The organism is Georgenia sp. Z2081 (assembly GCF_055326445.1).
The window spans coordinates 1-56,383 of record NZ_JBUZNK010000002.1 but is presented as its reverse complement, the minus strand read 5'-3'; the positions used below and the strand labels follow the sequence as shown (position 1 = coordinate 56,383).

Sequence of the window (56,383 nt, the reverse complement as noted above, 5' to 3'; positions counted from 1 at the left end):
TAGATGTTGCCCACGCCGGCGATGACCGACTGGTCCATGAGCAGCTCGCCGACGCTGCGGCGCGTCCGGCGCACGGCGGCGACGAAGCGCTCGGGATCGGCGTCGCGCCTGAGCGGGTCGGGCCCGAGCCGGTCGTGGACGGCGTCCTTCTGGCCCTCGTCGATGAGGTCGCACCGCGCGGGGCCGGTGAGGTCGGCCACGACGGTGTCGGTCAGGAGCCTGAGACGGACGGTGGGGCGCGGCTCGGGCACGACGAGCTCGGCGCTCGCCTCGGCCTCGATGTCCGCAGGGTCCGCCGGTACGACGGCATCGGCTACAGCTACGGCATCGGTGCCGGTGCCGGTCTCGGGTGCCCGGGAGGTGGGCCGACGCGGAGCGCCGATGGCGTGCGGCCCTGCTCCGTCGGCGGTGACGAACGCCCAGGCGCCGTACAGCCCGAGGTGGACGTGCACGAACCGGGGCTCGCCCCCGGCGGGCGGCTCGAGCTCGACGAACAGGTGCTTGCCGTGCGCGTCGGTCCCGGTCACGCGCCAGCCGTCGACGGCCCCGGCCCCGGCGTCGAACCGCCCCTGCGGGGACGAGGCGCGCACGACCTGACCGGTGAACAGGCTGTCGAGCATCGTGGCGAGCCGCCGGATCGAGTGGCCCTCAGGCATGCGTCTCGGGTGCCTTCCACGCGGTCGGTGCGTCCCACAGGGCGCGCCGGAGGTCGACCATCGTGGGCACCAGCGGCTCCAGCGGCGTGCCCTCGGACCGGTAGCGGGCGCTCGCGTCGGCGCGCAGCTGCCGGGGCAGCGTGCCGTCGGCGCGCACCACCCGCCACCACGGCACGCGGTACCCGTGCCGCGCGAGGACGGTGCCGACGTACCGTGCGCTGCCCCGCCCCGTGCGGTCCCGGACGGCCTCGGCGATCAGGCCGTAGGTGGTCGCCCGCCCCTCGGGGACCTGCTGGGCGACGTCGAGCACCAACTCGGTGAGCTCGGTGGTGGTGATCCCCACGGGCCTGGGTGCGGACATGGTCCTTATGATCGCAGCATCATGTCCTTCTCCACCCTGCCCACGCCCGCCTCCGCCGACGCGCACGGGGCTGGTTGCTCACACTGCGACGACTCCGTGCCCCACGAGCACATCGACGTCCGGGCCGAGCTCACCGCGGCCGCCCGCCGGTCGCGCCGCCGGTCGCTCGTCGTCACCGTGATCGCCGCTGCACCGCTGGTCCTCGGCCTCGTCCTCGCGGTCCTCGACGGCGCCGCGGGCCGCGCGGCGCTGCTCGCGCTCGCGGTGGGGGCCGGGTGGCTCGTCGCCTCCGCCGTCGGGGTGGTCCTCGTGCGCCGGGTCGGTCGCCGGTCCTCCCGGCTCGGCATCGCGGCCGGAGCCGCCACGACGGCGGCGCTCGGCCCCGTCGTCGGGCTCGCTGCCGCGATGGTCACCGGGGCGCCGGTCAGCCTTGCGACGGCCCTCGTCGCGGGCGGTGCCTGGTGGTCGGCCTCCGCGCTCGCCGACACGCTCGCCGCCGTGGCCTGGCGACGTTCCCTGTTCGAGCCCGGCGACGCCGCCGAGGTGGCCCGCACCCAGGCGATCGCCGGACGCGAGGAGAACCTCGCCCTGCCGCTCGCCTGGTTCGTCCAGGGACCTGCGGTCGCCGTGGCGGCGCTGCTCGGCGGGCCGCTCGCGGTCGCGGTGATCCTGCTGGCCGCACTGTGCGCCGCCCTCAGCGTCCGGGGGTCGGCCCACCGCCGCTGACGCCCGTGAGCGAACGGGCGAGCTCGTCGAGCACCGCCGCCGTCTCCTCGGGCGCGGTGACCATCGGCCAGTGCCCGGCGTCGATCTCCCGGTAGGACCAGCCCGGGGTCGACGCGGTGACCGACGACGTCGGCGGATCGGTACGCAGGCAGCGCACATACCCGAGGGCCACCCCTGAGTCGGCCAGCTCGAAGTCCGGCGCGGGCTCGGCATAGGTCCCGAGCGGCTGCCCGCTCACGCGGGAGGCCATCCACGCATGGTCCGCGTCGGTCAGCCCGTGCCCCGGGAACAGCGCGTCGATCTCCTGGCGCGTGAACCAGGGCGTCGCCCCGTCGACGGCGAGGAGCGGCATCACCTCGGCCGCCCCGGGGCGCTGCTGGTCGAACCAGGACCGGCCAGGACTCGGCAGGACCGCGTCCACCATGACGACGGCGCGCACGGGACCCGTGCGAGCAGAAGTCCGCTCACTCGTCGAAAGGCGGACGAGAGCTCCCGCCGTGACGTAGGCGGCGAACGAGTGCGCGACGACGGTCACGCCCTTGCCGCCCTGGCCGTCCGCCTCGCCCTCGACGGCCGCTGCGAGGTCGTCTGCCCAGTCGCTGAGGGTGACCTCCGCGGCCGGCGTGGGGTCGCCGTCGATGCCGCGCAGGTGCGGCGTGACGACGCGGTGGCCCCGCCGCTCGAGGAGGGGCACGACGCGCTCCCAGACCCAGCCGCCCAGGCCGCTACCGCCGACGAGGACCAGCGTCGAGGGGCTCTCGACCACGGGCTCAGTCCTCGATCGTCACCGAGGCGAGGATCTGGTCGAACAACGGCTCGGCCTCGGCGAGCACGTCGACCGGGGACGTCAGCGTGATCGCGGCCATGCCCCCGCCCTCGAGCTCGAGGGGATAGAAGCGCTGGGTCGCGGGCAGGCCGTGCGGGGTGAGGTCGACCTCGAGCGGGGTGACCGTCTGGCCCGCCACCTCACGCGGCTCGAGCTCGACGAGCTCCTCGGCCGGCGCGCCCTCGGCGGCGACCATCTCCTCGAAGCTCTGCCCGGCGACGAACTCGGGGCTGTAGACGGTGAGGACACCACCGGGATAGACCTCGGTCTCCGAGATGCCGAACATCTCCAGCTCGGCGCCGCTCGGCGTCGCGCCCATGAGGTGCGTGAGCGAGATCCACTCGGCGGGCCAGGTCAGCGACACCGGGTCGATCCCGGCCGGCGTCCCCTCGCCGGCACCGTCGGCCCCGGCATCACCGTCCGCCTCGTCGTCGGCCGCGGCGTCGTCGGCGTCCTCCCCGGGCGAGGCCGAGTCCGCCTCGTCCTCCGAGGTCGCGTCGTCGGAGGCAGAGTCCTCGCCCGCGGTGGCGTCGTCGTCGGAGGCAGCCTCGGAGGTGTCCTCCGGCGGGTCGACCTCCTGCGCCTCGGGCGGCTCCGGACTGCCCGAGTCGGTCGACTCGTCGTCCCCGCCCCCGCATCCGGCGAGCGTGAGCGCGACCGCGAGGACCGCCCCGGCGAAGGCCGACCGGCGGCCGGCTCCGCCCCGACGGCTCGTGCGCGTGCTCATCGCTCGAGCTCCGCGACCTGGTCGATGCGCCGCTGGTGGCGGGCCTCGCCGGAGAACGGCTCGGCGAGGAAGGCGTCCACGATCGCGAACGCCTCGTCCTGCGTGTGCATGCGGGCGCCGATACCGACGACGTTGGCGTCGTTGTGCGCCCGGGTGAGGCGGGCGGTCTCGACGGACCAGGCCAGTCCGGCGCGCACGCCCGGCACCTTGTTGGCGGCGATCTGCTCGCCGTTGCCGGACCCGCCGATGACGACGCCGAGGGAGCCCGGCTCCTCGACGACGGCGCGGCCGGCCGTGAAGCAGAAGCCCGGGTAGTCGTCCTCGGCGTCGTAGGTGTCGGCCCCGTGGTCGACGACGTCGTGGCCGGCCCCCGTGAGGTGGGCGGACAGGGCGGACTTGAGCTCGAAGCCGGCGTGGTCGGCGGCGATGTGGACGCGCATGGCGCACAGTGTGGCACGCACCGTGCCGCGCCTACCCTGGGGGCCATGACCTCATCGACCACCGAGACCCCCGTCGACCTCGAGAGCTACGTCGACACCGACGTGCGCCCGCAGGACGACCTGTTCCGGCACGTGAACGGCCGCTGGATCGCGGAGACGGAGATCCCGGCCGACCGGGCGAGGATCGGCGGGTTCATCGACCTGCGCGACCGCTCCGAGGAGCGGGTCCGCGCCCTCATCGAGGAGCTCGGCGCGGCGGCCGCTGCCGACGGGGACCCGGAGGGTGTCGCCCAGCACGCGGCGGACCCTGCGGTCACCGACGCCGACCCGGCCGGTGCCGCCCCGAAGATCGGTGCGGTCTACGCGATGTTCATGGACGAGAGCGCCATCGAGGCGGCCGGGGCCGAGCCGCTCGCCGCCGACCTGGACCTCGTGCGCGGCGCCGACGACCACGCCTCGCTGGCTCGTGTCATGGGTGAGCTGCAGCGCACCGGGGTGTCCGGGCTGGCCGGGATCGACGTCTCGCCGGGCATCTCTGACCCGGACTACCTCGTGTGGTTCGCGCAGGACGGCATCGGGCTGCCCGACGAGGCCTATTACCGCGAGGCCGAGCACGCCGCCGTGCGCGAGGCGTACGCGGGTCATGTCGGCCGTCTGCTCGAGCTCGTCGGCGCGGTGGGGGCCGGCGAGGGCGCGGGTGCCGCCGAGCGGGTGCTCGCGCTCGAGACCCGGATCGCCTCGAGCCACTGGGACGTGGTCGCCACGCGCGAGGCGGACAAGATCGACAACCCGATGAGCTTCGACGAGCTCGCCGCCTCCGCGCCGGGCCTGGACTGGACCGCCTACCGCGCCGGCCTGCGGCTGCCCGACGGCGACCTCAAGCTGCTGGTGGCCACGCCGTCGGCGCTCGTCGGGGCGGCGGAGACCTGGGCCTCGACACCGGTCGACGACCTCAGGGTGTGGCTCTCGTTCCATGCGGCGGCCTCGCGCGCACCGTTCCTCACGAAGGAGATCGTGGCCGAGCGTTTCGACTTCGCCGGGCGCACGCTCACCGGCGCCCAGGAGAACCGCGAGCGCTGGCGCCGCGGGGTCGGCCTCGTCGAGGGTCTGCTCGGCGAGGACGTCGGGCGGCTCTACGTCGCCCGGCACTTCCCGCCGGCGCACAAGGCCCGGATGGACGAGCTCGTGGCGAACCTCGTCGAGGCTTACCGGGTCTCGATCGACGAGCTGGACTGGATGAGCGCGGGGACGAAGGAGCGCGCCCAGGCGAAGCTCGCCGCGTTCACGCCGAAGATCGGTTTCCCCGAGGTCGTGCGCGACTCCTCGGGCCTCGTCGTCACCGAGGGCGACCTCGTGGGGTCGGTGCGCGCGGGGCGCGCGTACTGGTGGGACGACGAGATGGCCCGCTACGGCACCGCGGTCGACCGCAGGGAGTGGCTCATGACGCCGCAGACCGTCAACGCCTACTACAACCCGGTGTGGAACGAGATCGTGTTCCCGGCGGCGATCCTCCAGCCCCCGTTCTTCGACCCCGAGACGGACGACGCGTTCAACTACGGCGGCATCGGCACGGTGATCGGGCACGAGATCGGGCACGGGTTCGACGACCAGGGTTCGAAGTTCGGTCCCGACGGCCAACTGTCGAACTGGTGGACCGAGGAGGACCGGGAGCGGTTCATGGAGCGGGCGAACGCGCTGATCGCCCAGTACGACGGCCTGGTGCCTGCGCAGCTCGGCGAGGGCTCGGAGGCGTCGGTGAACGGCGCGCTCACGGTCGGCGAGAACATCGGCGACCTCGGCGGCCTGGACATCGGTCTCAAGGCCTACGCCCTCGCGCTGCGCGCGCAGGGGATCGACAGCATCGACGACGCTCCGGTGCTCGACGGCCGGAGCGGCCTGCAGCGCTTCTTCACCGGGTGGGCCCGGGTCTGGCGGTCCAAGCACCGCGACGAGACCCTGCGCACCCAGATGGCCACCGACCCCCACTCCCCCGACGAGTTCCGGGCCAACGTCACGGCCAGCAACCTCGACGCGTTCCACCGTGCGTTCGACGTGCAGCCCGGCGACGGCGGCTACCGCGCCCCCGAGGACCGCGTCGCCATCTGGTGACGCCCGTCGCCCGGTGACACGCGCCGACCGGTGAGCCGCGTCGTCAACCGAGCTCGACGGAGTCGAGGACGGACGCGATGTCGTCCTCGACCTCGTCGGCCCGGTCGGCGGTGACGACGAACGAGAAGAGCGCGACGAGGCCGTCCGGCCCGGGGACCGGGTAGGCGATCGTGTCCCACTCGCCCGACGTGCTGCGGGCCTCCCACCGGGTGGCCGGAGCACCGGAGACGGTGCGCGCCTCGCCCTCGACGACGCTGGCCGGGTCGGCCCCGCGCCCCACGAGCACGGCCGCCCAGTCGGTCGTCCCGGCCGGGTCCTCCTGGAGCACGACCGTCGCGGCGGCGATGGTCCCGCTCTCCGTCACCGTGGCCATGGCCAGCGAGCCGGGCGGAAGGGACTCCGCGGCCGCCGGCTGCTCCGCCCAGGCCTGCGGCCAGGTGATGTCAAGGGTGACCGCGTCCTCGGGCACGTCGGCGGGGTCGGGTTCGGGGCCAGGGGCGGGGTCGGGGTCGGCCGGGGCGGACGGGGCTGACGGCTGCTCTGCGGCAGCGGTCGCGCCGGAGCCGTCGGACCCGTCCGACGCTGCGCCGGCGGAGGCCGACTCGGCGGCGAGCTGCAGCGGCTCCGAGACGGGACGAGCCAGCTCTCCGGTGCCGCAGGCAGTGAGGACGAGCAGCACCGCACCGGCACAGGCGGTCAGTGCGGCGGGGCGGACGGTCGGGCGGGACTCGGGGCGTGTGACTGTGCGCATGCCGACAGCGTTGCCCCGCCGCATGCGCGATACGGAGCCTCGTCCACAGCTCCGTCTCCGACCGTCCGTCGTCCACAGGCGTGGCGACGGCGCCGCCCGCGGTGGGCGACGCCGTCGAGTATCCGCGCGGCGGCCCCCAAGGGCCGCGCATCTGCGGGTCAGCTGATGGTGATGGAGTCGAGGATCGACTCGAAGTCGGCCTCGTGGGTGTCGAACTGCTCCACCGGTGCCTGGAGGGAGACCTCGACGAACGAGCCGTCGTCGAGCGGGAAGCCGTAGGCGCGCTGACGCATCTCCCCCTCGCCCGGGTCCTGCTCGAACTCCAGGCCCTCGGCGTCGTGCCCGGCGATGTCCCGCGGCTCGATCTCGGTGAGCTCCGAGGTGTCCTGGCCGCTCTGCTCGAGCAGCTCGATGTACGAGCCGTCACCGATGGTGCCGGGCGCGTAGCGGGTGACCGATGCCCCGGTCGGGAACGGCTCCGCCGGGTCGAGCGCGTACGAGTGCATCTCCGCGACTCCCTGCGGCAGCGGACCGGCCGCGTCCGCCTGCAGGTCCTCCCAGCCCTCGGGCCAGGTGATCTCGATGCGCTCCTCGCCCGCGGCACCGCTCTCCGACTCGCCGCCGGGGCCGGGGCCGGGACCGGCCGAGCCGGCCTCGCTCTCCGACTCGCCACCGCCGGGGGCGCCCGCGGCATCGTCCGAGCCGGACTCCGACGGGCTCTCGCCGACGCCGGGTTCGTCCGACCCGGTCTCGTCGCCACCGCTGGGAGCCTCTGCCGGAGCGTCCATGGTGGCCGGGGACTCCTCGTCGTCGCCCCCGCCGCAGGCGGCGAGCGTGAGGCCCGCGCCGAGCGCGACAGCCGCGACGAGCGAACGACGGACAGGTGCGTGCGTGATGTTCATGCCTTCCACTGTCGCTGACATGCCGCGCGGACGGGGATCGGGGCGCGCGTGGAGGCACCCGCCACGCACGACGACGGCGCCGCCCGAGGTGGGCGACGCCGTCGTGGAGCCGTGGAACGGTCCGTCAGGACCGTCCGCGGAGGGGTCAGTTGATGGTGATGGAGTCCAGGATCGACTCGAAGTCGGCCTCGTGGGTCTCGAACTCCTCGGCGGAGGAGGACAGGACGACCTCGACGAACGAGCCGTCGTCGAGCTGCACGCCGTAGGCGCGCTGCAGGATCGGGCCGGTGCCCGGGTCCTGCTCGAACTCCAGGCCCTCGGCCTCGTTACCGTCGATGTCGCGCGGCTCGATCTCGGTGAAGGACGACGTGTCCTGGCCGCTCTGCTCGAGCAGCTCGATGTAGGAGCCCTCGCCCATGATGCCCTCGGCGTACCGGATGACCGTCACGTTGGTCGCGAAGGTCTCGGAGTCGGTGAGCCCGTAGGCGTGCATCTCCTCGACGCCGTCGGGCGTCGGCATCTCGGTGACCTCGGTCAGGTCCTCCCAGCCCTCGGGCCAGGTGATCTCGATGCGCTCCTCGCCCGCGGCGTCGCTGCCCGACTCGCCGCCGGCAGCGCCGTCCGAGCCGGCCTCGCTCTCGGACTCGCCGGGCAGGCCCGCGGCGTCGTCCGACTCGGTCTCGCCGCCGAGGCCCGAGTCGTCGGACTCGGTCTCCTCGTCCTCGGAGGGCGCCTCGGGCTCCTCCTCGGCGGGCGGAGCCTCCTCGGTGGTCGTCGACTCCTCGTCGTCGCCCCCGCCGCAGGCGGCGAGCGTGAGGCCCGCGCCGAGCGCGACAGCCGCGACGAGCGAACGACGGACAGGTGTGTGCGTGATGTTCATGCGAACCACTTTCCAGTAGGGGTCTGGTCTGAGCGGGGAGGTTCGACGGGGACATGTCCCCGTGAGGCGTTCCCCACGTGCTTGCTCGCTCAGTCGATGACGACGGAGTCGAGAATCTCCTCGAAGACGGGGATGAGGCCGGCGAACGTGGTCTGCTCGGCCACGAGCGTGATCTCGACGAGGCCGCCGTCGTCGAGCTCGACGGGGTAGAGGTGCTGGACGACCGGCCCGGTGTCGGCCTCGGTGACGCGCTCGTACGGGGTGACCGTCGTCCCGTCGACGTCCCGTGCGGGCAGCTCGAGGAGCTCGGCGAGATCGGTCCCCTGCTCCTCGAGGATCTCGGTGTAGGACCGCCCGTCGACCGTGCTCTCACCGAACGACATGACGACGACGGACGTCGCGTACTCCGTGGTCGGGTCCCCGTACGCCTGGACCTCGGCGCCCTCGGGGGTCGTCGAGATGTAAGGGGCGAGGTCCTCCCACTCGTCGGGCCACGTGATGTCGACCGCGGGGCCGTCGAACGGCTCCTCGGTCTCCGTCTCGCTCTCCGACGCGGACTCGGCATCGGTCGCGGTCTCGTCGGACGGTGTCTCCTGCCCGGACGTCTCCGACTCGTCGTCGCCCCCGCCGCAGGCGGCGAGCGTGAGCGAACCGACGGTCACGGCCAGTGCCGCGGCCGCCCGGGAGCTCGTCGGTCGGATTCTCATCGCCACCACAGTTGCACCACCGGCGCCCGCCCGCACCTCTGCCTCGCGTGAGAAAGCCCGCACGCAGGCGGGACGGGGCGCCGTAGATCGGCGCTCCCGCACCGTTCCACGGCTCTCTTCGCCGAGGGTGAACATCGAGTGCGGCACGCGGCGCCGCACCAGGTCAGACGTTCACAACGGGCCCGGTGTCACCACGCCGGACCCGCTGCCCGAGGAGATCTCAGCCGCCGATGACGATCGAGTCGAGGATCGCCTCGAACGTCCCCACGTGCTCGTCGAACTCCTCGACGTCGGCGGAGTAGACGACCTCGACCGCACTGCCGTCCTCGAGGACCACGCCGTGCATCTGCTGGCGGTAGGTCAGGCCACCGCCGCTCGCGTCGGTCGAGTACCCCGTCGCCGGGTGGCCGCCGATCTCCCGGTCCGGCACCGCGCGGAGCTCGTCGGGCGCGAGCCCCTGCGCCTCGACCATCTCGTCGTAGGAGCCGCCGGTCGCCGTGCCCGGCGGGTAGGCGACGACCACGACGTTGGTCGAGAAGCCGGCCGGGTTCGGGATGCCGTAGGCCTGCAGGTCGTAGGTCGGCGGGACGCTCCCGCCGAGGTCCGAGGAGAGGTCGGTCCAGTCCTCGGGCCAGGCCACCTCGACCTGGGGCACGCCGCCCGGGGCCCCGGCGGGGTCGTCGGTGGGTTCGTCCGTGGGGTCGTCGGCGGGTTCGTCCGTGGGGGCGTCGGACGCGTCCTGGGAGGGTCCCTCCTCGGCCGGCTCGGAGGACTCCGACGAGTCGTCGGGCTCCTCCTCGGCCGGCTCGGACGTCTCGGCCGGTGCGGGGGTGTCGTCGGGCGACGGCGCGATCTGCGAGCTGTCGTCGTCGCCCCCGCCGCATGCGGCAAGGACCAGGGCGGAGGCGAGGGTCAATGACGCGGTCGCGGCCAGGCGCGAGGGCGAAGGTGTCTGCATGCCACAAGTATCGCAGTCGTCGCCCCTCGCGGAGACGACCCCGCCGGTGATTCCCGCCCTGGTGGCAGGGGCGCAGGGCGGTGCCCGGGACGGCCTGAGGCCCGGGACCGAGCTGCTCGGTCCCGGGCCTCAGGTCCGGTCGTCGGTCGGGTCGGAGGTCAGCCGATGACGGCGGAGTCGAGCACCGTCTCGAACAGCTCCATACCCTCGGTGATCTGGTCGACCTCGGCCGAGAGCACGAACTCGACGATGCTGCCGTCCTCGAGCACCACGCCGTACAGGCGCTGACGGAAGGTCTCGCCGGCCTCGGACGCGTCCTGCTGGTAGCCCATCGCGGTGTGGCCGTCGATCTCGCGCTCGCCGACCTCGGCCAGCTGGCCGGAGTCGCCGCCGAGCTCCTCGACGAGCAGGTCGCCGTAGGTCGCGCCCTCGGGGGCGGTGCCCGCCGGGTACGTGGTGACGACGCCGTTCATCGAGAAGCCGTCCGGGTTCGGCTCGCCGTGCACCTGCACCTCGAGGCCCGGCTGCGCGGGCACCTGGTCGGACATGTCGACCCACTCCGAGGGCCAGGAGACCTCGACCTGGGGGAACTCGCCCGAGGCGGCCGCGCCGTCGTCAGCGTCGTCGTCGCCGGGCTGCTCGGCCGCGTCGTCGTCCGCGTCGTCGGAGGGCGCCTCGTCCGTGCCGTCGTCAGCGCCGTCGTCGCCGGGCTCCTCGGCCGCGTCGTCGTCCGCGTCGTCGGACGGCGCCTCGTCCGTGTCGTCGTCGGTGGGCTCGTCCTCGGACGGCTCCGCGGGCTCCGTCGTCGTGGTGTCGTCGTCGGGCGAGGGAGCGATGGTGTCGTCGCCGCCGCACGCCGCGAGCGTGAGCGCGGCGGCGAGGGCGAGGCTGGCAGTGGCTGCGTGACGGGGGGTAACAGTTCGCCTGTTCATGCCTTCACGCTAAACCGCCGACGGCCGTCCCCTGTATCGCCGTCATGGGGATGTCTGACCAGGTAGGGCTACCCGTCGGCCCGGCGCCGGCCAACCTCACTCGACGCCGGACCTGCCTCACTCGATGGTGATCGACCCGGCGACCTGCCGCATGCCCGGCAGGTCCCCCTCCTCGTCGGCGGCGTCCATCGCGAACTGCAGCTCCCACTGGTAGCCGCCCTCGAAGATCGGGTAGGTGTACTGGACGAACCCGCCCGTCGGGGTCGACATCTCGACCCGCAGCCCCTCGACGGTGGCGCCGTCGACGGTCAGCGGATCGGCGTCCGTCATCTCGGCGTCCGGTGGACGCTGCTGCTCGAGCGCCTCCCGGTAGGCCTCGTACGAACCTGCGCCGCCCTCGATGGCGGTGAGCGTCACCTGGGTGCCGTTGGCGGCGGTCGCCAGCGGGGCGGCGCCCATGACGATCGTCGGGTGCCCCTCGTAGGCGAACGACAGGTCGTTCCACTCCTCGGGGAGCGTGTAGCTCACCGTCCCGGCGTCGTGCTCGACGGTCAGCTGCTCGCCGTCGAGCGGCGGAGCCTCCTCCTCGGCACCGTCGGAGGTGGGCTCCTCCTCGGACTCGTCCGTCTCCTCCTCCGGGTCGGCAGGCCCGTCGTCGGCCGCGCTCGGCGCCTCCGGGTCGTCGGTCCCGTCCGTGGTGGACTCCTCGCTCTCCTCGCCGGCGGTGGGCTGCTCGGAGGCGGACCCGGACGGTGACTCCTCGGCCTCGGTGGTCTCCTCGTCGTCGAGGCTCTCGACCGGGCTGCAGGCGGCGAGCGCCGCCGCCAGGGCGAGCGTCGCGCCGACGCCGATGCTGCGACCGTGTCGCATGGGGACTCCTTCGGAGGTGGGGACGAGGAAGGACGCGTCGACGGCCCCGGGGGTGGGGCCGCCGGCGGGGTCAGGAGAAGATCGGGCCCGAGGTGCGGCTGCGCTTGAGCTCGTACATGCCGGGGACGGAGACCACCAGGGCGAAGCCGTCCCACAGCCGTAGGGCGTCGTCGCCGGTCGGGGCGGGCGTGACGACGGGGCCGAAGAACGCGGAGTCGCCGTACCTGATGACGGGCACGCCCACGTCGTCACCCACGAGGTCCTGCGCGGCCTGGGTCGTGGCGCGGAAGGCGGCGTCCAGCGAGGTGTCGTCGGCGGCGTCGAGGAGGTCGGCCGGCAGGTCGAGCTCGGCGAGCGCCTCAGCGACGACCCCCGAGCCCTCGTCCGTGCGGCCGGCCGGGTGGAACCGCGTGCCGACGGCGGTGTAGAGCGCCGCGAACTGCTCGTCGGTCAGGCGCTCCTTGGCGGCCTGGAAGATGCGCACGACCCCCCACTGCCTCTCGAGCCCCGCCCGGTACTCCTCGGGGACGTCCTTGCCCTCGTTGATGATGACGAGCGGCATGAGGTGCAGGTGGAGGTTGAGGCCGCGGACCTCGGCGACCTCGGTGAGCCAGCGGGAGGTCATCCACGCCCACGGGCAGTGCGGGTCGAAGAACAGGTCGACGTCGTTCGGCTGGAAGGAGGCGGAGTCCGACATGACCCCATCGTCACACGTGGTACCGCAGCGGGGCGGGAGCACCGCCGGTCGGCTCGAGCGTCGCAGCGGTCACGGCACCGTTACGCTGCCTGGTGGCGCGACGCGCCCGGCCGGGACCACGGCGGTCCCGGTGCGTCATCCTCGAGCCCCAGGAGCCCCCGTGCCCGCAGAGAACCTCACCCGGGCGGAGGCCGCCGAGCGCGCCTCCCTCGTCGCCACGCAGACCTACCGGGTCGAGCTCGACCTCACCCGGGGGCCAGAGGTGTTCGGCTCGACGACGACACTCACCTTCACGGCGACGCCCGGATCCTCGACGTTCGTCGACCTCATCGCTCCCGCGGTCCACCGGATCACCCTCAACGGCGCCGACGTCGACACCTCCGCCTTCGCCGACTCGCGCATCGCCCTGTCCGGCCTCGCGCAGACCAACGAGCTCGTCGTGGAGGCCGAGGGCGCGTACATGACCACCGGCGAGGGGCTGCACCGCTTCGTCGACCCGGTCGACGAGAAGGTGTACCTCTACTCGCAGTTCGAGGTCGCCGACGCCCGGCGCGTCTTCGCCTGCTTCGAGCAGCCCGACCTCAAGGCCGAGTTCTCCTTCGTCGTCACGGCTCCGGCCCAGTGGACGGTCTTCTCCAACGAGGCGGCCGCCGAGGTCACGGACGCGGCCGCGCAGGCCGGCGAGGTCGACGGGGCCGGTGCGCGGACCTGGACCTTCGCCCCCACCGCCCGCATCTCGACCTACCTCACGGCGATCGTCGCCGGCCCCTACGCGGGCACCACCGGCGAGCTCACCTCCAGCGACGGCCGCACGATCCCCCTGGGCGTCTACGCCCGCGCCTCGATCGCCGAGCACCTCGACGCCGAGACGATCATGGACGTCACGCGCCAGGGCTTCGCGTTCTACGAGGAGGCGTTCGACCGCCCCTACCCGTTCACGAAGTACGACCAGGTGTTCGTGCCGGAGTTCAACGCGGGCGCCATGGAGAACGTCGGGCTGGTCACCTACCTCGAGAACTACGTCTTCCGCGGTCCGGTGTCCGGGGCCGTGAGGGAGCGCCGCGTCATCACGATCCTGCACGAGCTCGCCCACATGTGGTTCGGCGACCTGGTGACGATGCGCTGGTGGAACGACCTGTGGCTCAACGAGTCGTTCGCCGAGTACGCCTCGCACCTGTCCGCCGCCGAGGGGCTGGGCATCGACGACGCGTGGGTGACGTTCACGTCGCTCGAGAAGGCGTGGGCGCTGGACCAGGACCAGCTGCCGACCACCCATCCGATCGTCGCGTCGATCGAGGACCTCGAGGACGTCGAGGTCAACTTCGACGGCATCACCTACGCCAAGGGCTCCTCCGTGCTCACCCAGCTCGTGACGTTCGTCGGCAAGGACGCCTTCCTCACGGGCCTGCGCCGATACTTCGCCACGCACGCGTATCGCAACACCGAGCTGTCCGACCTGCTCGTCGAGCTCGAGGCTGCCTCCGGCCGAGACCTGCGCTCGTGGTCGACGGTGTGGCTCGAGTCCGCGGGCGTCACCACGCTCGCGCCTCAGGTCACCACGGAGACCGGCGACGGCGGCGTCGAGCGGATCTCCTCCGCCGCCGTCGTGCAGACCGTGCCCGACACCCACCCCGTGCAGCGGCCCCACCGCCTCGCCGTCGCGGGCTACGACCTCGACGGCGACCGGCTCGTGCGCAGCTGGTCCGAGGAGGTCGACGTCGACGGCGAGCGCACCGAGCTGCCCGTGCTGGTCGGCCGCCCGTGGCCGGCCGTGCTGCTCGTCAACGACGAGGACCTCACCTACGCCAAGGTGCGGCTCGACGACCGCTCGCTCGCGGCGGCGACGCGGCACGTTGACGACTTCGCCGAGGCCATGCCGCGCACGCTGGTGCTCGCCTCGGCCTGGGACATGACCCGGGACGGCCAGTGGGCCGCGAGCCGCTACCTCGACCTCGCGCTGCGGGCGCTGGCGTCCGAGACCCAGCCCACCGCGATGCGGGTCCTCCTCGCCAACGTGCGCACCGCCGTCGAGCGGTACTCCGCCCCCGCCGGCAGGGACCAGGTGCGCGCGGCCGTCGCGGAGGACCTCGTGGCGCTGGCCACGAGCGCCGAGCCCGGCTCGGACGCCCAGCTCCAGCTCTCCCGCGCCGCCGCCCAGCTCGTCGTCACCGACGAGCAGGTCGCCACCGTGCGCGGCTGGATCGACGGCAGCGGTCCGCTGGCCGGCCAGGAGGTCGACCCGCAGCAGCGGTGGGAGGTCCTGCGCGGCCTCGCGCTCGCCGGGGCCCTCACCGAGGACGACGTGACGGCGGCCCTCGACGCCGACCCGTCCGCGACCGGCCGGGAGCACGCCGTCTGGGTGCGGTCCGCACGCCCCACGGCCGAGGCCAAGCAGTGGGTGTGGGACAACGTCGTGGCGGCGGCCAACCTGCCGAACACGCAGCAGCGGTACGCCGCGCTCGGGTTCGCCGACGTCCGCGACCCGGCGGTGCTCGCGCCGTTCGTGCGGCCCTACCTCGACTCCCTCACGCGCGTGTGGGCCGAGCAGACCAACGAGATGGCGCAGAACGTGGTCACCTACGCGTTCCCGGCCGCCCTGGCGGGCCGGTCCGCAGAGGCGGGCGTCGACGTCGTGACCGAGACCCGGGCCTGGCTGGACGCGCACGCGGAGGCCCCCGCCGCGCTGCGCCGGCTCGTGGCCGAGCGGCTCGACACCGCCGAGCGTGCCGTGCGCGCCCAGGCGGTCGACACGGGGCGCTGAGGGACCGAGGAGGCACCGCCCCGCTGGGGGCTGGCTGCCCTTCCACAGCGGGTCGCCACTCTCCTGGAGGGGGTGGCCGGCCTCCCGCCGGGGTGGCCGGCCTCCCGCCGGGGTGGCCGGCCTCCCGCCGGGGTGGCCGACCTTCCGGGACGAGGTAGGGGTCAGCCTGCCGCAGCCACCGGCGCGCCCTGCCCCGGCCAGGCACCGGCACGGGCACGGGCTCGGCGGCCGGCTCAGTCCGTGCCGCGCCCCATCGCCTCGTTGACCGTCCGCAGGAGCGAGCGGACCCGCGGGTGGGCGTGCAGGTCGTCGAGGAGGACCACCTGCTCGGTGCCGTCGGCGAGCGGCACCTTCCAGTTCGGGTACTCGGTGTGCGTGCCCGGCTGGTTCTGCGCGCGCCTCTCCCCGACCGCGTCCACGAGCGAGACGCCGACCAGGTAGCTCGGCGTGGCCGCGACGTAGGCGTGCAGCGCCTCGAGGATCTCGCGCTCGGAGGGGTCCTTCCCCACCAGCCCGAGCTCACGCAGCCGCTCGACGGCGCGGCGCCGCTCGAGGGCCGACTCCGCGCGCACCTGCTCCACCGGCTCGACCAGGAGCCCGAGGCGCTCGCGCAGGTCCACGTGCTCGTCGGCCAGGTAGCCGGCCACCGGCGGGAGGTCGTGCGTGTCGACGGTCGCCAGAGCGAGCCGCCGGTACTCCTCGGGCCGCGTCGGCCGTCCGTCGTCGTCCTTCTCGAACCAGAACACCTGCGTGCCGAGCACGCCGCGCTCCTCGAGGTAGTCCCGCACCCACGGCTCGACCGTGCCCAGGTCCTCCCCGATGACGACCGCGCCGGCGCGGTGCGCCTCGAGCAGCATGACGCCGACCATCGCCTCGTGGTCATAGCTGACGTAGGTGCCCTGGTCGGCGCCGCCGTCGGTCGGGATCCACCACAGGCGGAACAGGCCGGCGACGTGGTCCACCCTGATCGCGCCCGCGTGCCGCAGCACGGTGCGCAGCATCTGGCGCAGGGGCGCGTAGGCGGTGCGCGCGAGGGCGTCCGGCCGCCACGGCGGCTGCGACCAGTTCTGGCCCTGCTGGTTGTACATGTCCGGCGGCGCGCCGACCTCGATCCCGGCGGCGAACACCTCCTGGCCGGACCAGCGCTCGGCGCCCTGGGAGTCGACTCCGACCGCGAGATCGTGCATGATCCCGAGCGACATGCCTGCGTCCTTCGCGGCGCGCTGGGCCGCGGCGAGCTGGTCGTCGAGCACCCACTGCAACCAGGCGAAGAACTCCACGCGGTCGGCGAGCTCGGACCGCTTGAGCGCGACCTGAGGGCTCGCGGGATCGGTGAGCTCGACGGGCCACGGCCGGCCGGCCTGGTCCTCGATGAGCGCGCACCACAGGGCGAAGTCCTCCAGCCCCTCCCCCTCGGTGGCACGGAACCTCTCGAACGCCTGCTGCCTGGCCGGGGTCCGACCTGCCGCGAAGATCACCTCGAGGGCCTGGAGCTTGGCCGCCCACACGGCGTCGCGGTCCAGCGGCTCGTTGGTCTCGTTCAGCGGCCGCACCTCGTCCGCCGCCCACTGCACGAGCGAGCGCTGGGGGCCCGAGAGGTAGGCCGCCTCGTGGATCTCCTCGGGCCGCAGGTAGATCGGGTTGACGAACCGGCGCGTGACCGGGAGGTACGGCGAGGTCGTCATCCCCGCCACGGGCTGCGCGGCGTGCAGCGGGTTGACGAGGACGAAGTCCGCCCCGGAGCTGCCGGCGATCGCGGCCAGCTCGGCGAGGTCGGCAGCATCGCCGAGTCCCCACGAGCGGCGCGAGCGCACGGAGTACAGCTGGGCGGCCAGGCCCCAGCCGCGGCCGCCCTCGAGCTCGGGAAGCTCGAGGCGGTCCGGGGTCACGGCCATCGGTGCGCGTCGACGGCGGGCACCTTCGGGCTCGGCGACCACGGTGTGCCAGCCGAGCGGGAGATCGGCCGGGACCACGAACTCGATCCGGGTGTGCGTACGTCCGTCGACCTCACGCATCTGGGGCGGCTCGGACGCGGCGGCGAGCTGCCACGTGCCACCGTCCTCGAGGTGGACCTCGACGCGGACCTCCGAGCCGAGCGGGACGTAGACGGGCAGGCGGGACTCGCGCCCACGACGCACGACCACCGAGTCCGGCAGGATCTCGCGCCAGGGAGCCAGGTCGTGCTCGGCCAGCGACGCCGTGACGTCGGCGGCGGAGTCGGCGGGCACCCCCAGAGCCCGGAGCGCCGCCCGGATGGTGGCGGCGCTGATCGTCCGGTGCTTCCCGTGGAAGTCCCAGAACTCGGTGGCGACCCCCTTGAGGTCAGCCAGACGCGCGAGGTCCTTCGAGGGTGTCGCGGCGTCGCCGGCGTCCGACATTGAGCTCCTTATCCGTGGCCCGCGCTGGCCGGCCTGCTGATCGTTCGGGACTCCCCGATCCTGCCAGAGCGGGACCGTCGACGACGCGAGGTGGTGCCGTGGTGCCGCACCGGTCGCGCGGGTGACAATGGTGAGATGACGACGAGCGACCGGTCGAGCCAGACGGCCCAGCGCGCGGAGCTGTACGCCCGCCTCGGCGGCCACGACACGTTCGAGCGCCTGACCAGGAGGTTCTACGAGGGCGTCGCGACCGACGAGGTCCTCGCCCCGATGTACGAGGGCGACCTCGACGGCGGCGAGGAACGGCTGCGCATGTTCCTCGAGCAGTACTGGGGCGGACCGACGACCTACCAGGAGCAGCGCGGGCACCCGAGGTTGCGGATGCGGCACCAGCCGTTCCGGGTGACGCCGGACGCCCGGGACCGCTGGCTCACGCACATGCGCGCAGCCCTCGACGACGTCGCTCTCGACCCGGAGGCCGACCGCGCCATGTGGGACTACTTCGTGCGCGCGGCCGACGCCATGATCAACACGCTCGAGCCGCGGCCGTGAGCGGCGACGCCCCGTCCCGGGTCGGCGTGCCGTCCGTGCCCCCGCCGCCGGGAGCCCGGCACGGCGTGCTCGACGTCCCGGACAGCGACTCGGCGCAGATGCGGCAGATCCTGGACTCGCTGCGGCTCGAGCGCACCGGCCCGGACTCGTTCGCGGGCGGCTCCCTGCCCCAGCTGTCCGGACGGATCTACGGCGGTCAGGTCCTCGCGCAGGCCCTGCTCGCCGCGGACGACACGCTCACCGACGACGGCCCGCGGTACCTCCACTCCGCGCACGGGTACTTCCTGCGGCCGGGCCGTTCTCAGGACGGGGTGACCCTCGCCGTCGAGCAGCTCCACGACGGTCGGTCCTTCTCCACGCGGCGCACGCACGCGTTCCAGCACGGCAAGCCGATCCTGTCGATCATCTCCTCGTACCAGAAGTCCCAGCCGGGCCTCGACCACCACGACCCCGCGCCGCAGGCACCGGACCCGGAGACGCTGCCGAGCGCCATCGACCTGTTCGAGTCCGTCGACCATCCGGTGGCGCGCTTCATGTCCTCGACGGCGGCGTTCGACATCCGCCACGTGGGTGGCAACCTCTACCTCGGGCCCGACCCGGACCGGGCCGAGCGGCAGATGCTGTGGATGCGGGCCCGCACCCCGCTCCCGGAGAGCACCAGCCAGCTCCTGCACCGCGCCCTGCTCGCGTACGCGTGCGACCAGGTGATGCTCGAGCCCGTCCTGCGCCGACAGGGGCTGGCGTGGCGCTCGGAGGGACTGTCGATGGCGTCCCTGGACCACTCGATGTGGTGGCACCGCGAGGTCCGGGTCGACGAGTGGCTGCTGTTCGTCCAGCGCTCGCCGTCCGCGCAGGGTGGGCGTGGGCTCGGCACGGCCGAGGTCTACGACCGGTCCGGCGCGCTCGTCTCGTCGATCGGCCAGGAGGGCATGGTCCGGGTGCCCGACCCCGACCCGCCGCTGGCTGCCTCCGGTCCGGACGGGGAGTGGCGCCGGCCGTCCCTGCGGTGAGCCGACCCGATGAGGCGGTTCAGGCGCCGTCCTGGGCGGTCGCCGAGGCAGCGTCGGACGTGTCTCGGTCCCGGCGCCGGAAACGTATCGCAGGATCCATGAACTCGGACCAGACTGAACGTTCGTCCGCGGTGAGCCTGCGCGGACGGCCGGTCTCCTCGTCGACGAGGACGAGCGTGGTCATGGCACGCGCGGCCGGACCGTCCGGTCCGGGGATCTCGTAGCAGACCTCGATCGACGCGCCACCCAGGTGCGAGATCCACAGCTCGACCTGCAGCGGCTCGAGGGAGTACGGGACGGGCGCCAGGTACTCGATCTCCTGGCGGGCGATGTAGGTATTGGTCCCGGAGCCGGGGCCGGTCGCGAGGACCTTGGTGCCCGGCGCGTCGGCGGCCGCCTGGAGGGCGGACATGGTCGGGCCCGAGGTCGCCGGTGCCTCGGCGGGTGGGCCCGCCGGGTCCCCGGGGACGGACGCCCAGAACGCCTGGATGCGGCACTCCTCGAGGATGCCGAGCATCCGGGCGTTGTTGACGTGCCGGTAGGCGTCGATGTCCGACCAGCGCAGGCGCACGGGAATCGTCAGGCGAGGCATGGCAGCCATTGTCCTCCGTGCGCCGGGTGCCCGGGGACGACGGCGGCGGGGAACCGGCATGCAGCCGTGCTCCCCGCCCGCCGACGAGCCCCGGGCCGGCCGGCCCGGTCCACTGACCTATCGGCGGTCGCCACCGCGCGTCACGGCGACGACGATCTCGATGAAACCGCGCAGCAGCGCGATCTTGAGCACGACGACGAGCAGGCTGAGCACCCACGCCACCCAGAGCCCCGCGGGCACGTCGCCGCGACCGGCGGTGAGCGTGAAGAGCTGGGAGAGCCACTCGATCGCGAGGACGGCGACGCCGATGTAGAAGACCGTCGAGGCGAACCGCGCCACGGCCGAGCGGGAGAAGTCGCCGGAGAACAGGGCGGCGAAGATGTTGCCGCCGGAGGACTGCGGGGCGAACTGCTGGCCCGGTGCGCCGTATCCGCCGGGAGCCGGGCCGGCCGCCGCCTGACCGTAGCCCGGCTGGCCGTAACCGCCGGGGGCCTGGCCCGACGCAGGCTGTCCGTAGCCCTGTTGCCCGTAGCCCTGCTGCCCATAGCCCTGGTCGTAGTCGGCCGGCCGGCCCTGCGGCTGGCCGGGGCCGGCCGGGCCGCCGGGCCCGGGTGCCGATGCTGCCGAGGGGTCGTACTCAGTCACGTGTGTCTCCTGCGTCGTCGGGAATCGGCCGGAGGGCCGCCCGAGACCATATCGGACGCGAGCGGGCGTGAACCACCGAGGCCCAGGCGTGCACCAACGAGGCCCCCGCGGTCTCGCGGAGGCCTCGTGGACCGGCCGGACACCCCGGAGGGTGTCCGGCCGGGTGGTCGTCGGTCGCGCGTCAGTCGCGCGTGAGCTTGCGGTAGGTGACCGAGTGGGGACGAGCCGCCTCGGGGCCCAGGCGCTGGATCTTGTTGGCCTCGTAGGACTCGAAGTTGCCCTCGAACCAGTACCAGCTCGCCGGGTTCTCCTCCGTGCCCTCCCACGCGAGGATGTGGGTGGCCACGCGGTCGAGGAACCACCGGTCGTGCGTGACGACGACCGCGCAGCCCGGGAACTCCAGCAGGGCGTTCTCCAGCGAGCCGAGGGTCTCGACGTCGAGGTCGTTCGTGGGCTCGTCGAGCAGGAGGAGGTTGCCGCCCTGCTTGAGGGTGAGCGCGAGGTTGAGGCGGTTGCGCTCACCGCCCGAGAGCACGCCGGCCCGCTTCTGCTGGTCCGGTCCCTTGAACCCGAACGCCGAGACGTAGGCGCGCGAGGGCATCTCGACGTTGCCGACCTGGATGTAGTCCATCCCGTCGGAGACGACCTCCCACAGGCTCTTGTCCGGGTCGATACCGCCACGCGACTGGTCGACGTAGCTGATCTTCACGGTCTCGCCGATCGTCAGGTCTCCGGAGTCCAACGGCTCCAGCCCGACGATCGTCTTGAACAGCGTGGTCTTGCCGACCCCGTTGGGGCCGATGACGCCGACGATGCCGTTGCGCGGCAGGCTGAAGGACAGCCCGTCGATGAGGACGCGGTCGCCGAACCCCTTGTGCAGGTCGTCCGCCTCGATGACGACGTTGCCCAGGCGCGGCCCGGGCGGGATCTGGATCTCCTCGAAGTCGAGCTTCCTCGTGCGCTCGGCCTCGGCCGCCATCTCCTCGTACCGGGCGAGACGGGCCTTGGACTTGGCCTGCCGGCCCTTGGCGTTGGAGCGCACCCACTCGAGCTCGTCGGCCAGGCGCTTGGCCATCTTCGCGTCCTTCTTGCCCTGGACCTCGAGGCGCTGCTGCTTCTTCTCCAGGTAGGTGGAGTAGTTGCCCTCGTAGGGGTACAGGCGGCCGCGGTCGACCTCGGCGATCCACTCAGCCACGTGATCGAGGAAGTACCGGTCGTGCGTGACGGCGATGACGGCGCCGGGGTACTTCGACAGGTGCTGCTCGAGCCAGAGCACGGACTCCGCGTCGAGGTGGTTCGTGGGCTCGTCCAGCAGGAGCAGGTCGGGCTGCTCGAGGAGGAGCTTGCACAGCGCGACTCGACGCCGCTCACCGCCAGAGAGGTTGGTCACGGGAGCGTCCGGCGGCGGGCAGCGCAGGGCGTCCATCGCCTGGGCGAGCTGGGCGTCGATGTCCCAGGCGTTCGCCGCGTCGATCTCCGTCTGGAGCTTGCCCATCTCCTCCATCAGGGCGTCGAAGTCGGCGTCGGGCTCGGCCATCTCGTTGCCGATCTCGTTGAACCGCTCGACCTTGGACAGGATCTCGCCGACGCCTTCCTGGACGTTGCCGAGGACCGTCTTCTCCTCGTTCAGCGGCGGCTCCTGCAGCAGGATGCCGACGGTGTGGCCGGGCGTGAGGACCGCGTCGCCGTTCGACGGCTGGTCGAGGCCGGCCATGATCTTGAGGATCGTGGACTTCCCCGCGCCGTTCGGACCGACCATGCCGATCTTGGCGCCCGGGTAGAACGACATCGTCACGTCGTCGAGGATGACCTTGTCCCCGTGGGCCTTGCGGGCCCGGACCATGGAGTAGATGTACTCGGCCACGTATCTCCCTCTCGATCGGGTGGTGGGTGTGCCCGGCCGGATCTGCCGGAGCGCTGTCCCCCAGCGTAGGCGAGCCGGGCGGGGCCGCGGCCCCGCACCGCACGTGCCCGGGGACACGAACCACCCGGGCGACGGGCACCGAGCGACGGGCACCGAGCGACGGGGGCCGGGCGCCGGCAGCATCACGGCACGACGCCCGGCATCGCCCGGGGCGGCGTCATGGCGACGTCCGGCCCAGCTCCCCCGCCGGGCCGGACGCCTCCCGATGTCAGGAGTAGGCGTGCTCGAGCTGCGGACCGACCTCCTCGACGTCGGCCACCCCCTCGTCGTCGACGCCGTCCGCGACGTCGCCGGCGGTGGAGCTCTCGGCATCCGTCGTCGTGTGCTCGACGACGGACCAGCTGCCCGGGCCGCCGGACGTCACCTCACCGGCGGGCGCGTCGCCGGCCGCTCCGCCGGCCTGGTCGCGCGAGCCGTTGTCGACCTTCATGTAGGTGGTCACCCCGCGGGACATCTCGAGCGCCACGGAGTCGCCGTTGATGACGAGCGAGGTGCGCTCGGCACCGTCCTTGTCCACCCACATCTCGGTGAGCAGGTGGCCGCGGACGAGGACGGGGGTGCCCTTCTTGACGGAGGCACCGATGTGCGGCGCCATTCGTCCGAAGACCTTGACGTTGAACCACTGGGTCTCGGCGTCCACCCAGGAGCCCGTGGCCTGGTCGAACTTCCGTCGCGTCGAGCCGAGCCGGAACGTCACCCAGGGCGAACCGGACTCGGTGTGGCGGAGCGTGGCGTCGGCGGCGGCGTTACCGCGGACCGTCACGTTGATCTCGTTGGACATGGCGTGCTCCTTCGCTGCCGGCGCCGTGCCGACTCACGACCACCGTGGCGCGAGGCGCCCCGGCGCCGCACCGGAGCTGGTGCGGGTTGTGGATGGACTGCCGCCGAGCGGCCCTGTGGGGACGCCGGCGTGGCTACCGGTGGGGGGACGCCGGCGTGGCTACCTGTGGGACTCCGACCAGGGCGCCGCGGGGCCGCGAGCTCGGGTCGGAGCGTCGCGTCGAACCGGGTCAGATCACGGTCGGACCAGGTCAGCCCAGGGCCGCGCGCAACGTCTCGTGGTCCTCGAGCACCTGCTCCGCGGGCTCGCGCAGGCCCGAGCGCCCGACCGCGCGCAGCCGGGACTCGAGCTCGCGGGAGTACTCGTCGGCCCGTTCCTGCGCGGCGGCCGCTCGCACGCGCGGAGCCGACACCAGCAGGTACGCGCCGACGCCTGCGAGGACGACCGCCACGACGATCCACGCGATCGTGGGCAGGTCGAGCACGAGACCGAGGACGACCACGACGACCGCGAGGGCCAGCGCGACCGCCCCACCGATCTGCAGTCCGCGTGCCCGCGGCACGTCGGTGGCCGGCAGAGGCACCTCGGCGACGGCCGTGTCGACCGAGCGGGCCAGGTCCGGCGCTCCGGTCACGGAGTCGTCGACGGCGCTCGACCATCGCCCGGGCAGCCCGCCGGTGACCTCGGCGAGCCAGTCGGCGCGCACGTCCTCGACCGCGACCGGTCGCACCGGTTCGGGCCGGGCGGCGGCACCGCCTGACCGAACGGCGGTGCGCACGGAGTCGGCAGCGGCCTCGGTGCCCACGGCTCGGGACAGGTGCGCGCCGACGGCGTCGTCCGCGGGCAGCGCGACGGACCTGTCGGCCACCTGGTCGCCGAGCTGCGCGGCGAGCCGGTCGATACCTGCGTCGAGCGTGGCCGAGGACGTCGTGGGGCGCACGAGGGCGCGGGCGAGGAACTCGCGTACGTCGGCGACCCCCTCCCCCGTCAGCGCGGACGCGGTGAGGATCTCGACCCCGCCGAGCCCGTCGTCGGCGAGGACCTGGCTCACGTCCCGCACCACGACGTCGACGTCCTGCTCGCGCAGGTTGTCGATCTGGTTGACGACGACGAGCATGTGCTCCTCGCGGCCCCGCAGGTGCGTGAGGTAGTTGTCGTGCAGCACGTGGTCGGCGTACTTCTGCGGGTCGACCACCCACACGAGGACGTCGACGAGCGGCAGCATCCGCTCCACGATCTTCTGGTTGGACTCCGAGCGGGAGTCGTGGTCGGGCAGGTCGAGGAGCACCAGGCCGTGGAGGAGCTCCTCGTCGGACGCGTCCAGCAGCGACTCACGCGTGACGCGACGCCCGGGCGCGACGAGCAGGAAGTCGAGCAGCCCGCTCGCGTCCGGCCCCCACACGCAGGCCGTGGGTTCCTCGGTGGTCGGCCGGAGCGGACCGACCTCGGCCACCTCGAGGGCGGCGATCTGGTTGAACAGGGACGACTTGCCGGAGCCGGTGCCGCCGACGAGCGCGACGACGGCGTGGTCGACACCCAGCTCGAGGCGGTCGAGCAGCTCGGCGCACCGGGCCCGGGCCGCGGCGGCGGCCTCCGGGTCGACGCGGTCCCCGGCGCGGTCGAGCGCGTCGGTCAGGCGGGCGATGCGGGCGCGGAGCCGGTCGGCGACCGGGCGGTCGGAGGCGGCGGGCATCGCGGGGCGGCCGGCGCCGCTCCCGCCGACAGGCTCGGCGGCCCGGTCGGTGGCGGTCGGTGCGGGATCGGTCACGTGAACTCCTTCAGCTCGCCCGCACGCAGGCGGACGGCGGTGCCGGGATCGACGGCGAGGTCCCTCAGCACGTCGGCGTACGGGCGGGCGACGTCGCGGACGGCACCCTGGGCGAGGTCCGCGAGCCGCTCGCGGGCGGACTGCACGAGCCGTTCGCCGTCGGCGGGGAACAACCCCCGCAGGGCAGTGGCGGGCCCGGCGAGACCGGCGGCCGCGGCCCGCACGAGGCCCGCGACGCCGTCCGCGCCCAGCGCCTCGGCAGCCACCGTCCCGGGCAGGACCGCTGCCACCTCCTCGGCGACGGCGTCCTGCCACCCCTCGACGGCACGCTCGGCGAGCGCCTCCGGTCCGCGCGAGCGGTGCACGCGCTCGCCGGCGAGGATCTCGGCGGCGCCGCCGTCCTCCCACCGCGACGTCATCGCGGCGTCCGCGACGCGCACGTGACGCAGGATCGTGTCGTGGACCGGGCCGTCCACCTGGGCACCCACGCTCACGGCGGCGCGACTACGCTCCTCGCGCGTGCGCGCGCGCCCGGCGCGCAGCCGACCCGGCCTGGCCGCGAGGCGTGCGAGAGGACCACCCGTGGAGGCCAGCGCGAGCCATCGGGTCGTGGGCGAGCCGTGTGCCAGCGCGGGGTCGGCGACGTCGGCACGCACGTCCTCCAGCGGCCCGGCGATGGCGTCGTCCACCAGCCCGGTCAGCTCCTCGGCGCGCCGGACCTGGGCGTCGGCGGCGTCGGCGATCGCCAGGAGGTCGTCGCGCAGGGCCGCCCACGTGGTGCGGGTGGTCTGGCGGCGCAACATCGACCCGGCGCGCGAGCGCGCGACCAGCGCGAGCCACTGGCGCAGCTCCGCGACCCGGGCGGCCGGGAGCGGTCCGTGGTTCGGTCCGACGTCGGGGACGACGAAGATCGGGGCGTCCGAGGCGCCCAGTGCCTGGAGGCGGCGCGTGAGGTCCTGCTCCACCTCGCGCCGCACCCGGTCCCCGGCCCGGTTGAGCACGACGGCGACGGTCACGCCGCGCGCGTGCGCGGCGGCCAGTGCCGACCACGGCAGCTCGTCGCCGTACCGCACGGGCGTGGTGACGAACACCCACAGGTCGGCGGCCTCGACGAGCCGGGCCGACAGCTGTCGGTTCCTCGCCTCGACGGAGTCCAGGTCGGGGGCGTCGAGCACGGCGACACCGCGCGGCACCTCGTCCGTCGGCACGAGGTGCGCGAGCTCGAGGAGCGGGTTGTCCTCGAGGGCGGGGGCGTCGTCGGTGTGGGCGGCGAGGATCGCCGTGCGCGTGGTCGGCCGCAGGACCCCGGCCAGCGAGATCTCCTCACCCACCAAGGAGTTGAGCAGCGTGGACTTGCCCGCGCCCGACGAGCCGCCGAGGACGACGATCGCCGGCGCGGAGTCCTCGCGCAGGCGCGGCAGGAGGCGCACCTCGAGCTCGGTGAGCACGCGCCGCCGGCGCCCCCGCGCCTCCTCGGCACCGGGGATGTCGAGCGGGAGCCGCAGCTCGCGCAGGTCGCTCAGCGTGTCGGCGATGACGGCCACCCGGGGTAGACGGTCAGGGGCGCCACCCTCCGGCGCGGACCGGCGGGCGGCGGCGTCGGCCGTCGTGGCACGTCGGTTCTCGGGGGTGGGCACATGGCTCATTGTGTCTGCCCGCGCGCGGTCGGTGCATGTCCGCCCGCCCGGCGCGTCCCCGAGCGCCGCACGCCGGGCGCGACCCGGCACGCGGGACGGATGACATCGGTCATGCCGGGTCGACGACACTTTTCACTGTCCGCCGCAGCCGGCCCGCCCCTAGCGTGATCCGCGTCCGAACGACGACGAGAGGCACCCACGTGGACGACACGCACGGCGGCACGACCGCCACGACCACCGCGCCCCAGGCGCCCGACCCCACCGACACCGTCCTCGTCGTCGACGGCCTCGTGCGGCGCTTCGGCGACCTCACCGCCGTCGACGGGGTGAGCTTCCGCATCGGCCGGGGCGAGACGTTCGGCCTGCTCGGTCCCAACGGTGCGGGCAAGACCACGACGATCTCGATGGTCGCCGGCCTCATCCCGGCGGACTCCGGGACCGTGACGATCGCCGGCGAGACGGTCGGCCCGCACGCCGTCGGCCCGAAGCGCCACATCGGCCTCGTCCCCCAGTCCCTCGCGATCTACCCCGAGCTCACCGCGCGCGAGAACCTCCAGTACTTCGGCCGGCTCCAGGGCCTGGCGGGCGCCGACCTCAAGGGCCGCGTCGAGGAGGTGCTCGACCTGGTCGGCCTCGCCGACCGCGCGAAGGACCAGACCAAGAAGTACTCCGGCGGCATGCAGCGGCGCCTCAACATCGGCATCGGCCTCCTGCACCGGCCCGAGCTGCTCATCCTCGACGAGCCGACGGTCGGCGTCGACCCGCAGTCGCGCAACTCCATCCTCGAGTCCGTCGAGCGGCTCTCGGTCGAGGGCATGGCCGTGCTCTACACGACCCACTACATGGAGGAGGCCGAGCGCCTCTGCGACCGGATCGCCATCGTCGACGCCGGGAAGATCCAGGCCGAGGGCACGCGCGACGAGCTGACCCGGCTCGTCGGCGGCGTGGACCAGATCGTGCTGACCGGCACGGGGGACACCGAGGCCGCGGCGGCCGCCCTGCGCGAGCTGGACGCCGTCGTCGACGTCGACGTCGAGCGCCGCACGCTGCGCCTGACCGTCCACGACGCGCCGACCGCCGTCGCCGACGTCGTCAACCGTGGGACCTCGACCGGGCTGAGCCTGTCCGACGTCGAGATCTCCCGGCCCGACCTGGAGTCCGTCTTCCTCCACCTCACCGGCAAGGCGCTGAGGGACTGACATGCGCACGATCTGGACCATGACGCAGTCGGACCTGCGTCAACGCATCCGTGACAAGTCCGTCATCATCTTCGCGATCGTCGTGCCGCTGGCGCTCATGGCGGTCCTCAACCTCGTCCTCGGCGGTGCCCAGGACGAGGAGCTCGACCCCCTGACGGTGGCCGCCTCGGTCCCCGAGGGGGACGACTCGGCCACCACGCTCGTCGACACGCTGAGCGGGATCGAGGGGTTCGACGTCACCGTCGAGGAGACCACCGCAGACGACGCCCGCGCCCGAGCCGAGGACGGGTCCGCGGCGCTCGCACTCATCGTCCCGGACGGGTTCGGCGACGGGCTGCGCGGCGGGGACACGGTCGACGTCAGCGTGATCGAGGGCGACGGGGCCGGGATCGAGGGCGACGTCGTCCTGTCGATCCTCCAGGGCACGCTCACCCGGATGCACGCCGCCGGGACCGCGGCCGGGGCCGGCACCTCGCTCGGGCTCGCGCCGGAGGACATCGGCGCGGTCACCGAGCAGGTCGGCCGCGGCGAGTCCGTCATCGCCCTCGCGGCCGGGGAGACCGCCGACGAGCAGCTCGACGCCTCGGGCACCCTCGTGGCCGGCCAGGCCGGGCTGTTCCTCCTGTTCACGGTCGGCTTCGGCGTGCTCGCGCTGGTCACCGAGCGGGAGCAGGGCACGCTCGCCCGGCTGCGGTCGATGCCGATGCCGACCTGGCACATCGTCGCCGCCAAGGCGCTCGCGAGCTTCCTCCTCGGCGTCGTCGCCACCTCGGTCCTGCTGATCGCCGGCAGCCTGCTCTTCGACGTCGACTTCGGCGACCCCCTCCCCGTGGCCGTCCTCATCGTCTGCGTGGCGGCCGCGGGGACCGCCGTCATGCTCGTCATCGCCCGGGTCACCCGGACGAGCGAGCAGGCCGGCATCGCCCAGTCGATCGTCGCCCTCGTGCTCGGCATGGCCGGCGGCGCATTCTTCCCGATGGCCGCGTCCGGACTCCTCGGCCAGGTCCTCGACCTCAACCCGATCGGCGCGTTCACCCGCGGCCTCGGGATCACCTCGGGCGGCGGCGGGATCGGCGACATCGCCGTGCCGGCCGCGATCATGCTCGGGTTCGCACTCGTCATGGGCGCGGTCTCCCGCCTCGTCCCGGACAGGGGGACATCGCTGTGAGAGCCATCCTGACGGTCGCCGGCACGGAGCTGCGACGCTTCCTGCGCGACCGGTCCAACATCTTCTTCGTCTTCGTCTTCCCGCTGCTGCTGGTGCTCGTGCTCGGCTCCCAGTTCGGCGGCTCCGGCTCCCAGGGCGGGGTGACGATCAGCGGTGACGGCGGCGAGCTGCAGGACGAGGTCGTCACAGTTCTGGAGGACCACGACCTCACCGTCGACACCGACGAGGCCGAGGCGGCCCGCACCGCCGTCGCCCGCGGCCGCACCGATGTCGCCCTGGTCGTCCCCGACGACGCCGAGGCGGCCTGGGCGGACGGCGAGCCCGTCACGCTCGAGGTCGTCGCGGGCTCCGCCGGCAACTCAGTCGCCGTCCAGCAGCGCGTGTCCACCGCCGTCGAGTCGCTGTCCCTGGACCGCATCCAGCTCGACGCCCTCGTCTCGGCCGGGGCCGACCCGGCCCAGGCAGACGACGAGCTCGCCGCGGCCCGCGAGGCGGGCGGGGCGCCCGAGGTCGTGGTGACGGACGTCGACGAGATCGCCCAGGAGTTCTCCGGGCTCGGCCAGTTCGACCTGGGCGGCGTCTCCCAGCTGCTGCTGTTCGTCTTCCTCATCTCGCTGGCCGCCTCCGGCACGCTCATCCAGGCCCGCCGCAACGGTGTCGTCGCACGCTCCCTGTCGGCGCCGATCCGCACGCAGCAGATGATGGGCGGGCTCACGCTGGGCCGCTGGGTGATCGCCATGTTCCAGGGCGTCTACATCATGGCGGCCACCGCGCTGCTGTTCGGCGTCGACTGGGGCAACCTCGCCCTGGCGGGTCTCGTCCTCGCCGTGTTCGCTGCGGTGGCGGCGGGGGTCGCGATGCTGCTCGGGTCCCTCCTGGACAACGAGGGGGCGGCGTCCGGGGTGGGTGTGGGACTCGGTCTCGTGCTCGCCGGCATCGGTGGGGGGATGGCCCCGCTGGAGATCTTCCCGGACACGATGCGGCAGGTCGCGCACGTGACGCCGCACGCCTGGGCGTACGACGCGTTCGCCGAGATCCAGCGGCACGACGGCTCGCTCGTCGACATCCTGCCGATGCTCGGGGTCCTCGCCGGGATGGCGCTGCTCGCGGTGCTGCTCGGCACGTGGGCCATGCGGCGCAGCCTCGCCCGCTCCCTGTGAGGCACTGTCGCGTCCGGTGACGGGTGGCGCGACTCTCCCGCGATGCGGGGTCGCCGCCGCCCGGCCGCTGGGACAATGGGACCGTGCTCGAGCAGACCTCCCCGGCCCCGATCCTCGACCTCCCGACCCCGGAGGAGTCCCGTGCCCTGCGGCTCGTGGCCCTCGACATGGACGGCACCTTCGTGCGCTCGGACAAGACCGTGTCGGACGAGGTCTGGCCCGTGCTGGACGAGCTGATCGACCGCGGCGTCGTCCTCGTCGCGGCCAGCGGCCGCCAGCGCGGCGCGATCCTCGAGACGATGGCGCCCGTCGCCGACCGGCTCACCGTCCTGTCCGAGAACGGCGCGGTGGTCTGGCACGGCGACGACGTCATGCGGGCCGAGGTCGTCGACCACTCCGTCGTCGTGGAGGTCGCGCGCGCCGTCCGGGACCTCGCCGCGCAGGGGCGCGACACCGGCCTCGTGGCCGGCGCGCCCTCCCGCGCGTACGTCGAGCGCACCGACGAGGAGTTCCTGTCCCACGTGCGGCACTTCTACCCGGCGATCGAGGTCGTCGACGACCTCACGCTCGTACCGGAGGACGTCGTCAAGCTCGCGACCTGGGACGCGGCGCCGATCGTCGAGGCCGTCGTCCCCGCGCTCGAGGGTCTCGACGTCGAGGCGGACCTCGTCCGCTCCCACGAGCACTGGGCCGACGTCATGCGTGCCGGCGCCTCGAAGGGCGCCGCGCTCACCCGGCTGCGCGAGGCGCTCGGCATCCCGCGCGAGGCGAGCGCCGCGTTCGGCGACCACCACAACGACCTGACGATGCTGCGGTCCGTGGGCCTGCCGTTCGCCGTGGCCAACGCGGAGCCCGAGGTCAAGGAGGCCGCGAGGTTCGTCGCGCTGTCGAACGACGACGACGGGGTCCTGCACGTCCTGCGTGCGCTCCTCGCCGCCTGACCCGCCTTCGTCCCTTCGCCCAGAGTGCGGTTGGGAGCCCAACCGCATTCTCGACGGACGGGATCGGCGTTCGGGCCCGGCTCGGCGGACGCTCACGCCTCGTCGAGTCCCAGAGCTGAGCCGAGCAGCCGGAGCCCGTCGGCCTCGAAGCTTTCATCCCCCACCTGATACGCCCACACCGCGGTGAGCACTGCCTGTCGGACCAGCTGCCGCTGCCACGTCCCGGGCCGGCGCGGGTCACTGCCGTACCCCTCGACGAAAGCTCGCTCAGCCCCGGGGACGTCGACGAACTCGGCGGTGCCGAGGCGGTAGAGGTCCTCCTCCGCCGGCCTGAGGTCGAACCGGCCGAGGTCGATGACGCGCACGAGAGCGTCGTCGATCAGCCAGTTCCGGGGGTGGTAGTCGCCGTGGGTGGGGACGAGGGCCGTCGGCGGGTTCGGCCACCCGGCGACGAGCCCACGCACTCGGTGCACGCTCGCGGCCGGGATCCGGTGCGGCTCGTCGAGACGGGCGAGGACCTTGGCGTTCATCCGTGACTCGTAGTCGGTCGCGGGCTCGGAGTGCTGCGAATGGAGCTCGGCGAGCAGCCGGCCGGCCTGCCGGTAGGTCGCCGGGTCCGACGCCGCCGGGTCGCCGAGCACGAGCCGACCGGGCAGGTACTCGGTGACGACGAGCCTCGCATCGACGTCGCCGTGGACGAGCCGACCCGTGTGGCCGCCGACGATCCACGGCTCGATCCATCCGTCGTGCGCGCGCAGCTCGCGGGCGATGTGCGAGTCGGTGGCGCCACCGGCCTTGACGACGAGATCCCGGCCGGCGTGACGGACGCGCAGCACGGTCGTCCCGGAGATCGCCCAGCTCATGTCCTCGTCGACGACGGCGCCCGGGATCCACTCCCGTAGCAGTTCGCGCTGGCGCGGTGCGAGTGCCGGATGATCCGCGACGAGGGTGATCGGCACGAGGCCGTCGCCCCCCGGGCCGCCGGCGATCCCGCGCCCCGGGAGGAGCCCGGCGAAGGCGATCGCCTCGTCGACGAGCTCGACCCGGTGGATGCCGTTCAGCGCGTCGAGGGCGATCCAGTCCGCGCGATCAGTCGACCCGTCCGCCTCGGGGCGCAGGCTGCCTCCGACGACCCGGGCCGAGTACACGATGCGGACCCCCTGCATCCCCCGGTCGGCCGGCGGCTCCCGGTCGGGCTGCGCGATGACGATGTTGCTCACCCCGATCAGGTCGGTGATCTCGACGTCGTACCCCGTCTCCTCCCGCACCTCGCGTACTGCGGCGTCCTCCGGGTGCTCGCCGGGGTCGATGCCCCCGCCGGGCATGGTCCACACGTCGCCGGGATGGTCGCGGATGTGCGAGAGCAGCAGACGGTCGTCCTCGACGACCACGACGTAGGAGGAGACTCGAAGATCCACGACGCGAGCCAAGCAGCCGGATCCGCGCTCGGCCAGCCAATACCGGTGCGTCCGTGGGCCCGTCGACGGGCGATCGACCCGCACGGCGCCGCGCTCGAACCTTCGCCCGTCCATCACCCGCGCGGTCGACCGCGCGTCACTTCCTCGAGCTCACGCGCCCCGGCATCACGCCCGGGGACTCGAGCTCCCCGCCTCTCGCGCCGCGCGCGCGGACGCGATGTCGTCGACGACGACCGCCACGTGACGGACGCTGGTGATGAGTGCTCCGTAGACGGGCCAGGTGCTCTCGGGCAGCTTCCGGTCCCGGGACAGCTCCCCGGCGAGCATCTCGAGCCGGTCGGCGACCGGCTCGACCTCGGCGTCCGGATCCGCGACCGCTCGGCCACAGTCCCGGACGATACCGACCCACCGCTCGCGGAAGTGGGCGTCCCACTCACCCTCCGCGTAGGTCGCGTTGTACAGGGTGCGGGCCAGGTTCCGCAGGTGGGAGACGCCCTCGTCGAGGCGCGGAAGGATGTCCTCGTACCCGAGGCCACGACCGCGGCTCGCCGGGCTGCGCCGGTCCGGGTGGTACAGGCGCAGGTTGATGCGACGGCTCTCGCGCGCGTAACCGACCGCCCCCCACGCCCGCTCCACCGACCGGCTCATCGACTCCGTGGCACCGAACCAGTCGGACGCCTTGTCGGTGTCCCACGACTCGGAGAACTCGTCGGCCATCTCGACGAGAACCTGTCCCATCTGCCGGTTGACGCTGTCGACGTGCTGGGACGCCTGCCTGTCCCGCAGCGGCGGGATGATCAGCAGGTTGACGACGAGCCCGACGCCGACGCCGACGCCCACCTCCATGATCCGGTCGAGCAGAAGCGACTCCTGGTCGTCGAAGCCGCTGCCGAGCACGAAGATGGCCGTGGTGGCGATCGCGACCCCCTCGTCCCGGATCGTCGGCGTGCGCGCGACGGCCAGCCCGACGAGGATCGCGAGGGCGAAGGTCCAGACACTCACCCCGAGGTAGCTGCCGACGAGGAAGGACAGCCCGACCCCGATCGCCGACGACAGGGTGAGCTGCACGCCGCTCGACATCGACCGGAAGACCGTGGCGTGCACGGTGAGCAGCGCCGTCCAGGGGGCGAGGAACGGCAGGGCCGACTCCAGCACCTGCACGGAGAACCACCAGGCCATGGTCGCGGCGACCACGCCCTTGGCGATCTGGGTGAGCTCCGTGAGGACGTCGGGGCGACGCAGGAGGCCGGCGAGCCGACCGCTCTCCGGGTCCGCCGACCGTGCCGCGTCGGCCGTGCGGTCGCCACCGGATCGACCACGCCGTGGGCCTGGATGCATGAGCGTTCCCTCCTCGAGGCGTCGCGGCGGCGTCCGGATCGGCACCCGCCCGACCGTGGGAGACGCCAGGCTCCCATCTTCCGACGCCGGACGCGCGGCCGGAGGTCGGCGCCGGCGCCGTCAGGGCCCACCGAGAACCCCGGGAGCCACCCCTCGGGCGCACGTAGACTTGCGCGGGCGGCGCGCCGGCGCCGTCCACGCCTCCATAGCTCAATGGATAGAGCACCGGCCTTCTAATCCGTAGGTTCCCGGTTCGAGTCCGGGTGGGGGCACCGCCTCGTGAGCACCGCTCCTCGGGGAGCGCCCCCGCGCGCCGACCGCCCGGGCGTTCTAGGCTCTAGCTGTTCCCGAAGCACGAGGAGGATGACGAGATGAGCAAGGTGTCGTTCCTGGTTGGCCTGGGTGTGGGGTTCGTGCTCGGTGCACGGGCGGGCCGCGGCCAGTACGAGAAGATGAAGCGCCAGGCCACGCAGATCTGGGAGAACCCCAAGGTCGCCGAGGTCCGCGAGCAGGCCACCGAGAAGGCCGAGGAGCTCGCCAAGCAGGCGCCGGGCGCCGCGGCGTCCGTCGCGCGGACCGCCAAGGAGAAGGTCGACGAGCGCCGCGAGCGCTCCGGGTCCGACGACGGACCGCCCGCGAGCACCGGCCCGTCGCCCGCCGCCGAGGCCGGGATCCAGGACGCGCCCGGGCGCGTCCAGACCGACTGAGCAACCCGCTCCGCAACAGCGGGGACGAACGACGCCGGGCCCTGTGCGTAGGGCCCGGCGTCGTCGTATGCGGACCGCCGTCGCGCGGGTCGCCGGCCCTCAGCGGACGATCGTGCGGACGAGGAGGTAGCCGGCCGCCTCGGAGCGTGCCGCGCCGTAGTTCGGGTCGGCCGCCATGCGTGCACCGACGTCGTCCCGGAGGACTGCCGCCAGCACGCGGCGCACCGCACGCGCGATGCGCGCGGCGCCCGGCGCACGGGTCGCGGGACGTACCGACCGTGACTGTGCGCGCACGGCGGACTGCGGGACGACCGATGGTGCTGCGGTGGTCGTGGGTACTGCGTTCATGCCTCTCCAACCCGTGACGGCGCGCGTGAGGCGCGCCGAGGTGCATGGCCGCCCCTGCGGGCAGCGGGAGATGGGCACGACCGTGCAGCACGCGTCGCCGCGCGCCGGTGGTGGTCGTCGCCTCGTTCGCGGCCGCGCGGGTGCGGCCGGTGCCGGTCAGCGGTGTCGGCTACGCGAGGCGGGTAGCCCCGTCGTGCGCCGACGCCGGACCGTTGCCTGTGGCGTGCACGTGGTCCTCCTTCGCGTCGTGCGGACGGGTGAGTCGCGACGGCGTCGGGCGGGTCGGGCCCGGCCCTCGGTCGTCTGGGTCACCACCTCACCAGGGTCGGCCCACGGTGTCAGGTCATTTATCGGGCCGGGCCGGCCTCGCATCAGGCCAGGCCGGCCTCGCGCGCGACGATCGCCGCCTGCATCCGCGAGGTGACGCCGAGCTTGGCGAGCACCCGCGAGACGTGGGTCTTCACCGTGGCCTCGGCGATGAACAGCTCGGCGGCCACGTCGGCGTTCGACAGCCCGCGGCCCAGGGCGCCGAGCACCTCACGCTCGCGCCCGGTGAGGTCGATCCCGGCGAGCGGGTCGGGGCCGCCGCCGACGGGCGTCCGGCCCCCGACGGGCGTCCGGGCGCCGGCCCCGGCGGTCCCGCCGCCTGCCCCCGCGCGGTCGCCCGCGGCGAGGTCCCGTGCGAGACCGGGCGCGGCGCCGCGCCCGCGCGGCTCGCCGGCCCGGGCAACGCCGCCGCGCTCGGCCGGACCGACGAACGCCGAGAGCACCCGGCGCGTGACCTCGGGGGCGACGACGCCGTCGCCCGCCGCCACCCGCCGCACGGCGTCGAGCAGGGCCTCGGGCTCCGCCGTCTTGAGGAGGAACCCGGCGGCGCCGGCACGCAGGGCACCGAAGACGACCTCGTCGAGGTCGAAGGTCGTCAGCACGAGCACCTGAGCGAGGTCCTCACCGACGATGGCGCGCGTCGCCTCCACGCCGTCGACGCCGGGCATGCGCACGTCCATGACGACGACGTCCGGGCGCAGGGAGCGCGCGTTGAGGATCGCGGCCCGGCCGTCGGCCGCCTCCCCGACCACCTCGACGTCCTCCGCGGCGTCGAGCAGGAGACGCAGACCGCCACGGATGGCGGCGTGGTCGTCGGCGAGCAGGACCCGGATCATGTCGTCTCCTCCGTCGGGAAGGTCGCGCGGACCTGCCACATGTCGTCGTGCGCGCCGGCGGAGAAGGTGCCGCCGCAGGCCTCGGTGCGCTCCCGCATCGTGTGGAGCCCGACCCCCGGGGACGGTACGGCCGGCGCAGCACCCGGGCCGTCCGCGTCTCCCCCACCACCCTGGCCGGCCAGGGCGGGACGGCGGAGCTCGTTGGAGACGGTCAGCGCGAGAGTGCCGTCGTCGGCCTCGAGCTCGAGGTGCCCGTCCCCGGCGCCGTGCCGGAGCGCGTTGGTGAGCGCCTCCTGGGTGACCCGGAGAGCCGCCAGGCCCACCGCCGTCGGGACGTCGAGGTGCGCGGCGCCGTCCGGTCCGACGACACCGGCGGCGACCGTGAGGTCGAGGCCCGCCGCCCGGGAGCGCTCGACCAGGGCGGGCAGCTCGGCCAGGCCCGCCGGCGCGGTCCACGCGTCGTCGTCCTGCGAGCGCAGCAGGCGCACCATCGTGCGCATCTCCTCCAGGGACGCCACCGCCTCAGACCGGACCTGGGCGAGGGCCTCGCGGTCCCGTTCCGGCTCGGGCGGGGCGGCGAGTGCCGCGCCCGAGTGGATGGCGATGGCGGACAGGTGCGAGGAGATGACGTCGTGGAGGTCGCGCGCCATGGCGGTCCGCTCCTCGCGCAGGGCCTCGGACCGCTCACGGTCGGCGGCGAGCGCGACGGCGTCGGCCCGCTCGGCCTCCAGACGGGCCTTCTCGGCGGAGACCTCCGCCAGCTCGTGTCCCCGGCGCACCTCGGTGGCCCACCAGATCGGCATGATGCCGACGGCGCCGACCTGCAGCACGGTCGCGATGAGCACGCGGGGGTCGCTCTGCCCGAGCGCGACCCCCACGCCGGCGAGCGTCGCGACCACCCCGACGCCGACGATCGCGGCGGTCCGCGTGCGCCGCGAGCCCACGAGGGCCGCGTGGTGGAGGAGCTCCCAGATGACGAGCAGCATCGCGATGCTCCCGCCGATCGCGAGGTCGACGGCGAGGAGCAGAGTCCCGACGACGAGCGCCCCGACGGCGTGGTACCCGCGCAGCGCGACCACGCCGCCACCCACGGCCAGCGTGAGGACGAACCACCACGGCGAGATCGACGCCGGATCCACCCCGTAGGCCGAGGGGATGTTCGTGATCGGGTACAGCCCGAGTGCGAGCAGCAGCAGCCCGATGCCGACGACGAAAGCCGCGGCTCGGACGTCCTTGGCATGGTCGGCTCTCACGGGACCATCCCAGCACGGGTACGGCGGTGACCAGGTCCGCCGAAGGATGTACGGCGAGGACGGTCCGTCCGGCGGACGCGCCGGCGGGGGCGCCCGCGAAGACTGGCGGCATGGACTTCCTCAGCTCCCTGTCCGACGGCGGCATGTCGTCCGCCGCACTGGCCGGCGTGCTCGCCGTGCTCGCCCTCATCGACTCCACGAGCTTCGGCACGCTGCTCATCCCGGTGTGGCTCATGCTCGCGCCGGGACGCGTGCGGCCCGACCGTGTGCTGATCTTCCTCGGCACCGTCGCCGGGTTCTACCTGGCCGTCGGCGTGGCCGTCATGCTCGGCGCCGACGCCTTCCTCTCGGCGTTCGGCGACGTGCTGTCGGGCCGCCCGGTCGCGGTCGCCATGATCGTCGTGGGCGTCGCCCTGTTCCTGCTCAGCTTCGCCCTGGACTCCCCCGCCGCCAAGCGTCGGGCCGCCGAGCAGGCCGAGCACGGCGGCGGCCGGATCGGTCGGTGGCGCGAGCGCGCGATGGGCGTGGAGAGCGTCGACGACGCCGGGACGGACGGCCCCGGGCTGCCCGGGACCGTGACACCACCGGCGCTGACCGGGACAGCCACGCGTACCCGCGGGCGCGGTTCGGTCGGCGCACTCATGGGACTCGCGCTCGCGGCCGCGGCGATCGAGGTCGCGTCGATGCTCCCCTACCTGGCCGGCATCGGACTCATCACCACCCAGGGGCCGGGCTGGCCGACGTCGGTCCTCTGGCTCGCTGCCTACTGCGTGGTGATGATCGCGCCCGCGCTCGTCCTGCTCACCGGGCGCCTCGTGGCCGCCAGGCAGCTCGACGGGCCGCTGCGCCGGCTCGACGCCTGGCTCACGCGCAACGCCGCGTCGACCACCGCCTGGGTCGTCGGCATCGTCGGGGTGATCCTCGCGCTCAACGGCTTCCAGTCGTTCCAGGGGTGAGGCGGGCGGTCCGGGCCCGAGCTGTCCGGGCCGGCGGTTCAGCCCGGGTCGCCGGGCGAGGTGCGCACGTGCGCGCGCTCGCCCTGCTTCCCGATGAGGCTGAGGTACTCCACGGGGCCGTCCTCCGTGGCGCCGAACCAGTGGGGGGTACGGGTGTCGAACTCGGCCGCCTCGCCGGGCTCGAGCACCGTGTCCTGGTCCCCCAGCACGAGCCGCAGGCGCCCGTCGAGCACGTAGACCCAGTCGAAGCCCTCGTGCGTGCGCGGCTGCGGGACCGTGCCGGGACGGGCCGCGGGCCGGACGAACTTGTAGGCCTGGATGCCGCCGGGCCGGCGCGAGAGCGGCAGGACGACGGACCCGGAGTCACCGGCGATCGGCCGCATGTTGATCCGCGGGTCACCCGTCGGTGGCGCGTCGACGAGCTCGTCGATGGTCACGCCGTGCACCCGGGCCAGCGGCAGCAGCTGCTCGAGCGTCGGGCGCCGCAGTCCCGACTCCAGTCGGGACAGGGTGCTCGACGAGATGCCGGTCCGCTCGGCGAGCTCGGCGAGGGTGACGTCCCGCCGCTGACGCAGTCGTCTCAAGCGGGGTCCGACGGCGTCGAGCGTGCGGTCCAGGTCGCGTCCCATCCCCCGATCGTGGACCCGGGTCTTGCCGTTCGGCAACTCCTCTTGCTCACTGGCATCCCCGGGGGAAGGCTCGGTCACGGACAGACCGTCGGGTACCCCGGCGCCGAACGATACGAAGGACGTCACCATGCGCACGCCTGGCCCCGCCCGCCCCACCGCCGCACCGTCGACCGACCCGGCACCCCCGTCCGCCACGGCGCCACCGGTGCCGGTCCCGGCCCCCGACTCCCCCGCACCCGAGGGCCAGCCCAGCGAGGCGGTCTGGGACGTCGTCGTGGTCGGCGGGGGCGCCGCCGGCCTGGCCGGGGCGCTGATGCTCGCCCGTTCGCGCCGCCGGGTACTCGTCCTCGACGCCGGGGACCCCCGCAACGCCCCGGCCGACGCCGTCCACGCGCTCCTCGCCCTGGACGGCACCCCGCCACTCGAGCTGCTCGCCCGCGGTCGCGCCGACGTCGAGCGCTACGGCGGCGTGGTCCGCCCCGCCAGGGTCTCCGAGGCGCGCGCCGACGGCGACCTGTTCCGGGTCACGGCCGCCGACGGCGCGGTCGTCCGCGCGCGGCGCCTGCTCCTCGCGACCGGCCTGGTCGACGAGCTCCCCGCGCTGCCCGGCCTGCGCGCGGGCTGGGGCTCCGACGTCGTGCACTGCCCGTTCTGCCACGGCTGGGAGGTCCGCGACCGGGCGATCGCCGTGCTGGGCACGACGCCGATGGCCGTCCACCAGGCGCTGATGTTCCGCCAGCTCTCCGACCGGGTCCGCCTGCTGACCTGGGACCTCGCGCTCGGGGAGGAGGACCTCGCCCGCCTGGCGGCACGCGGCGTCGAGGTCGTGCCCGGCACGCCGGTCGGCGTCGAGCGCGCCGACGGGGCGCTGAAGGGCGTGCGGATGGCCGACGGGAGCCTCGTCGAGGCCGGTGCGCTCACGGTGCAGACCCGCATGCACCCGCGTGCCGAGCCGTTCAGTCCGCTCGGGCTGGAGCTCGCGGAGAACGCCATGGGCACCGCCCTGGCGGCCGGTCCCACCGGCGCGACCTCCGTGCCGGGCGTGTGGGTGGCGGGCAACCTCGCCGACGTGTCGGCGCAGGTCGGCGCCGCCGCCGCGCAGGGGGCGCTGGCCGGGGGCCACATCAACGGCGACCTCGTGATGGCGGACGCGGACCTGGCCGTCGCCGCGGCAGCCGCCTGACCGAGACCTACGGCCGCGGGATGTTGCGCAGGTTCGACCGCGCCATCGCCACCGCCTCGCCGGCGCCCTTGGTGAAGACGATCTTGCTCATCGCGGTGGCGAAGCCGAAGACCTGCTCGCCGGTGATCTTCGGGGGCAGGGACAGGGCGTTGGGGTCGGTGACGACGTCGAGCAGGGCCGGGCCGGGGTGCCCGAGAACCTCGTCGACCGCTTCCGGCAGGTCGGCCGGGCGCTCGACCCGGACGGCGTGCCAGCCCATCGCGCGGGCGATCTCGGCGTAGTCGGTGCCCGGCACGTCGACCCCGTGGTCCGGGAGCTTGTCGACGAGCATCTCGAGCTTGACCATCCCCAGCGAGGAGTTGTTGAACAGCATGACCTTGACCGGCAGGTCGTACTGGACGGCGGTGAGCATGTCCCCCAGGAGCATCGACAGACCGCCGTCGCCGCTGAACGCGACGACCTGACGGTCCCGGTCGGTCATCTGGGCGCCGAGGGCGTGCGGGAGCGCGTTGGCCATCGATCCGTGGAGGAACGATCCGATGATGCGGCGGCGTCCGTTCGGGGTGACGTAGCGGGCCTGCCACACGTTGCCCATCCCGGTGTCGGCGGTGAACACGGCGTCGCCCGCGGCCGCGTCGTCGATGACCGACGCGACGTACTCGGGGTGGATCGGGACGAGGTCCTCGACGTCGCGCGTGTAGGCGCCGACGGTCGAGTCCATGAGCTTCTCGTGGCGGCGCAGCGTCTTCTTCAGGTACGCGCGGCTCCTCGTCGGACGCAGCCGCCCCAGGAGGGAGCGGACGAACGGGCCGACGTCGGAGTGCACGGGCAGGTCGACGCCGGTGCGCCGGCCGAGGACCTCGGCGCGCCGGTCGACCTGGATCGTGGTGGGCCCGTCGGGCAGGAACTGGTCGTAGGGGAAGTCGGTGCCGAGCAGGAGCAGCAGGTCGGCGTCGTCCATGCCCTCGGCGGCCGCCCCGTAGCCGAGGAGGCCGGTCATGCCGACGTCGAACGGGTTGTCGTGCTGGATCCACTCCTTGCCGCGCAGGGAGTGCCCCACGGGGGCGGCGAGCATGTCGGCGAGCTTGACGACGTCGTCGTGGGACCCGCGCACGCCGGCGCCGGCGAAGATCGCGACCTTCTTCGCCGCCTTGAGTGCCTCGACGACGGCGTCCACCGCCGACGGGGCGGGCTCGAGGGTGCCGCGCACGGTGGGGACGTAGGAGGGCGCGTCGGCCGTGGCGGACATGTCCGCCACGTCCCCGGGGAGGGTGACGACGGCGACGCCGGGGGCGGCGAGCGCGTGCGTGATGGCGGAGTGCACGACCCTCGGCGACTGCTCCGGCGTGCTGACGAGCTCGCTGTAGACGGAAGCCTCGGTGAAGAGCCGGTCGGGGTGCGTCTCCTGGAAGTAGGACTGGCCGATCTGGGCGCTCGGGATGTGGCTGGCGATCGCGAGGACCGGGGCGCCGGAGCGGTTGGCGTCGTACAGGCCGTTGATGAGGTGGAGGTTGCCCGGGCCGCAGGAGCCGGCGCAGACGGCGAGCTCCCCGGTGATCTGGGCGTCGGCGGCGGCCGCGAAGGCGGCGGCCTCCTCGTGGCGGACGTGGATCCAGTCGATGCCGCCGTTCGCGGACCCGCCGGTGCGGCGGACGGCGTCGACGACGGGGTTGAGGCTGTCGCCCACGATCCCGTAGATCCGGCGGACGCCCACCTCCTGGAGCTGGGCGACGATCTGTTCGGCGAGCTTCACGGCGGTGACCTCCTCGACCCGGCGGTGGTCGAGCCCACGTCGGCGGGGTCGTGCGCCCGGCGTCGGCTCCCACCAGGCTACGGCCGCGCCGCGGCGGGCGCCCGGTCGATAGCGGCGCCGAGGCCCTGGGCGCGCGGACCGGTCAGCGCCCGAGCAGACCCAGCTCCTCGAACGCGGCGACGAGGCCCTCGACCTCCGGGCCGGCTGCGGTCCGGTCGGCAGCGTCGATCACCCGAGGGTCCGCGCCCTCGATCGCGACCCCGAGGCCCGCCGCGCGCAGCATCTCGAGGTCGTTCATGCCGTCGCCGAACGCGATCGAGTCGGCCACGTCGGCGCCGAGGTGCTCCAGCGCGGCGAGCATGCCGACGGCCTTGTGCATGTCGGCGAGGTAGAGCTCGCCGGAGGAGGGGTGGAGCCCGGGCACGGAGGCCTCGAGGGAGAGCACGCCGTCGCCGGCCTCGCGGGCGAGCCGGGTGTTGGGTACCGCGGACTCGACGACCACGGCCTTGGCGAAGGGGCGGCCCCGGAGCTCGTCGGACACCGACAGGGCGGCGAGGATGTCGGACGGACCGGCGTGCGCGGTGCCGTCGTCGCTCGACTCGTGACGGGCGACCTCCGCGCGGATCGCCGCCTCGGCGCGCGGCGTCCCCAGGAGGGCGCCCGGTGTCTCGAGGACGAACACCACGTCGTGGGACTCGAGCACGTCGATGAGCCGGTCGCCGAGATCGGCCGGGAACCGGCGGTCGGCGACGACCTCGCGGCCGACCTCGACGTAGGCCCCGGCCATGGCGACGATCCCGTCGAAGCCGGCGGCGACGATGCGCTCGGGGAGCATGGCCTTGGACCGCCCGGTGCACAGGAGCACCCGGTGGCCGGCCGCGCGGGCGGCCTCGACCGCCCGCGCGTGGCCCGGCGGTACCTCGCCCTGGTGGGCATAGGTGCCGTCGACGTCGAGGAAGACGATCTTGCTGTCGGTCATGGTCCGATTCTCCCCGAGACCACCGGGCGAGGTGCGCGCGGTCCGCGCATCGGCCGTCACTCGGCGACGTGCTTCCCGCCTCCCGAGTCGTCGGCGTCGCGCAGGGCGTCGGCGTCGTCGGGCGGGCCGGCGGCGTGCGCCCCGGCACCGGCCGCACCGGCGTCGTGGCCCGTCCCTGCGCCGGCCGCGTCGGCGTGCGCAGGGCGACCCGCGGCGTCGACGTGCATGTCGGCGTCGTGGCCGGCCTCCGCGGCGGGCGCGCCGGCGTGCGCGAGCACCCGTGCGTCGTCGTCGCCGACCCGCTCCTCCTCGCGGACGCGGGCGGCGCCACCGCCGGCGCGCAGCCGCTCCAGCTCGGCCGCCGGTGCGCTCGCGTCCTCGCCGCGTTCCGTCCGTGCGGCGACCACCTTCTCCAGGCGGGCGATCTCCTTGTCGCGCGCGCGCCGCTCGCCGCGGCCCTCGGAGAGCTCGTAGAGCACCGGCACGAGCAGGAGGGTGAGCAGGGTCGAGGTGATGAGGCCGCCGATGACGACGATCGCCAGCGGCTGGCTGATGAACGCGCCGCCGCCGGTGATCCCGAACGCCATCGGGACGAGCGCCATGATCGTCGCGGCCGACGTCATGAGGATGGGCCGCAGCCGGTGCCGGCCACCCTCGATCACGGCGGTGCGCAGGTCCATGCCCTGGGTGCGGTACTGGTTGATGAGGTCGATGAGGACGATCGCGTTGGTGACGACGACGCCGACCAGCATGAGTGCGCCCACGAGCGCGGCGACCCCCATCGGGGTCCCGGTGATCAGCAGCCCGAGGATCGCGCCGGTCGCGGCGAACGGGATCGACACGAGCAGCACGAGCGGCTGCACGAGGGAGCGGAACGTCGCGACCATGACGAGGTAGACGAGCAGGACGGCGAGGGCGAGCGCGAGGAACAGGTTGCCGAAGGCGTCCTGCTGCTCGGCGTTGACTCCGCCGATCTCCACGCTGACGCCCTCGGGGGCGTCGACCGAGTCGAGTGCGGCGGCGAGCTCCGCGTTGACGGTCTGCAGGTCGGCGATCTCGGTGGCCGCGGTGATCGAGGCCGAGCGCAGGCCGTCCTGGCGCGTGATCGTCGCCTGCTGCATCGACTCCTCGACGTGCGTGACGTCGTCGAGCACGAGCGGCGACTCCGGGGAGCCGCCCAGGGGAAGTGCGCGGAGCTCCTCGACCGTGGTCGGGGCCTCGTCCGAGAACAGGACGATCGGCAGCCTGCCCTGCTCGATCTCGACGTCGCCCAGCGGGATGCCGTTGAGCGCGCCGTAGGCGAGGCCGCCGACGGCCTCCTCGGTCAGCCCGAGCGCTGCGGCGGCCGGCCGGTCCACCTCGACCTCGATGAACGGCAGGTCGGAGGCGAGCGAGGTCCGGACGTCGCGCAGCCCGTCGATCTCGCCCACGGCGGTGAGGACCTCCTCGGACGTGGCGGCGACCTCGTCGCCGTCAGCGCCGGAGACGATGACCTCGACGCCGGAGGCGAACCCGCCGGACGAGCCGGGTGCGACCGTGATGGTGCCGGCATCCTCACCGAGGCCCTCGAGCCGGTCGCGGACCTCCTGCTCGACGGCGCCGGCGTCGGCATCGACGTCGAGCGTCACCGAGAAGGTGACGTCCTGGGCCATGCCGAACGCCGCCATGGCCGGGTCCGCGACGCCGACAGTGACCTGGTAGCTCTCGACCTCCTCGACGCCGGCGAGCACCTCCTCGACCTGCTGCGCCGCGGCGTCCTGCGCCTCGAGCGTGACGCCGGTGGGGAGCTCCTGGGTCACGGAGATCGCGTTCTCGCCCGTGTCGCCGATGAAGTCGGTGGGCAGGCGGGTGACGCCGACGACGGTGGCCGCCATGAGGACGACCGCGCCGCCGACGGTGAGCCAGCGGTGGCGGAGCACGCCGCCGAGAGCACCGACGTAGCCGCGCTGCAGGACGCTGCGCCGCTCCTTGGCCTCGGCCTCCGCGCGAGCCCTCGCCGCCCGCTCGGGGTCGACGGGCGAACGCAGGAACCAGTACGCGAGGACCGGGACGATCGTCAGCGCGACGAGCAGGGAGGCACCCAGGGCGAGCGCGACCGTGAACGCGAAGGGGCGCAGGAGCTCGCCGACCATGCCGCCGACGAGGCCGAGCGGGACGAACACGGCGGCGGTGGCGACGGTCGCGGAGGTGACGGCGCCCGCCACCTCCTTGACGCCCGTGAGCACGGCCTGGCGCTTGCCGGTGCCGTAGCTCTGGTGGCGGGCGATGTTCTCGATGACGACGATCGAGTCGTCGACGACGCGGCCGACCGAGATCGTCAGCGCCGCCAGGGTGAACATGTTGAGCGAGTAGTCGGCGACCCTGAGGGCGAGCAGCGCGACCAGCAGCGACAGCGGGATGGAGATCGCCGTGACCGTGGTGGCCGCGAACGAGCGCAGGAACAGCAGGATGACGAGGACCGCGAACGCGAGGCCGAGGACGCCCTCGACGGCGAGGTCCTCGATCGACTGCTCGATGAAGACGGCCTGGTCGAAGGCGACGACGAGCCCGCCGCCGTCGCCGAGGGAGGCCTCGAGCTCGGGCAGCAGCTCCCGGATCTGCTCGGAGATCTCGACCGTGTTGCCGTCGGGCGTGGCCGTGATCGCGAGCCCGATGCTGGCCGCGCCGTCCGTACGCGTGAGCGACGTGGCCGGGACGTCCTCGATCGCGACGTCCGCGACGTCGTCGATGGTGGCGACCTCGGCGGGCTCGGCGGGGGCCTGGTCCGTGGGGGCCTGGTCCGCACCCTGGTCGCCGGGCGCCTGGTCGGCGGGCGCCTGGTCCGTGGGCGCCTGGTCGCCCGCCGGAGGCTCCTGGCCCGGATCCGAGGGGCCGGTGGTGTCGGTGGGTGCTCCGGCGTCCCCTGCTCCCCCGGCGTCACCCGACTCCGCCGGGTCGGTGACGAGCGGGAGTGCGGCGATCTCCTCGACGGACGTGATCCGGCTGCCCGCCTGGATCGTCAGCTCGCGGCCCTCGGCGTCGATCGTGCCGGCGGGCGTGACGACCCCGTAGGCGTCGATGGCCTCGGTGATGGCGTCGAGCGAGGCCCCCTGCGCGGCGAGCGCCTCGGGGTCGACGTCGATAGTCACCTGCTGCTCGGTGATCCCGGAGAGCTGGACCTGCCGGACGCCGTCGACGCGGGAGAGCTCGGGCACGACGACGTCCTCGACGCGCTGCTGGAGCTCGGCGGTGTCCGAACCTCCGGTCGCCGCGAGCTGGATGACCGGCAGGTCGTCGACGGAGCCCGCGATGACCTGGGTGTCGGCGTCGTCGGGCAGGTCCTGCTCGACCCGGCCGAGCGCGACCTGGAGCTCCTGCTGTGCGGTGAGGATGTCGGTGCCGTACTCGAGCTCGAGCATGACGGCGGAGACGCTCGGGCCGGACTGCGAGGTGGTGCCCTCGAGGCCCGGGACGCCGCGGGCGGCCTCCTCGACCACGCCGGTGACCTGGTCCTCGACGATCTCCGGCGAGGCGCCGGGCATGGTGGTCACGGCGGCGACGATGGGGAGCTCGAGGTCCGGGATGAGCTCCTGCCGCAGGGTCGTGGTGGCCCACAGTCCGGCAAGCACGGCGATGATCGTGGACAACGCCACCAGTGCGCGGTTGGACAGCGAGAAGCGGGCGAGGTTCGCCACGGGCGTGCTCCGGGGGTCGTAGGGGTCGTCGCGCCGGACCGCCGGCCGCGCCGTCGCAGAGTCTAGACGCGGTGTCTCGTCTGGCGGGATCCACCGAAGGTCTGACGTTCGCGCGCCGAGGTGTGGTCGGCGTCAATCCCGGTGTGCGTCCACGAAGTCACGTCGCGCCTGCTCCACCCGGTACCGCTCGTCGAGGAACAGCTTGCGCGTGGTCGCCTGCCACCGGACGCGCTCGGCCGGGGCCGCATCGAACAGCAGGCGCCCCTCCATCGCGACCCGACCGGCTCCTCGGTCGTGCACCCGGTTCCCCCACCGGCCAAGTGGTGGCGTCACCCGGAATATCGGCCCGGGACCGACGGTTGGTCGTCGTTGAAACGTCAACGAATCAAGGAGCGTGTCATGTCGTTCGTCGTCACCGGAGCCACCGGCCAGCTGGGCCGCCTCGTCATCGAGCACCTGCTCGACCGCGGCGTCGCCCCGGACACCATCACGGCCACGGCCCGGTCGGTCGACCGCCTCGCGGACGTCGCCGACCGTGGAGTGACGACTGCGTACCTCGACTACACGCAGCCCATCGACGGCGCCCTGAAGGCCGGCGACACCCTCCTGCTCGTGTCCTCCAACGAGGTCGGCCAGCGGTTCGCCCAGCACTCCGCCGTCATCGAGGCGGCGACGGCCGCCGGGGTCGGTCGCATCGTCTACACCTCGCTCCTCGGCGCGTCGACGTCCAGCCACGTCCTCGCGCCGGAGCACAAGCAGACCGAGGAGGCCATCGCGGCCTCCGGCATCCCCTTCACGATCCTGCGCAACGGCTGGTACTCGGAGAACTACCGCCCGAACTTCGACCAGGCGGCGGCGAGCGGGTCGTTCGCCGGGGCCGCCCACGACGGGCTGGTGTCGCCGGCGGCGCGGGCCGACTACGCCGAGGCCGCCGCCGTCGTCCTCACCACCGAGGGGCACGAGGGCAAGGTCTACGAGCTCGCCGGCGCCCCGGCGCTCACGACCGCCCAGATCGCCCAGGAGTTCGCCGCCGCGCTCGGCCGGGAGATCAGCTACGTCGACCTCGACGCCGACGCGTTTGCCGCGCAGCTGACCGAGGCAGGGCTCGACGAGGGACTCGTCGGCTTCCTCGTGGCGGCGGACACCAACACCGCCGAGGGCACGCTCCACTCGACCTCGACCGACCTCCAGGACCTCCTCGGACGGCCCTCCACCCCGCTCAGCGAGACCGTGGCGACCTGGGCCGCCGAGTCAGAGGCCGGCCGGAGCGCCGCCGGCGCCTGACCAAACGCTCGTGGCGGGTGGCGGTCGCGGGACGTCAGGTGCCCGCGACCGTCGCATGTCACGCCTACCATCACCTGGTGAGCCCTTCCTCCCCCGCGGACCCCATCGTCTGGATCGACTGCGAGATGACCGGCCTCGACGCCGAGCGCGACTCGCTCGTCGAGGTGGCCGTCGTCGTCACCGACTCCCAGCTCAACCCGCTCGACGCCGGGCTCGACCTCGTCATCGCGCCGCGCCCCGGCACCGTGGAGACGATGGACGAGGTCGTGGTCCAGATGCACACGGCGTCCGGCCTGATCACCGAGCTGGACTCCGGGCTGGAGATGGCCGACGCCGCCGAGCAGGTCCTCTCGTACGTCAAGCGGTTCGTGCCCGAGGTGCGCCGCGCCCCGCTCGCCGGCAACTCCGTGGGCACCGACCGGGTGTTCCTCGCGCGGGACATGCCCGAGCTCGTCGAGCACCTGCACTACCGGATCATCGACGTCTCCTCGATCAAGGAGCTCGCCCGCCGCTGGTTCCCGCGCGCCTACTTCCAGTCGCCGCAGAAGAGCGGCGGCCACCGGGCGCTCGCCGACATCCTCGAGTCGATCGACGAGCTGAGGTACTACCGGGCAGTCCTGTGGCCCGAGGGGGCGGGACCGACGACGAGCGAGGCCCGCGCCGCCGCCAAGCTGGTCAGCGAGCGGCCGACGAGCGCCGCCATCGCCGCGCTCGGCAGGGACACCCCGGCGTCGACGCCGTCGACGGACTGACCGGCAACCGCCCTGCCGTCTCAGGCCTGTTCCGGTGGGGACGACCGCGGCGAGACCCTGCCTCGGATGAAGACCGCCGCGATCACCGCCCCGGCCGCGAGCCATCCGGCGCACCACCACATCGCAGTGGTGTATCCGGCGCCGAAGACGGCCGGGACGGTGTAGTCGTCGCCGGTCAGACCCACCATCGGTGGCAGGGCGGCGACCGCGAGCAGGCTCCCGGACCGCGCCACGGCGTTGTTGACGCCGCTGGCGACCCCCGCCTGGCGGCCGGGCACCGCGGCCATCACCGTCGCTGTCAGCGGCGTGACCATGAGAGTGATCCCGGCACCGAAGAGCACCACGCCCGGCAGCACCCGCGAGGCGTACGGCGCGTCGGCACCGACCGTCGACAGCAGCAGGGCGCCCGCGGCGGCGAGCGCCGGGCCGAGCGTCATGAGCAACCGGGGGCCGGTGCGGCGCATCAGGACACCCACGCGCGGTGAGAAGACGAGCATGAGCAGCGTGAAGGGGACGGTGGCGAGTCCGGCCTGCAGGGGCGAGTAGCCGCTGACCACCTGGAGCTGAAGCACGAGGAAGAACATCAGCGCGCCGAGTGCGCCGTAGACCGCGAAGGTCATCGCGTTGGCCGCCGAGAACGCCGGCGTGGTGAAGACGCCGAGCGGGAGCATCGGGTTGCGGGTCCGATGCTCGACGACGACGAAACCCGCGAGCCCCGCCACCCCGACAAGCACGATCGGCCAGGCGCCCTCGATGAGCGCGTAGGTGAGGGCGCCCAGTCCGAGCATGGCCAGCGCGGCGCCCGTCAGGTCGAAGCGCGGCCGCTCGTCGCGGCCGATGCCACCGGACTCGGGGACGTGCCGGATCATCACCGCTACCACCGCGGCCGCCACCGGAAGGTTGACGAGAAAGACCCAGCGCCAGGAGAGCACGTCGATCAGCCACCCGCCGAGCAGGGGGCCCGCCGCGCTGGAGATGCCGGACCACGCGGCCCAGATCCCGATCGCCCGCGGGCGGTCCGCCTCGGCGATGGTCGACTGGATGATCGCCAGCGCGCTGGGGGTGAGCAGAGCGGCACCGACGCCCTGCAGCACGCGCGCGGCGATGAGCTGGTCGATCGTGAGGGCCAGTCCGCACCCGAGCGAGGCGACGGCGAACCACACGATGCCGACGAGGAAGACCCGTCGGTGCCCGAGCCGGTCACCGAGCGACCCGCCCACGAGCACCAGCCCGGAGAGCGTGAGCATGTAGCCGTTGACGACCCACTGCAGCTGCGGGAGCGAGGCGCCCAGCTCTAGCCCCAGGGGGCGCAGGGCGACGTTCACCACGGTGCCGTCGAGCAGCGCCATCGCCGAGCCGAGCGTCGCCGCCAGCACCACCCATCGGCCCTGCGCGGAGCCGAGCGCGACGTGGGTCACCGTGTCATGGTGTCACTACGGCCAAGGTGTGACTACGGGGCTCCGGGTTGGTCGACAACGTCCGGCCGCGCGTCGACGTCGGCACCGTGCGCTACCGGTCGACGGCCGCGGCGAACACCACCCGGTTGTCCGCATGGCGACCCTGCGCCTGGTCGAAGTCCCCGGTGCAGGTGATCAGCCGCAGCTCGTCGGCGTTCACGGCGCCGAAGACCTCGTGCGTCGGGTAGTCGTCCTTCGGTATGTCCGCCACCCGGTACACCTCGTAGGTGTGCAGCGTGCCCTCGACGTCGGTCACCTCGACCACGTCCCCCACCGCGAGCTCGGTGAGCCGGTAGAACACCGCCGGCGCGGTCGGCGAGTCCACGTGGCCCGCGAGGACCGTGGGGCCGCGGCCGCCCGGTCGACCGCCACCGGTGAACCAGCCGACGCGGTCCCAGTCCGAGGGCACCTCCATCGTGCCGTCCGGCTGAAGGCCGAGGTCGATGAGGTCCTCGTCGACGCCGATGCTCGCCACGCGCAGGTGGGCCGGGTCGACGCCCTCCCCCAGGATCGGTGCCGCAGGTTCGGGCTGACTCGGCTCCGACCGGCTCTCCGCCCGTGCGTCGTGCTCGCGGGCGGACCGGCTCTCCCGGTCGGTCGCGCTCTCGGTGGCGGGGCCCCCCGGCCCCGCGGATTCCGCCGCAGACCCGATCTCCGCCGGCCCGGTCGAGGCGCCCTGCTCCTGGACCGCACCCGTGGTGCAGCCCAGGAGCAGGGCGAGGGCGGCGAGCAGGCTCAGGACCAGGGTGCTGCCGCGTCGCGGCCCCGCCCCGGCCACGTCCGTCTCGCCGTCGATGCTCATCAGTCCGTCGACTGCTCGCGACGCCGGTACACCACGAAGCCGGCGGCGCCGGCCGCGGCCAGCACGCCCGCCCCGACGAGCGGCGCCATGGAGGCCGAGCTCTCGGTGGCGGTGCCGCCGCCACCGGTCTCCGGCCCGCCCACGGGCACCTGGGTCAGCTGACCGCGCACGACGCCGGGCACGAACGCCGCGGTGTGGGAGTCGGCGCTGAAGGCGGAGGGGTCGGCCTCCAGGTCGGCGAGCGAGAAGCCGTCCCCGGTGTCGGAGCCGTCGTCCGCCTCGACGCCCGTGGTGAACGGGCCCTGCAGGCAGCCGGAGCTCGTCCGGGGACCGTCCCCGATCGGCTCGGGGTTCGGGAAGGCGATCCGCGGCGGGCCGCCCTCGCCTCGCGGCGCGGCGTGGATGTGCGTGGCGGTGTCCGCGGGGCTCTCGTAGTCGCCGGTGACGCCCGTGAGCGTGATGTCGTAGCAGATGGTCTCCGTGTCCGAGTTGACGCGGAACGTGAACTCGCCGGTTGCGCCCGCCTCCCCGGGTGCGGGGTTGCCGTCGGCGTCCACGACCTCCTCGGGTGTGGCCATCGCGGTGAACGCCGAGGTGAAGGTGTCGGGCTCGTCGACCTCCGTGGCGGCGCCGGCCGGCAGCGCGACGGCCACGAGCGCAAGAGCTCCCGCACTGGCAGCTCCCCCCAGTGTCAGGAGTCGGGCGGTGCGGTACTGGTGTGACATGTCTGTGCCTCTCGTCGAGGGGCGTCGCTTCGTCGCGCCCACGTACCCCGGTACTACGTCGGGCCCCGGGCGTGCGTTCACGCACATCGCCGATCAATGTCCTGGGCCATGAGGTGAACGGCCGACGCCCCCCGACGTATCCCCCACCATGGGCGGCGAGATCCGTGCGGCGTCCGGACCGTGACGGAGGTGGCGATGCCTACACTGAGCCCGGCAGCCGACACCGGTACGCGATGCGGGAGCGTGGTCAACCTGGCCGTTGGACGGCAGCACGCACGCGACGGCGCCTCGTCGCAGGCACCACGCACCGGCGAGGCGGGGACGCACCACGAGCAGCCGGGGGCCGGCGACGACGTCGGGGCCGATCGTCCGCCAGTCTTCGACGTCGCCGACGCCTACGATGCGCACGCCGGAGAGCTCTTCGGCTTCGCCCTCAACGCGCTGCGCGACCGCAGCGGCGCCGAGGAGTGCGTCCAGGAGGCCTTCCTGCGCGCGTGGCGGGCACGCGACCGCTACGACCCGGCCCGGTCCAGCGTGCGGACGTGGCTGTTCGCGATCATCCGCAACCTGGTGCGCGACCGGCACCGCTCCGCGGCACGGGCTCCACTGACGGTATGGACCGACGAGCTCGGGGACGCGCCGGGGGAGCACGGCGACCCCGGCGAGCGCCTGGCGGTCCTGGAGGCGCTCGCCACGCTGAGCCGCGACCAGCGTGCGGCCGTGGTCGCGATCCACCTCGTCGGTACGTCCTACGCCGAGCTGTCCGGGTCCACCGGGGTCCCCGTCGCCACCCTGCGCACCCGCACGTTCTATGCCCTGCGCGCACTACGGCGCCATTTCGAGGAAGGAGACGCACGATGAGCGAGCACTCCTCGGAGCGCCGGGCCGAGCTGATCGCCGCCGCCCTCTCCGACGACCTGTCGCCCGACGAGCGCCACGAGCTCGAGTCGATGATGCGGACCGATCCCAGCATCGCGGTTGAGATGGAGGAGCTCGGCGCCACCGTGCAGGTGCTGGGAGGAGCCGGCGCCGTCGCCTGGCTGGACGACGAGCCCGCCCCCGAGCTGCGCGAGCGGGTGGTGTCGGTGGGCAGGGCCACGACCGGCGACGGGCCCGAGGTGTCGGATCTCGAGGACTCGGATCTCGAGGTGTCGGACCTCGAGCGGCGTCGTCGCGGCCGTGCGCAGGACCGCGAGCGACGCCGGTGGCCCCGCTACGTACCGGCTGCGGCAGCGGGTCTCGTCGCGGGCGTCGCGATCACCGCCGGCGCGTTCCTGCTCGGCGACCGACCGCCGTCCGGCCCGCCGGGGACGTTGGGCGCGGTCGAGGACATCGAGCTCGTCGGCGAGCCCGCGGGAGTCTCGGTGGACGGGTCGTTGGTCGCGCACACCTGGGGCACGGAGACCGTGCTGGAGGTGGACGGCCTCGAGACCGGCGAGAGCTACGTGCTCGTCCTGGTCTCCGACTCCGGCGACGAGTACGACTCGGGCACGTTCCTGGGCAGCGAGGTCACCATCGAGTGCCGGATGAACGCAGCGGTGATGCGCCACGAGGTGGACCGCCTCGAGATCCGGCACGAGAACGGCGCCGTAGTCACGGCCGCCGACCTCCCGGACGCCGTTGAGTCCTGAGCGCACGGCGGGACGTGGTCGGGCGGCTCGCCGGAGTCGGCCGCGGCGCACGGAGACCCGCGCGATGACGCCTCCGCGTCGTGCGCACGTGACTCCTTCGGACTACGTGAGGTCGCCGATGCCCGCCCGGATGTCCGCTGCGACGAGCTCGGGCTGTTCCCAGGCCGCGAAGTGCCCGCCGCGCTCCGCTGCGGTCCAGTGCACGACGTTGTCGGTCGTCTCGACCAGCCGGCGCACGGGACGACCGATGTCGTCGGGCATGACGAGGATGGCCGTAGGCACGGTCGAGGGCTGCAGCGGCTCCGACCAGTCCGGCAAGCCGTACTTGTAGTACCGCGCGGAGGACCCGGCAGTGCGGAAGAACCAGTAGATCGAGACGACGGTGAGCATCTCGTCCCGGTCGAGCACCTCGTCGGGATCGCCCTCGGCGGCCGACCAGTCCCGGAATCGCTCGACGAGCCAGGACATCTGCGCGACCGGCGAGTCGGTGAGCGCGTAGGAGATCGACTGCGGCCGGGTGGACTGGAGCATCGCGTAGCCGCCGACGTCGTACATGTACCGGTACCCGTCGGCGATCGCGGCCGTCTCCTCCGGGACGGACATGTCGGCCGTCTCCTCCGTGAGCTCCTCGCCGCCGAGCATGCCGGTGGTGTGGATGCCTGCGACGTGGTCCCCGTGCCGCAGTCCGAGCTCACGGGCCACGCCGGCGCCTGTGTCGTATCCGTGCACGAGGTAGCGGTCGTACCCGAGACGCTCCATGAGCTCCGCGAACGCGTCGGCGACCCCGGTGAGCGTCCACCTCGTCACCGGCCCCGACACTCCGAAGCCCGGGATCGTCGGTGCGATGACGTCGAAGGCCTGCCCTCCGTCGTCGGGAACGGTGAGGAGCGGGATCATCAACAGGAAGTCGGTCGGTCCGCTGGGCCAGCCGTGCACGAGGACCAGCGGCTTCGCATCCGGTCGGGGCGAGCGAACGTGGAAGAAGTGGATGTCGTGGCCGTCGATCCCGGTGGTGAACTGCGGGACGGCGTTGAGCCGCTCCTCCTGCGCCCGCCAGTCGAAACGATCCCGCCAGTACTCGGCGAGCTCCTTCGCGTAGGCGAGCGGGAGCCCGTCGGCCCATCCGGCGTCGGGGGCCTCGTCGGGCCACCGGGTGGTGTCGAGGCGACGGGCGAGGTCATCGATCTCGGTCTGGTCGACCGAGAGGGTGAACGGTCGTACGGCGGTGTCAGTGGGATTCGTGTCGGACTCGTTCGTCCCGGTGGGGTTCGTGTCGGAGCCACGGGTGCCGATATCAGTCATAGCGGCGACGCTACGGTCCGACCCGGACAGGGTGTGACCTCATTTCCGGTTCGGCCCGCATCAGCGCGTCCGAGCCGTGATTCGGGCAGCACCCGCCTCCGAATGCCCGGACCGGGCGTCCCGGTCACCCCACCCCGCCTTCGGTCGACGCCGCACGGCCGACGCCCTTCACGGTCTCGAGGACGTGAGCGAGCGCACCGCGGACAGGGCGTTCGGGCCGGCGACGCTCGGATAGGATGGTGCGTCGCCACCGCCGGACGGTGGCGCATGGTGGCTATAGCTCAGTCGGTAGAGCGCCGCGTTGTGGTCGCGGAGGTCGCGGGTTCAAGCCCCGTTAGCCACCCCAAATGTGCGAGGTGTGAACCCTTGACCGAAGAACCGCCTTCGGTTGGGGTTCGCACCTCGTTCTCGTTGCGGGCGTTCTCTACCCAGGTCAGGGCATCGGCCTGGACCTCGCGGCTGGTCAGCGCATCGAACGGGCGGGCGTAGCCGACCCTCACGTCTCCGTCTTCTTCGATGTAGATCTTGGTGAAGAACGCCTGGTTGCACAGCCTGCGGTTCGCGTCATCGCAGCGGGAGTAGATGTCGGCGGCCTGCTCCAGCAGGTTCAGTGAGTCGTCCAGGTTGTTGCGGGCATCGGCGTACTCGTCGTGGTGAGCCTCGATTCGGTTCTTGATGGTCTCCAGCCCGGCACTGATCCGGTTCTGCTCCTTCTTCAGCAACTCCGGGTCTGCTGCACGGATAGGTGACACCTGATCTGTGGTGCCGGAAGGTGCTGCTGGAAGGATGTCGATCGTGCCCAGACCTCATCCCAAGGAGTTCCGCGACGATGTCGTGGCCGTGGCCCGCCGCGGGGACGCTCCGATCAAGGACATCGCCAAAGACTTCGGGATCAGCGAGTCCTGCCTGCGTAACTGGCTACAGGCCGCCGATGTCGAGGACGGCAACCGCCCCGGCGTGACCCGGAGCGAGTCGGCCGAGCTGCGCGAAGCGAAGAAGCGTGTCCGCCTGCTCGAGCAGGAGAACGAGGTCCTGCGCCGCGCAGCGGCCTACCTCTCTCAGGCGAACCTGTCGGGGAAATGATGTACCCGCTCGTAAAGGAGCTCGCCGCTGACAGGATCCCTGTCGCGGTGACGTGTCGGGTCCTCAAGCTCGCCCGCCAGCCCTACTACCGCTGGCTCGCCACCCCGGTCACCGACCGTGATCTCGAGCAGGCCTACCTCGCGAACGCCTTGTTCGATGCTCACCGGGACGATCCGGAGTTCGGGTATCGCCTGCTGGCCGACGAGGCCCGCGAAGCGGGGCACGTCGCGTGTGATCGCACGGTCTGGCGGACCTGCCGGGACAACCGGTGGTGGAGCGTGTTCGGCAAGAAGCGCAACGCGAACGGCAAGCGGCCCGGCCCGCCGGCCCATGACGATCTCGTCGAGCGGGACTTCACGGCCACCGCTCCCAACGAGCTGTGGCTGACCGATATCACCGAGCACCCCACCGGTGAGGGCAAGATCTATCTCTGCGCGGTCAAGGACGTCTACTCGGGACGGATCGTGGGGTACTCGATCAGCGATCGCATGAAGACCCGCCTCGCGGTCGACGCTCTGGTATCGGGGGTCTCCCGCCGCGGCGGTGATGTCGCCGGTTGCGTTGTGCATTCGGACCGCGGCTCCCAATTCAGGTCGCGCCGATTCCTGGCCGCCCTACGCTGCCACGACCTCGTGGGCTCGATGGGCCAGGTCGCCTCCGCGGGGGACAACGCCGCGATGGAGTCCTTCTTCTCGCTCCTGCAGAAGAACGTCCTGAACCGCCGTCGTTGGGCCACTCGGGCCGAGCTGCGGATCGCGATCGTGACCTGGATCGAACGGACTTACCACCGCCGAAGGCGACAGGACCGGCTCGGTCGCCTGACCCCCATCGAGTACGAGACCATCATGACCACTCAGATCGCACTCGCGGCCTGAGAACACCTGTCAC

The 56,383-nt window shown here is 73.3% G+C and carries 51 protein-coding genes and 2 tRNA genes (1 of these 53 cut by a window edge); 19 read left to right on the top strand and 34 right to left on the bottom strand.

Translation table 11 applies throughout. The features are described from left to right. Together ACZLKG_RS04665 and ACZLKG_RS04660 are read right to left on the bottom strand one after the other, a co-directional pair. Positions 1-656: the 5' portion of an Fpg/Nei family DNA glycosylase gene (locus ACZLKG_RS04665; RefSeq protein ID WP_463648112.1), read on the bottom strand. Its footprint begins 364 nt before the window's first position; only the first 656 of its 1,020 coding nucleotides appear in the window; its start codon is at positions 654-656; its stop codon lies beyond the left edge, outside the window. Beyond that, positions 649-1,017, bottom strand: a complete 369-nt coding sequence (locus ACZLKG_RS04660; RefSeq protein WP_463648111.1) for an MGMT family protein — start codon at positions 1,015-1,017, stop codon at positions 649-651. The genes ACZLKG_RS04665 and ACZLKG_RS04660 overlap by 8 nt, the downstream gene beginning before the upstream one ends. A gap of 21 nt (positions 1,018-1,038) precedes the next feature. Between ACZLKG_RS04660 and ACZLKG_RS04655 the strand changes: the two genes are divergently transcribed. Further along, complete coding sequence (locus ACZLKG_RS04655; protein WP_463648110.1) at positions 1,039-1,743, top strand: hypothetical protein; 705 nt, start codon at positions 1,039-1,041, stop codon at positions 1,741-1,743. On the opposite strand, the gene ACZLKG_RS04650 is transcribed toward ACZLKG_RS04655, so the two are convergent. From ACZLKG_RS04650 to ACZLKG_RS04640, 3 genes are read right to left on the bottom strand one after another with little or no spacing between them, the layout of a single operon-like run. Beyond that, on the bottom strand, positions 1,712-2,509 hold the full coding sequence (locus ACZLKG_RS04650; RefSeq protein ID WP_463648109.1) for an alpha/beta fold hydrolase: 798 nt from the start codon (positions 2,507-2,509) through the stop codon (positions 1,712-1,714). The genes ACZLKG_RS04655 and ACZLKG_RS04650 overlap by 32 nt on opposite strands. Positions 2,510-2,513: 4 nt before the next feature. After that, the gene (locus ACZLKG_RS04645) at positions 2,514-3,296 is read right to left on the bottom strand and encodes a hypothetical protein (RefSeq protein ID WP_425708517.1); all 783 of its coding nucleotides are present in this window, start codon (positions 3,294-3,296) and stop codon (positions 2,514-2,516) included. Further along, positions 3,293-3,736, bottom strand: a complete 444-nt coding sequence (locus ACZLKG_RS04640) for a ribose-5-phosphate isomerase (protein ID WP_425708518.1) — start codon at positions 3,734-3,736, stop codon at positions 3,293-3,295. Before ACZLKG_RS04640 ends, ACZLKG_RS04645 begins: the two co-directional genes overlap by 4 nt. A 45-nt stretch (positions 3,737-3,781) precedes the next feature. On the opposite strand from ACZLKG_RS04640, the gene ACZLKG_RS04635 reads away from it, so the two are divergent. Further along, positions 3,782-5,845 carry a M13 family metallopeptidase gene (locus ACZLKG_RS04635; RefSeq protein WP_425708519.1) on the top strand — a complete coding sequence of 688 codons (2,064 nt, stop codon included), beginning with the start codon at positions 3,782-3,784 and terminating at the stop codon, positions 5,843-5,845. Between the two features lie 43 nt (positions 5,846-5,888). Here the strand turns inward: ACZLKG_RS04635 and ACZLKG_RS04630 are convergent, their stop codons facing one another. From ACZLKG_RS04630 to ACZLKG_RS04595, 8 genes are all read right to left on the bottom strand, one after another. Further along, positions 5,889-6,596, bottom strand: coding sequence for a hypothetical protein (locus ACZLKG_RS04630; RefSeq protein ID WP_425708520.1), 708 nt, complete (start codon positions 6,594-6,596; stop codon positions 5,889-5,891). 158 nt (positions 6,597-6,754) lie between these two features. Continuing rightward, a complete protein-coding gene (locus ACZLKG_RS04625) occupies positions 6,755-7,498 on the bottom strand; it encodes a hypothetical protein (protein WP_425708521.1) in 744 nt (247 codons plus the stop codon). Between the two features lie 145 nt (positions 7,499-7,643). Then, complete coding sequence (locus tag ACZLKG_RS04620; protein ID WP_425708522.1) at positions 7,644-8,378, bottom strand: hypothetical protein; 735 nt, start codon at positions 8,376-8,378, stop codon at positions 7,644-7,646. Positions 8,379-8,467: 89 nt separating this feature from the next. After that, complete coding sequence (locus ACZLKG_RS04615) at positions 8,468-9,085, bottom strand: hypothetical protein (RefSeq protein WP_425708523.1); 618 nt, start codon at positions 9,083-9,085, stop codon at positions 8,468-8,470. A gap of 220 nt (positions 9,086-9,305) precedes the next feature. Beyond that, positions 9,306-10,043 carry a hypothetical protein gene (locus ACZLKG_RS04610; RefSeq protein WP_425708524.1) on the bottom strand — a complete coding sequence of 246 codons (738 nt, stop codon included), beginning with the start codon at positions 10,041-10,043 and terminating at the stop codon, positions 9,306-9,308. 158 nt (positions 10,044-10,201) lie between these two features. Then, positions 10,202-10,975, bottom strand: a complete 774-nt coding sequence (locus ACZLKG_RS04605) for a hypothetical protein (RefSeq protein ID WP_425708525.1) — start codon at positions 10,973-10,975, stop codon at positions 10,202-10,204. 117 nt (positions 10,976-11,092) lie between these two features. Further along, a complete protein-coding gene (locus ACZLKG_RS04600; protein WP_425708526.1) occupies positions 11,093-11,845 on the bottom strand; it encodes a hypothetical protein in 753 nt (250 codons plus the stop codon). A gap of 70 nt (positions 11,846-11,915) precedes the next feature. Then, on the bottom strand, positions 11,916-12,542 hold the full coding sequence (locus ACZLKG_RS04595) for a mycothiol-dependent nitroreductase Rv2466c family protein (protein ID WP_425708527.1): 627 nt from the start codon (positions 12,540-12,542) through the stop codon (positions 11,916-11,918). A 160-nt stretch (positions 12,543-12,702) separates the two neighbouring features. On the opposite strand from ACZLKG_RS04595, the gene pepN reads away from it, so the two are divergent. Continuing rightward, positions 12,703-15,303: an aminopeptidase N gene (pepN, locus tag ACZLKG_RS04590; RefSeq protein ID WP_463648108.1), complete on the top strand. Its 2,601-nt coding sequence runs from the start codon at positions 12,703-12,705 to the stop codon at positions 15,301-15,303. A gap of 233 nt (positions 15,304-15,536) precedes the next feature. Here the strand turns inward: pepN and malQ are convergent, their stop codons facing one another. Continuing rightward, complete coding sequence (gene malQ, locus ACZLKG_RS04585; RefSeq protein WP_463648107.1) at positions 15,537-17,681, bottom strand: 4-alpha-glucanotransferase; 2,145 nt, start codon at positions 17,679-17,681, stop codon at positions 15,537-15,539. Positions 17,682-17,816: 135 nt separating this feature from the next. Here malQ and ACZLKG_RS04580 point away from each other — a divergent pair, with 135 nt between their 5' ends. Together ACZLKG_RS04580 and ACZLKG_RS04575 are read left to right on the top strand one after the other, a co-directional pair. After that, on the top strand, positions 17,817-18,233 hold the full coding sequence (locus ACZLKG_RS04580; protein WP_463648106.1) for a globin: 417 nt from the start codon (positions 17,817-17,819) through the stop codon (positions 18,231-18,233). A 98-nt stretch (positions 18,234-18,331) separates the two neighbouring features. Next, entirely contained in the window at positions 18,332-19,243 is a 912-nt protein-coding gene (locus ACZLKG_RS04575; protein ID WP_463648213.1) for an acyl-CoA thioesterase, read from the top strand. A gap of 19 nt (positions 19,244-19,262) precedes the next feature. Here the strand turns inward: ACZLKG_RS04575 and ACZLKG_RS04570 are convergent, their stop codons facing one another. The 6 genes from ACZLKG_RS04570 to ACZLKG_RS04545 all read right to left on the bottom strand — a co-directional run bounded on the left by ACZLKG_RS04570 (position 19,263) and on the right by ACZLKG_RS04545 (position 26,590). Continuing rightward, positions 19,263-19,835, bottom strand: coding sequence for an acyl-CoA thioesterase (locus ACZLKG_RS04570; protein WP_463648105.1), 573 nt, complete (start codon positions 19,833-19,835; stop codon positions 19,263-19,265). Positions 19,836-19,952: 117 nt separating this feature from the next. Continuing rightward, entirely contained in the window at positions 19,953-20,480 is a 528-nt protein-coding gene (locus tag ACZLKG_RS04565; protein WP_463648104.1) for a DUF4282 domain-containing protein, read from the bottom strand. A 181-nt stretch (positions 20,481-20,661) separates the two neighbouring features. After that, positions 20,662-22,344 carry an energy-dependent translational throttle protein EttA gene (ettA, locus tag ACZLKG_RS04560; protein ID WP_425708534.1) on the bottom strand — a complete coding sequence of 561 codons (1,683 nt, stop codon included), beginning with the start codon at positions 22,342-22,344 and terminating at the stop codon, positions 20,662-20,664. A 268-nt stretch (positions 22,345-22,612) separates the two neighbouring features. Next, the gene (locus ACZLKG_RS04555) at positions 22,613-23,185 is read right to left on the bottom strand and encodes a single-stranded DNA-binding protein (RefSeq protein WP_425708535.1); all 573 of its coding nucleotides are present in this window, start codon (positions 23,183-23,185) and stop codon (positions 22,613-22,615) included. A gap of 250 nt (positions 23,186-23,435) precedes the next feature. Beyond that, positions 23,436-24,953 (bottom strand): GTPase, encoded by a 1,518-nt coding sequence (locus tag ACZLKG_RS04550; protein ID WP_463648103.1) that lies wholly within the window; start codon positions 24,951-24,953, stop codon positions 23,436-23,438. After that, positions 24,950-26,590, bottom strand: coding sequence for a GTPase domain-containing protein (locus tag ACZLKG_RS04545; RefSeq protein ID WP_463648102.1), 1,641 nt, complete (start codon positions 26,588-26,590; stop codon positions 24,950-24,952). Before ACZLKG_RS04545 ends, ACZLKG_RS04550 begins: the two co-directional genes overlap by 4 nt. Positions 26,591-26,880: 290 nt before the next feature. Here ACZLKG_RS04545 and ACZLKG_RS04540 point away from each other — a divergent pair, with 290 nt between their 5' ends. The 4 genes from ACZLKG_RS04540 (at position 26,881) to ACZLKG_RS04525 (ending at position 31,058) form a co-directional block, all read left to right on the top strand. Beyond that, positions 26,881-27,789 carry an ABC transporter ATP-binding protein gene (locus ACZLKG_RS04540; protein ID WP_463648212.1) on the top strand — a complete coding sequence of 303 codons (909 nt, stop codon included), beginning with the start codon at positions 26,881-26,883 and terminating at the stop codon, positions 27,787-27,789. Positions 27,790-27,808: 19 nt separating this feature from the next. Then, the gene (locus ACZLKG_RS04535) at positions 27,809-28,957 is read left to right on the top strand and encodes an ABC transporter permease (RefSeq protein WP_425708540.1); all 1,149 of its coding nucleotides are present in this window, start codon (positions 27,809-27,811) and stop codon (positions 28,955-28,957) included. After that, complete coding sequence (locus ACZLKG_RS04530) at positions 28,954-30,117, top strand: ABC transporter permease (protein WP_463648101.1); 1,164 nt, start codon at positions 28,954-28,956, stop codon at positions 30,115-30,117. The genes ACZLKG_RS04535 and ACZLKG_RS04530 overlap by 4 nt, the downstream gene beginning before the upstream one ends. An 83-nt stretch (positions 30,118-30,200) precedes the next feature. Beyond that, positions 30,201-31,058, top strand: coding sequence for an HAD family hydrolase (locus ACZLKG_RS04525; RefSeq protein ID WP_463648100.1), 858 nt, complete (start codon positions 30,201-30,203; stop codon positions 31,056-31,058). Positions 31,059-31,150: 92 nt separating this feature from the next. Here ACZLKG_RS04525 and ACZLKG_RS04520 read toward each other — a convergent pair whose 3' ends face one another. After that, on the bottom strand, positions 31,151-32,476 hold the full coding sequence (locus ACZLKG_RS04520) for an NUDIX domain-containing protein (RefSeq protein ID WP_463648099.1): 1,326 nt from the start codon (positions 32,474-32,476) through the stop codon (positions 31,151-31,153). Between the two features lie 165 nt (positions 32,477-32,641). Further along, positions 32,642-33,814 carry an FUSC family protein gene (locus tag ACZLKG_RS04515; RefSeq protein WP_463648098.1) on the bottom strand — a complete coding sequence of 391 codons (1,173 nt, stop codon included), beginning with the start codon at positions 33,812-33,814 and terminating at the stop codon, positions 32,642-32,644. A 199-nt stretch (positions 33,815-34,013) separates the two neighbouring features. Between ACZLKG_RS04515 and ACZLKG_RS04510 the strand changes: the two genes are divergently transcribed. Further along, a tRNA-Arg gene (locus ACZLKG_RS04510) sits at positions 34,014-34,086 on the top strand. A gap of 99 nt (positions 34,087-34,185) precedes the next feature. Next, positions 34,186-34,521: a hypothetical protein gene (locus tag ACZLKG_RS04505; RefSeq protein WP_463648097.1), complete on the top strand. Its 336-nt coding sequence runs from the start codon at positions 34,186-34,188 to the stop codon at positions 34,519-34,521. Between the two features lie 99 nt (positions 34,522-34,620). Here the strand turns inward: ACZLKG_RS04505 and ACZLKG_RS04500 are convergent, their stop codons facing one another. The 3 genes from ACZLKG_RS04500 to ACZLKG_RS04490 form a co-directional block, all read right to left on the bottom strand. Then, the gene (locus tag ACZLKG_RS04500) at positions 34,621-34,869 is read right to left on the bottom strand and encodes a hypothetical protein (protein ID WP_463648096.1); all 249 of its coding nucleotides are present in this window, start codon (positions 34,867-34,869) and stop codon (positions 34,621-34,623) included. A 371-nt stretch (positions 34,870-35,240) separates the two neighbouring features. After that, complete coding sequence (locus ACZLKG_RS04495) at positions 35,241-36,032, bottom strand: response regulator transcription factor (protein ID WP_463648095.1); 792 nt, start codon at positions 36,030-36,032, stop codon at positions 35,241-35,243. Beyond that, positions 36,029-36,682: a sensor histidine kinase gene (locus ACZLKG_RS04490; RefSeq protein WP_463648211.1), complete on the bottom strand. Its 654-nt coding sequence runs from the start codon at positions 36,680-36,682 to the stop codon at positions 36,029-36,031. The genes ACZLKG_RS04495 and ACZLKG_RS04490 overlap by 4 nt, the downstream gene beginning before the upstream one ends. A gap of 713 nt (positions 36,683-37,395) precedes the next feature. On the opposite strand from ACZLKG_RS04490, the gene ACZLKG_RS04485 reads away from it, so the two are divergent. Further along, positions 37,396-38,241 (top strand): GAP family protein, encoded by an 846-nt coding sequence (locus tag ACZLKG_RS04485; protein ID WP_463648094.1) that lies wholly within the window; start codon positions 37,396-37,398, stop codon positions 38,239-38,241. A gap of 38 nt (positions 38,242-38,279) precedes the next feature. On the opposite strand, the gene ACZLKG_RS04480 is transcribed toward ACZLKG_RS04485, so the two are convergent. Further along, positions 38,280-38,870, bottom strand: coding sequence for a helix-turn-helix domain-containing protein (locus tag ACZLKG_RS04480; protein ID WP_463648093.1), 591 nt, complete (start codon positions 38,868-38,870; stop codon positions 38,280-38,282). Positions 38,871-38,997: 127 nt separating this feature from the next. Between ACZLKG_RS04480 and ACZLKG_RS04475 the strand changes: the two genes are divergently transcribed. Then, positions 38,998-40,053: an NAD(P)/FAD-dependent oxidoreductase gene (locus tag ACZLKG_RS04475; protein ID WP_463648092.1), complete on the top strand. Its 1,056-nt coding sequence runs from the start codon at positions 38,998-39,000 to the stop codon at positions 40,051-40,053. 7 nt (positions 40,054-40,060) lie between these two features. Here the strand turns inward: ACZLKG_RS04475 and ACZLKG_RS04470 are convergent, their stop codons facing one another. From ACZLKG_RS04470 to ACZLKG_RS04455, 4 genes are all read right to left on the bottom strand, one after another. After that, on the bottom strand, positions 40,061-41,806 hold the full coding sequence (locus tag ACZLKG_RS04470; protein ID WP_463648091.1) for a pyruvate dehydrogenase: 1,746 nt from the start codon (positions 41,804-41,806) through the stop codon (positions 40,061-40,063). Between the two features lie 142 nt (positions 41,807-41,948). Beyond that, entirely contained in the window at positions 41,949-42,785 is an 837-nt protein-coding gene (locus ACZLKG_RS04465) for an HAD hydrolase family protein (protein WP_463648090.1), read from the bottom strand. 56 nt (positions 42,786-42,841) lie between these two features. Further along, positions 42,842-46,459, bottom strand: a complete 3,618-nt coding sequence (locus tag ACZLKG_RS04460; protein ID WP_463648089.1) for an efflux RND transporter permease subunit — start codon at positions 46,457-46,459, stop codon at positions 42,842-42,844. Positions 46,460-46,591: 132 nt separating this feature from the next. Beyond that, entirely contained in the window at positions 46,592-46,729 is a 138-nt protein-coding gene (locus ACZLKG_RS04455) for a hypothetical protein (RefSeq protein ID WP_425708555.1), read from the bottom strand. Between the two features lie 129 nt (positions 46,730-46,858). On the opposite strand from ACZLKG_RS04455, the gene ACZLKG_RS04450 reads away from it, so the two are divergent. Both ACZLKG_RS04450 and orn read left to right on the top strand, forming a co-directional pair. Then, positions 46,859-47,743 (top strand): NAD(P)H-binding protein, encoded by an 885-nt coding sequence (locus tag ACZLKG_RS04450; protein WP_463648088.1) that lies wholly within the window; start codon positions 46,859-46,861, stop codon positions 47,741-47,743. A 77-nt stretch (positions 47,744-47,820) separates the two neighbouring features. Next, positions 47,821-48,495 (top strand): oligoribonuclease, encoded by a 675-nt coding sequence (orn, locus tag ACZLKG_RS04445; protein WP_463648087.1) that lies wholly within the window; start codon positions 47,821-47,823, stop codon positions 48,493-48,495. Positions 48,496-48,515: 20 nt separating this feature from the next. On the opposite strand, the gene ACZLKG_RS04440 is transcribed toward orn, so the two are convergent. From ACZLKG_RS04440 to ACZLKG_RS04430, 3 genes are all read right to left on the bottom strand, one after another. Continuing rightward, a complete protein-coding gene (locus ACZLKG_RS04440; RefSeq protein WP_463648086.1) occupies positions 48,516-49,913 on the bottom strand; it encodes an MFS transporter in 1,398 nt (465 codons plus the stop codon). 91 nt (positions 49,914-50,004) lie between these two features. After that, positions 50,005-50,754: a class F sortase gene (locus ACZLKG_RS04435; RefSeq protein ID WP_463648085.1), complete on the bottom strand. Its 750-nt coding sequence runs from the start codon at positions 50,752-50,754 to the stop codon at positions 50,005-50,007. Continuing rightward, positions 50,754-51,479: a CHRD domain-containing protein gene (locus ACZLKG_RS04430; RefSeq protein ID WP_463648084.1), complete on the bottom strand. Its 726-nt coding sequence runs from the start codon at positions 51,477-51,479 to the stop codon at positions 50,754-50,756. The genes ACZLKG_RS04435 and ACZLKG_RS04430 overlap by 1 nt, the downstream gene beginning before the upstream one ends. A 195-nt stretch (positions 51,480-51,674) precedes the next feature. Between ACZLKG_RS04430 and ACZLKG_RS04425 the strand changes: the two genes are divergently transcribed. Together ACZLKG_RS04425 and ACZLKG_RS04420 are read left to right on the top strand one after the other, a co-directional pair. Beyond that, complete coding sequence (locus ACZLKG_RS04425; protein WP_463648083.1) at positions 51,675-52,340, top strand: RNA polymerase sigma factor; 666 nt, start codon at positions 51,675-51,677, stop codon at positions 52,338-52,340. Continuing rightward, positions 52,337-53,110 carry an anti-sigma factor family protein gene (locus ACZLKG_RS04420; protein WP_463648082.1) on the top strand — a complete coding sequence of 258 codons (774 nt, stop codon included), beginning with the start codon at positions 52,337-52,339 and terminating at the stop codon, positions 53,108-53,110. Before ACZLKG_RS04425 ends, ACZLKG_RS04420 begins: the two co-directional genes overlap by 4 nt. A 102-nt stretch (positions 53,111-53,212) precedes the next feature. On the opposite strand, the gene ACZLKG_RS04415 is transcribed toward ACZLKG_RS04420, so the two are convergent. Further along, on the bottom strand, positions 53,213-54,412 hold the full coding sequence (locus ACZLKG_RS04415) for an epoxide hydrolase family protein (RefSeq protein ID WP_463648081.1): 1,200 nt from the start codon (positions 54,410-54,412) through the stop codon (positions 53,213-53,215). A 270-nt stretch (positions 54,413-54,682) separates the two neighbouring features. Here ACZLKG_RS04415 and ACZLKG_RS04410 point away from each other — a divergent pair. Together ACZLKG_RS04410 and ACZLKG_RS04405 are read left to right on the top strand one after the other, a co-directional pair. Continuing rightward, positions 54,683-54,758 (top strand) — tRNA-His (locus ACZLKG_RS04410). 449 nt (positions 54,759-55,207) lie between these two features. Beyond that, positions 55,208-56,370 (top strand): IS3 family transposase gene (locus tag ACZLKG_RS04405; protein WP_463647485.1). Its coding sequence is split into 2 segments (ribosomal slippage): positions 55,208-55,474 and positions 55,477-56,370, totalling 1,161 coding nucleotides; the frame shifts between segments, so codons are not numbered across the junction. Positions 56,371-56,383: the final 13 nt, after the last annotated feature.

Coding starts and splice junctions, on each gene's coding strand:
- ACZLKG_RS04475 (WP_463648092.1), top strand. CDS start 38,998: ATGCGCACGCCTGGCCCCGCCCGCCCCACCGCCGCACCGTCGACCGAC.
- ACZLKG_RS04640 (WP_425708518.1), bottom strand. CDS start 3,736: ATGCGCGTCCACATCGCCGCCGACCACGCCGGCTTCGAGCTCAAGTCC.
- malQ (WP_463648107.1), bottom strand. CDS start 17,681: ATGTCGGACGCCGGCGACGCCGCGACACCCTCGAAGGACCTCGCGCGT.
- ACZLKG_RS04610 (WP_425708524.1), bottom strand. CDS start 10,043: ATGCAGACACCTTCGCCCTCGCGCCTGGCCGCGACCGCGTCATTGACC.
- ACZLKG_RS04660 (WP_463648111.1), bottom strand. CDS start 1,017: ATGTCCGCACCCAGGCCCGTGGGGATCACCACCACCGAGCTCACCGAG.
- ACZLKG_RS04450 (WP_463648088.1), top strand. CDS start 46,859: ATGTCGTTCGTCGTCACCGGAGCCACCGGCCAGCTGGGCCGCCTCGTC.
- ACZLKG_RS04625 (WP_425708521.1), bottom strand. CDS start 7,498: ATGAACATCACGCACGCACCTGTCCGTCGTTCGCTCGTCGCGGCTGTC.
- ACZLKG_RS04465 (WP_463648090.1), bottom strand. CDS start 42,785: ATGACCGACAGCAAGATCGTCTTCCTCGACGTCGACGGCACCTATGCC.
- ACZLKG_RS04535 (WP_425708540.1), top strand. CDS start 27,809: ATGACGCAGTCGGACCTGCGTCAACGCATCCGTGACAAGTCCGTCATC.
- ACZLKG_RS04435 (WP_463648085.1), bottom strand. CDS start 50,754: ATGAGCATCGACGGCGAGACGGACGTGGCCGGGGCGGGGCCGCGACGC.
- ACZLKG_RS04425 (WP_463648083.1), top strand. CDS start 51,675: ATGCCTACACTGAGCCCGGCAGCCGACACCGGTACGCGATGCGGGAGC.
- ACZLKG_RS04455 (WP_425708555.1), bottom strand. CDS start 46,729: ATGGAGGGGCGCCTGCTGTTCGATGCGGCCCCGGCCGAGCGCGTCCGG.
- ACZLKG_RS04615 (WP_425708523.1), bottom strand. CDS start 9,085: ATGAGAATCCGACCGACGAGCTCCCGGGCGGCCGCGGCACTGGCCGTG.
- ACZLKG_RS04635 (WP_425708519.1), top strand. CDS start 3,782: ATGACCTCATCGACCACCGAGACCCCCGTCGACCTCGAGAGCTACGTC.
- ACZLKG_RS04605 (WP_425708525.1), bottom strand. CDS start 10,975: ATGAACAGGCGAACTGTTACCCCCCGTCACGCAGCCACTGCCAGCCTC.
- ACZLKG_RS04480 (WP_463648093.1), bottom strand. CDS start 38,870: ATGGGACGCGACCTGGACCGCACGCTCGACGCCGTCGGACCCCGCTTG.
- ACZLKG_RS04515 (WP_463648098.1), bottom strand. CDS start 33,814: ATGCATCCAGGCCCACGGCGTGGTCGATCCGGTGGCGACCGCACGGCC.
- ACZLKG_RS04630 (WP_425708520.1), bottom strand. CDS start 6,596: ATGCGCACAGTCACACGCCCCGAGTCCCGCCCGACCGTCCGCCCCGCC.
- ACZLKG_RS04570 (WP_463648105.1), bottom strand. CDS start 19,835: ATGCCTCGCCTGACGATTCCCGTGCGCCTGCGCTGGTCGGACATCGAC.
- ACZLKG_RS04485 (WP_463648094.1), top strand. CDS start 37,396: ATGGACTTCCTCAGCTCCCTGTCCGACGGCGGCATGTCGTCCGCCGCA.
- ACZLKG_RS04415 (WP_463648081.1), bottom strand. CDS start 54,412: ATGACTGATATCGGCACCCGTGGCTCCGACACGAACCCCACCGGGACG.
- ACZLKG_RS04575 (WP_463648213.1), top strand. CDS start 18,332: ATGCGGCAGATCCTGGACTCGCTGCGGCTCGAGCGCACCGGCCCGGAC.
- ACZLKG_RS04555 (WP_425708535.1), bottom strand. CDS start 23,185: ATGTCCAACGAGATCAACGTGACGGTCCGCGGTAACGCCGCCGCCGAC.
- ACZLKG_RS04645 (WP_425708517.1), bottom strand. CDS start 3,296: ATGAGCACGCGCACGAGCCGTCGGGGCGGAGCCGGCCGCCGGTCGGCC.
- ACZLKG_RS04595 (WP_425708527.1), bottom strand. CDS start 12,542: ATGTCGGACTCCGCCTCCTTCCAGCCGAACGACGTCGACCTGTTCTTC.
- ACZLKG_RS04620 (WP_425708522.1), bottom strand. CDS start 8,378: ATGAACATCACGCACACACCTGTCCGTCGTTCGCTCGTCGCGGCTGTC.
- ACZLKG_RS04500 (WP_463648096.1), bottom strand. CDS start 34,869: ATGAACGCAGTACCCACGACCACCGCAGCACCATCGGTCGTCCCGCAG.
- ACZLKG_RS04495 (WP_463648095.1), bottom strand. CDS start 36,032: ATGATCCGGGTCCTGCTCGCCGACGACCACGCCGCCATCCGTGGCGGT.
- ACZLKG_RS04655 (WP_463648110.1), top strand. CDS start 1,039: ATGTCCTTCTCCACCCTGCCCACGCCCGCCTCCGCCGACGCGCACGGG.
- ACZLKG_RS04580 (WP_463648106.1), top strand. CDS start 17,817: ATGACGACGAGCGACCGGTCGAGCCAGACGGCCCAGCGCGCGGAGCTG.
- ACZLKG_RS04420 (WP_463648082.1), top strand. CDS start 52,337: ATGAGCGAGCACTCCTCGGAGCGCCGGGCCGAGCTGATCGCCGCCGCC.
- ACZLKG_RS04490 (WP_463648211.1), bottom strand. CDS start 36,682: ATGGCGCGCGACCTCCACGACGTCATCTCCTCGCACCTGTCCGCCATC.
- ACZLKG_RS04430 (WP_463648084.1), bottom strand. CDS start 51,479: ATGTCACACCAGTACCGCACCGCCCGACTCCTGACACTGGGGGGAGCT.
- ACZLKG_RS04505 (WP_463648097.1), top strand. CDS start 34,186: ATGAGCAAGGTGTCGTTCCTGGTTGGCCTGGGTGTGGGGTTCGTGCTC.
- ACZLKG_RS04600 (WP_425708526.1), bottom strand. CDS start 11,845: ATGCGACACGGTCGCAGCATCGGCGTCGGCGCGACGCTCGCCCTGGCG.